Raw genomic sequence first — 54,603 nt, 5'->3', positions numbered from 1 at the left:
GGAATGGATCTCGGTGCCTATAAGCCGGTGGCAGTTTCCACATCGACCAAGGCCAAGCACCTTGCTCTGATGAAGGCGCTGATGCGCGCCGCTGAACGTGACTGGAAGTGGATCGAGAAGTCACCGGTGATTAAGGTGCCACAGGAAAGAAATAAGCGGGTGCGTTGGCTCGAACCCGCTGAAGCTCAGCGACTGATTGATGAATGCCCCGAACCCCTCAAGTCTACCGTAGAGTTTGCGCTGGCAACAGGACTGCGCCGCTCTAACATCGTCGACCTGAAGTGGCAGCAGATAGACCTGCAGAGGAAAGTGGCATGGATTTACCCGGAAGACAGCAAGTCAGGCAGAGCAATTGGCGTTGCCCTGAATGGCACAGCCGAGACCGTTCTGCGCAAACAGATTGGCCGGCATCACAACTGGGTATTCGTTCACACCGAATCAGCGAAGAGAAGTGACGGAACCACAACGGCGACCGTGCGCAAAACACGGGTGGATTCCAATACTGCATGGCGGGCAGCACTTAAACGGGCAGGCATTGAGGATTTCCGTTTCCACGACCTGAGGCACACCTGGGCAAGCTGGTTAATCCAGTCTGGTGTTCCGCTGTCAGCGCTTCAGGAAATGGGGGGATGGGAAAGCATTGACATGGTGCGCCGGTATGCTCACCTGGCACCGAACCATCTGACGGAACATGCGAGGCAAATTGATGCGATTTTTGGCAGTCGTGTCCCAAATCTGTCCCACGGGGAAAATTTGAAAGCGGAGGGGGAGAGGTAACTCGTTGATTTAGCTTGGTACGCCCTACAGGATTCGAACCTGTGACCTACGGCTTAGAAGGCCGGTGCTCTATCCAGCTGAGCTAAGGGCGCATAGTGGTTGCGTCGGATTATACGTTTGCACGCTCTCGCGTCAACGTTTTTGCCGCCCTGCGGCTCCAGAGTGTTGAATCATTGAACAATTCGTCCTGAAGACCGAGCAATACGCCCCATACTGCGCTCCATCTGCCTTCAATACCCATGCCCATGCCGTGCCCAACAATCTCCCCTGCCCATCAATGCCGCTTACGCCACTCGCTCATCGACACCAGGTTACTCACCTCACCCGCCTCACCTTCCAGCTCGATCCCCTGCTGCGTAAACCGCGCATTATACTGCTCCCGCAGCGCATGCAGTTCCGCACTCTCCGGCTCCAGCTGCCGCAGAAATCCCAACGCCAGCAACAGCTGCTGCCGCGATATCAGTCCCGAAAATCCAGCTTTAGTCAGAATCCCGTGCCAACGCACCGCGTTCTCATCGCTGCCATCGACAATCAACACCTGCCAGATCAGCATCACAGCGGCTCCGTTAGCCAGGTGAGTTTCGTTATCGCCCGCGATGTAATCGGTGAACTCTTTGGCCGCGTCCTTACCCATCAGCGACAGCATCGACTCGATGTGCACCGGCGGCAGTTGCAGCCGTTTACTCAGCCCTTGCGCAGCATGGCGCGAACCGGCCGTCAGTAGTTGAAACCCTACAACAAACACCACCGCCAGCGTGGCGAGTATTAACCAAATCATCACGGCATCCACATAATTTCCTGAGGGACATAATACGCGCTAAGGCGGCCTCACGTCACTGCGGAAAGTCGTGAAACGCACGGGTGAAATGAATCTCTACCTGACAGCCGCACGCGCTTCTGACAGAATAGGCGCCAATCCCCGATTTAACTCTCTACAGATGGATTTCCTCTCTGATGGCAGCAAAAATTATTGACGGTAAAACGATTGCGCAGCAGGTGCGCCTTGAGGTTGCCGAAAAAGTACAGCAGCGTCTGGCAGCCGGTAAACGTGCACCAGGTTTGGCAGTGGTGCTGGTGGGTGAGAACCCCGCTTCGCAGATCTATGTCGCCAGCAAACGTCGCGCCTGTGATGAAGTGGGCTTTATCTCCCGCTCTTATGATCTGCCTGCGACCACCAGCGAAGCCGAACTGCTGGAACTGATCGATACGCTGAACAATGACAGCGAAATCGACGGTATTCTGGTTCAGCTGCCGCTGCCAGCCGGCATCGATAATGTCAAAGTGCTGGAACGCATCGTGCCGGACAAAGATGTCGATGGCTTCCATCCGTACAACATCGGTCGTTTGTGCCAGCGTGCGCCGAAGCTGCGTCCTTGTACGCCGCGCGGCATCGTCACGCTGCTGGAGCGCTACAATATCGATACCTACGGTCTGAACGCCGTGGTGGTTGGCGCATCCAATATCGTTGGTCGTCCGATGAGCATGGAGCTGCTGCTGGCGGGCTGCACCACCACCGTCACGCACCGTTTCACCAAAGATCTGCGTCATCACGTTGAGCACGCCGATCTGCTGGTGGTGGCGGTCGGCAAACCAGGCTTTATTCCGGGTGACTGGATCAAGCCAGGCGCGGTAGTGATTGATGTTGGCATCAATCGTCTGGAGAGCGGTAAAGTGGTGGGCGATGTGGATTTCGCGAGCGCTTCTGAGCGTGCGTCTTATATCACCCCGGTTCCCGGTGGCGTCGGTCCAATGACTGTCGCGACCCTGATTCAAAATACATTAGTCGCGTGCGAAGAGTATCACGACGTGGAGGAGGCATAATGGCCAGTTTTTCTTTGGGCGAACATGCTCACGTTGATTTGTGTGACCTGCTGAAACTTGAAGGTTGGGTGCAGAGCGGTGCGCAGGCAAAAGTGGCTATCGCGGATGGCGAAGTCCGCGTGGATGGCGCAATCGAAACGCGTAAGCGCTGCAAGATTGTGGCAGGCCAGAAAGTTGAGTTCGCCGGTTATAAAATTACCGTTGTAGCTTAAGCGTTCAGGCAATGAAAAAGGGGCGAACTGCGGTTCGCCCCTTTTGCTATTCTGCGGCTGGTAAATTCAGGTACACATCAACGTGAACCCTGCGACCTGAAAATTCGGGTGCTGATGACAGCGCACCCTTCAATTTGCATATTCGAGTGCCGATAAACGCGCATCCGACGATATTACTTACGACGCCAGCTCGAACCCTGCGGACCATCTTCGACAATCACGCCCAGCTCATTCAGCTTGTCACGCGCAACATCCGCCTGTGCCCAATCTTTTGCGGCACGCGCATCAGAACGCGCTTTGACCCAATGCTCGATCTCCGCCACTTCGTCATCATTCACCTGCGCACTGCTCTGCAGGAACTGCTCTGGATCCTGTTGCAGGATGCCGAGCACGTTCGCCAGCTGACGCAGTTTCGCAGCCAGCGCATCTGCAGCCGCTTTATCTTCGGTTTTCAGGCGATTGACTTCACGCGCCATGTCGAAGAATGCCGAGTAAGCTTCCGGCGTGTTGAAGTCGTCATCCATCGCAGTGCGGAAGCGCGCTTCAAACTCTTCGCCGCCTGCTGGCGTGGCGCTGGCATCGGTGTGACGCAGCGCGGTATAGAGACGCTCCAGCGCCGCACGTGCCTGATTAAGGTTATCTTCGCCGTAGTTAAGCTGGCTGCGATAGTGGCCCGACATCAGGAAATAACGCACGGTTTCCGCATCGTAATGCGCCAGTACATCGCGCACGGTGAAGAAGTTGCCGAGTGATTTCGACATCTTCTCACGGTCGATCATCACCATGCCGGAGTGCATCCAGTAGTTGACGTAATCGCCGTCATGCGCACAGGTCGACTGCGCCACTTCGTTTTCATGGTGCGGGAACATCAGGTCCGATCCGCCACCGTGAATATCGAAGTGGTTGCCGAGCTGTTTGCAGTTCATCGCGGAACACTCGATGTGCCAGCCCGGACGACCGTTGCCCCACGGGGAATTCCAGGCGGGCTCATCCGGCTTGGACATTTTCCACAACACGAAGTCCATCGGGTTGCGTTTGATTTCAGTGATTTCAACGCGCGCGCCCGCCTGCAGCTGAGTAAGATCCTGACGCGACAGCACGCCGTAACCTTTGTCACTCAGCACATCGAACATCACGTCGCCGTTGTCCGCCACATAAGCGTGTTTGCGTTCGATTAGACGCTCAACCAGTTCGATGATTTCAGGGATATGGCGCGTGGCACGCGGCTCCAGATCCGGCGGTAGAATGCCCAATGCGTCAAAATCTTTGTGCATTTCAGCGATCATACGGTTGGTCAGCGTTTCGATGCTCTCACCGTTCTCGTTGGCACGTTTGATGATCTTGTCTTCAATATCGGTAATGTTACGCACATATTTGAGCTGATAGCCCACATAGCGCAGATAACGTGACACCACATCAAATGCAACGAAGGTACGCCCATGACCGATATGACAAAGGTCATAAACCGTAATTCCACAGACGTACATGCCGATCTGACCAGCGTGGATCGGTTTGAATTCCTCTTTCTGACGGCTCAGGGTGTTATAGATCTTCAGCATTGAACGATTCCGTTATTAACGTTTGCGGGATACGCCTTTCCAGCGTAGCTGGGTATTGTGCCGTATTTTTCTCAGTTGTGCATCGCTCGCTTACCTTCTGTGGCTGCCTTACTGACGAGCCATCGGAATTTGTGATATAAGAGGCGTCTACAAAAATGCCCCGCCGCTTAGCAGGCGCGGCAGTTGATACTGACGACACCCGTAACAGGACGAATATAATGGTCACTTTCCAGACGAACCATGGCGACATCGTAATCAAAACCTTCGATGACAAAGCGCCGGCTACCGTGAAAAACTTCCTGGACTACTGCCGTGAAGGTTTCTACGACAACACCATCTTCCACCGTGTGATCAACGGTTTCATGGTTCAGGGCGGCGGTTTCGAGCCTGGCATGAAGCAGAAAGACACCAAAGAAGACATTCGTAACGAAGCCAACAACGGTCTGAAGAACACCAAAGGTACGCTGGCAATGGCCCGTACTCAGGCGCCACACTCAGCGACTGCACAGTTCTTCATTAACGTAGCAGACAACGACTTCCTGAACTTCCGTGACGAAAGCCTGCAGGGCTGGGGTTACTGCGTGTTCGCTGAAGTGGTTGAAGGCATGGACGTGGTTGAGAAAATCAAAGCGGTGAAAACTGGCCGCAGCGGCATGCATCAGGACGTTCCGGTTGACGACGTTGTCATCCAGAAAGTGACTGTTAGCGAGTAATGTCGCGCACGCTGTTTATCGCAGATTTGCATCTGTGCACAGAAGAACCGGCAATTACTGCCGGTTTTCTGCATTTTTTGCAGGGTGAAGCGCGCGATTGCGATGCGCTTTACATCCTCGGCGATCTGTTTGAAGCCTGGATTGGCGATGACGATCCCAATCCGCTGCACCGCGAAATCGCCGCAGCACTGAAAGCCCTGCCGATCCCCAAATTCTTTATCCATGGCAATCGAGACTTCCTGCTCGGTAAACGCTTTGCGCGTGAAAGCGGGATGACGTTGCTGCCGGAAGAGCAAGTGCTCAGCCTGTACGGCCATCGCGTGCTGATCATGCACGGCGATACTTTATGTACTGACGATGAAGGCTACCTACGCTTCCGCGCCAAAGTGCATCAGCGCTGGTTGCAGCGTCTGTTCCTCGCCCTGCCGCTGCGGATTCGCATGCGCATTGCCGCACGTATGCGCGCCGACAGCAAGCAAGCCAACCAGCACAAGACGATGAGCATCATGGATGTTAATCAGCAAGCCGTGATCGATACGATGACGCGCCAGCAGGTGCGGATTCTGATTCACGGGCATACTCACCGTCCGGCGGTGCATGAGCTGCTGGTGCAAGGTGAAAGCGCCCAGCGCGTGGTGCTCGGTGCCTGGCATGAAAATGGCTCGATGATTCAGGTCGATGCCGATGGCGTGCAGCTGATCGAATTTCCGTTTTAAAATCGCATCCTGAAATAGTCGGGCGTACCCGGGCTCGACACTCAGCGGGATGAAGATTCATCATCTGACCATCTTCACGCATCATTGCCCGTTTTCCGGCCACGCAACCGTTTTCCTTGCTCTCTTCTCATGCTATTCTCTGTGCCCTTCTTTACCTGCCCGCCCGGCCAGGTTCGTTTGACTATTCACAGGAGTTGACCGCATGTCATCCAACGCCACCCCGGCTCGTATTGCCATCGTCATGGGTTCTAAAAGTGACTGGGCTACCATGCAGTTCGCCGAGGAAATTCTTAACAGCCTGGATGTTCCGTTCCACGTTGAAGTGGTCTCTGCTCACCGTACGCCAGACAAACTGTTCAGCTTTGCCGAAACTGCCGCAGATAACGGTTTCCACGTGATCATCGCGGGTGCTGGCGGTGCTGCGCATCTGCCGGGCATGATTGCTGCCAAAACGCTGGTGCCGGTGCTGGGCGTGCCGGTACAAAGCGCCGCGCTGAGCGGTGTGGATAGCCTCTACTCCATCGTGCAGATGCCGCGCGGTATTCCAGTAGGCACATTGGCGATCGGTAAAGCCGGTGCAGCTAACGCTGGGCTGCTGGCGGCACAGATTCTGGCGGTGCATGACAAAGAGCTGGCGGCGCGTCTCGCCACCTGGCGTCAAACCCAGACTGATGAAGTGCTGAACAACCCAGATCCGCGGGTGGATGCATGAAACCGGTTTGCGTACTCGGCAACGGTCAGTTAGGCCGTATGCTGCGCCAGGCGGGTGAACCGCTGGGCATCGCGGTGTATCCGGTGGGTCTGGATGCCGAACCTTCTGCCCTGCCGATCGCCGAAAGCGTGATCACCGCAGAGATCGAGCGCTGGCCGGAAACCGCGTTAACGCGCGAGCTGGCGTTGCATCCGGCATTTGTGAACCGCGATATCTTCCCGCGTCTGGCCGATCGCCTGACGCAGAAACAGCTGCTCGATCAGCTGAACCTGGCAACGGCGCCATGGCAGTTGCTGGCAGATAAAGCTGAGTGGCCGCAGGTGTTCAGTTCACTGGGCGAACTGGCGATTGTGAAACGTCGCACCGGTGGTTATGACGGTCGCGGTCAGTGGCGTTTGCGCGCCAACGAGACCGATTCGCTGCCGGATGAGTGCTACGGCGAATGCATCGTTGAGCAGGGCATCAACTTCAGCGGTGAAGTGTCGCTGGTCGGTGCGCGCGGTCAGGATGGCACCACGGTGTTCTATCCGCTGACGCATAACCTGCATCAGGACGGCATTCTGCGCACCAGCGTGGCGTTCCCACAGGCCGATGCTGCGCAACAGCAGCAGGCGGAAGCAATGCTTAGCGCGATCATGCATGAGCTGAAATACGTGGGTGTGATGGCGATGGAGTGTTTCATCACGCCAGAAGGCCTGCTGATCAACGAACTGGCGCCGCGCGTGCACAACAGCGGTCACTGGACGCAGAACGGCGCGTCCATCAGCCAGTTTGAGCTGCATCTGCGTGCGGTGCTGGGTCTGGCGCTGCCGAAGCCGGTGGTGTTTGCGCCATCGGTGATGGTGAACCTGATTGGCACCGACGTGAATGTGGACTGGCTGCAACAGCCGCTGGTGCATTTGCACTGGTATGACAAAGAAGTGCGTCCGGGCCGTAAGGTTGGGCACTTGAATCTCACTGACAGCGATCAAGCGCGCCTTGCGGCGGCGCTGAACGCGCTGGTGCCGCTGCTGCCGGAAGAGTACGCCAGCGGAATTGCCTGGGCGATTGAGAAGCTTTGAATGAAAAGGCCGCGCAAGCGGCCTTAAATTTATGTTGTTTTCCAGGGACGCATAAATGCGTCCCCTACGAAATAATGCTGCCTTTGGCTCCCTTGCAGATTCGATGCCATCGTAGGGGCGGCATTCATGCCGTCCATTACCCTTAAGCCGTTTCAAACCGCTTAAACAGCGCCTTGCCTTTCAACAGTCGCACGCCCAGCCAGCCGCCGCACACTGACAACAGCAGCGCGCCGCAAATCGGTAATGCAATCCACAGCGTCCAGTCTGGCTCCCACGGGAAATCGAAGATCTTGCGCTGTAATCCCCACAGCGCCGCTTCTGCGCCCAGTGCCGCCGCAATCCCCGACACCACGCCAAGCAAGGCAAACTCGCACCATAACGTGCCGCGCAGCAGGCGTTTACTCGCACCCAGCGTGCGATACACCACCAGCTCTTGCCTGCGCTGTCGCATACCGACCTGAATCTGCGCCAGCAGCAGCAACACGCCACAGATCGTTACCAGCACCACCATGATCTCCAGCGCCTGGCTTACCTGCGCCAGTACCAGACCGATCTGCTTCAGCATACTGCCGACATCCAGCAAGCTCAGCGTCGGGAAAGCGCGATTGAGCTGGGCCAGCAGCGCTGGATTGCTGTCCATGCGGAAGCTGGTCAGCCAGGTTTGCGGCTGTTGATCCAACGCACCCGGCGGGAAAATAAAGAAGAAGTTCGGCCGCAGGCTCTCCCAATCCACTTTGCGCAGGCTGGTGACTTTAGCGCTGAACTGCTGGGTATCACCGCTGAAGGTCAGCGTATCGCCGAGCTTCAGTCCAAGACGATCCGCCAGCTCCACTTCCATCGACACTTCCCCGGCTTTCGGCGGCCAGCTTCCGGCCAGCAGCGGATTGTGATCCGGTCGCTCCGATTGCCACGTCAGATTCAGTTCGCGGTTCAGCGCGTTATCCATCTTCGGATCGGCTTCTTTGCCGTTCAGCTCCGTCAGACGCGCACGCACAATCGGATAGTAGGATTCCGGTTTAACCTGATGCTGATTGAGGAAGTCGCGCACCTGCGGCACCTGTTCCTGCGTCATGTTGAGCAGGAAGTAGTTCGGCGCATCCGGCGGCAACTGCTGCTGCCAGCGATCCAGCAGATCGCCACGCATCACCAGCAGTAACGCCAGCAGCATAAAGGAGAGCGAAAATGCCGCCAGCTGGCTCAGCGTCATCACCGGCTGTCGCAGCAGACGGTTGATTGCCAGTCGCATTGCCAGATTGCGCACCACCAGCTTACGCAGCAGCAACAGCGTGCCCCAGCCGAGCAGTGACAGCAGCAACGCCAGCATCACCACGCCGGCCAGTAGCGCCCACAGCATTTTGCTGCCACCCATCAATAATGCCAGCAGGCCAACCACCACCAGCGCCATCGCGGGCAGATAAAACCGCAGCGGCCAGACATTCGCCACCGCATCGAGCCGGAGCACACGCAGCGGCTGAGTCGCCATCAGCAGGCGATACGGACGCAATCCCACCAGCAGCGAAATGACAAACATCGCGCCAATTGCCCACAGCCACGGCCAGAAGCTGGCGGCAGGCAACGCGGCGGGCAGCACCGGTTTGAGCATCGCCAGCAGGATGATCTCAATCCCCTGCCCCAGCACGCTGCCCGCTATCGCCGCCAGCAGCAATACCGCCAGCCACTGGCCGATGATCAACCGTTGCAAGGCGTTGCGCGTCGCTCCCAACGTTTTCAACACTGCCACTAAATCGTATCGACTGCGGCAGTAATGGCTCATCGCCACCGCCACGGCCGCAATCGCCAGCATCAGCGTCAGCAAAGCAGAGAGCAGCAGGAATTGCTGCGCACGCTGCATCGAGCGACCGAGCGCATCTTCGGAGTTCTCGACGCTAATCCAGCGCTCACCGGCTTTTAGCTGCGGCTGGATCCAGCTGTCATAACGCGCCAGCGGAGCCGGATCGCCAGAGAACTTGTAGCGCCAGCTGAGTCGACTGCCGGGCTGAATCGCACCGGTTTTATCGACATCCGCGAGGTTCATCAGCAGGCGTGGCGCCGTCTGGAACGGATTAAAGCCGCCATCCGGCTCCTGAATCACCTCACCGGCAATACGCAGCGTGGTGTCACCCACATCGACGTTATCGCCCACTTTCAAATTGAGCAGCGCCAGCAAACGTGGCGCGGCCAGCACCGTGCCCGCCTGCGGTTTTAATCCCGGCGGATCGGTTTGCAAGGTGCCGAACATCGGATAGGCATCGTCCACCGCTTTCACATCCGCCAGCTGCGGCGTTTGATCGGCAAAGGTCATGGTCATAAAACTGAGCTGACGACTGACCGAGAGCCCTTCATCGCGTGCTTTGTTCAACCAGGCTTCCGGCGCGGGCGCGCTGCTGCGCAGGGTACGATCGCCCGCCATAAAATCACGGCTCTGCTGACTGAGCCCTTTTTCCATGCGATCGCTGATCGAGCCCAGCGCCAGCACGCAGGCCACCGCCAGCGTCAGCGCCAGCCAGACAATCAGCAGCGACGGCGAGCGCCATTCACGCCAGAACCAGCGCCAAATCATGTTTCCTCCCACAGCTTGCCGTCGCGCAGACGCAGCCGACGATCGCAGCGCGCCGCCAGTTGCTCATCGTGCGTCACCAGAATCAGCGTGGTGGCGAAATCGCGGTTGAGGGAGAAAAGCAGGTCGGCGATGCGGTCGCCGGTTTTGCGGTCCAGGTTGCCGGTGGGTTCATCGGCGAACAGCAAACCAGGACGTCCGCTAAACGCGCGTGCCAGTGCCACACGCTGTTGTTCCCCGCCGGAAAGCTGCGCGGGCAGATGATGCAGACGGTCTTTTAAACCGAGCTGAGTCAGCAGATCCACTGATTGCGCGCGACTGTCACGATCGCTGTCACCGCGCAGCAAGGCGGGCAGCTGCACGTTCTCCAGCGCATTAAGCGTCGGCACCAGCATAAAGGACTGGAACACAAAGCCCACTTCCCGCGCGCGCAACGCGGCACGTTGCTCTTCGTTCATGTTATGCAGCGGCTGGCCGAGCAGATTGACCTCGCCGCTGCTGCCATCGTCCAGCCCGGCCAGAATGCCCAGCAATGTGGATTTGCCGGAACCCGATTCACCAATCAGCGCGATGGTCTCAGCTGGTTTGACAACCAGCTCAACTCCGGTAAGGATGGTCAGCTGATGCTCTCCCTGACCGACGGACTTAGTAAGATGATGAACTGCAACAATGTTTTCCGCTGGCATTATCCCTTCCTGTTGTTATTGCTTCTGCTGGTGTCCCGCATCGCCGCCGCCGATACCTTGCTGGTACTGGGCGACAGCCTGAGCGCCGGGTATCGCATGTCCGCCACTGCGGCATGGCCCAGCCTGCTCAATAAAACCTGGCAACAGCAGCCCCAGATTATTAACGCCAGCATCAGCGGAGATACCGCCGGACAAGGGCTGGCGCGTTTGCCTGGCCTATTAAAACAGCATCAACCCCGTTGGGTGTTAATCGAATTGGGCGGTAACGATGGCTTGCGCGGCTTCCCGCCTGCCAATATCGCGCAGGATCTCAGTAAAGTGATCGACGAAGTCAAAGCCGCTAAAGCGCAGCCGCTGCTGATGCAAATTCGTTTACCCGCTAATTATGGACGTCGTTATACCGAGGCGTTTAGCGCGATTTATCCACAGCTGGCACAGCAGTACAACATTCCTCTGGTGCCCTTCTTTATGGAGCAGGTCTATCTGAAGCCGGAATGGATGCAGCAGGACGGTATTCACCCCAATCCGGATGCGCAGCCGTTTATCGCCAATCTGATGGCCAACGAACTGGCTCCGCTAGTAAAGCAGAATTAAAGCAGGCGTGTGATTTTTAACAGGTAAAGAAATGCAAAAAACAATCGTAATCACTGGCTGCTCCAGTGGCATCGGCTTAGCGGCCGCCAACGATCTGCAATCCCGCGGCTATCGCGTGATTGCCGCCTGCCGTCGTGCGGATGATGTGGCGCGCATGGAGGCGCTGGGCTTTACTGGCGTCCAGCTCGATCTTGATGATGCCGCCAGCGTGGATGCCGCCGCCGACCGCATTCTGGAATTGTGCGAGCATCGCCTGCACGGTTTGTTTAACAACGGCGGCTTTGGTCAGTACGGCCCGCTGAGCAGCGTCTCGCGCGCGCAGCTGGAAAAACAGTTCTCCACCAACCTGTTTGGCACCCATCAACTGACGATGCGCCTGCTGCCTGCCCTGCAAGCCAGCGGCAATGGGCGTATTATCAATACCAGCTCGGTGCTGGGCCTGATCTCCACGCCCGGACGCGGCGCCTATGCCGCCAGCAAATGGGCGCTGGAAGCCTGGAGCGATGCGCTGCGCATGGAAGTGCGCGATGCCGGCGTGCGTGTGAGTTTGATCGAGCCAGGCCCGATTGCCACGCGCTTCACCGACAATGTGCATCAGGGCGAGCAGGACAAACCGGTGCGTAATCCCGGCATTGCCGCACGCTTCACCCTGCCGCCGGAAGCCATTTTGCCCAAGTTGCGTCACGCGCTGGAAAGCAAACATCCGCGCCTGCGCTATCCAGTGACGCTGGTCGCATGGATGATGAGCCTGCTGAAACGCCTGTTACCGGGCTGGATGCTGGATCGCATCTTGCGCAGCAACTGATCGACAAGCTAGATTTGAACTTGAAGCGGGGCAGCTTGCCCCCATATTCTCAACACACTTTCTGCAAAGAGACGTATTCATGTCACACGCTTTGATTATCGACATCAACGAATCCAACCTGCACCAGACGCTGGAACAATCCACGCAGATGCCGGTGCTGTTCTATTTCTGGTCCGATCGCAGCCAACACTGTCAGGAGCTGACGCCGGTGCTGGAGCGTCTGGCACAGGAGTACGCGGGTCAGTTTATTTTGGCCAAACTGGATTGTGATAAAGAGCAGATGGTGGCATCGCAGTTTGGTCTGCGCTCGATTCCAACCGTGTATCTGTTCCAGAACGGGCAGCCGGTAGATGGCTTCCAGGGCCCGCAGCCGGAAGAAGCGATTCGCGCACTGCTACAAAAAGTGCTGCCGCGTGAAGAAGAGATTAAAACCCATCAGGCGATGCAGCTGATGGAAGAAGGCAAACCGCTGGATGCGCTGCCGCTGCTGAAAGACGCATGGGCGCTGAGCAACCAGAACAGTGAAATTGGTTTCCTGTTGGCAGAGGTGCTGATCACCCTGAGCCGCAGCGAAGAAGCGGAAGCCGTGCTGGCGGTGGTGCCATTGCAGGATCAGGACACTCGCTATCAGAGTCTGGTGTCGCAAATTGATCTGCTGAAACAAGCTGCGGATACCCCTGAAATTCAACAACTGCAGGAACAGCTGGCCAGCGAGCCCGCGAATGCGGAACTGGCTGCTAAACTTGCTTTACAGCTGCATCAGGTGGGCCGTAACGAAGAAGCGTTGGATCTGCTGTTCAGCTTCCTGAAGAGCGATCTCAGCGCCGGCGAAGGTCAGGTACGTAAAATGTTCCAGGAGATTTTGGCTGCGCTGGGTACCGGTGATCCCCTCGCCACCCGCTATCGCCGCCAGCTGTACTCGCTGCTGTACTGATCGGTACCGCGCGTGAAACGGGCCGAACGACTCGGCCCGACAATCTGACAACCAGGAGGTTATATGTTGACTGTGATTCCCGTCATTATCGTGCTCGCGCTCGTTACGGTGTGGGCTGGTGTAAAAATCGTGCCACAAGGCTATCAGTGGACGGTGGAACGTTTTGGTCGTTACACCAAAACCCTACCGCCAGGCCTCAGTTTGATCGTCCCCTTCATGGATCGTGTGGGTCGCAAGATCAATATGATGGAACAAGTCCTCGATATTCCCTCGCAAGAAATCATCTCCAAAGATAACGCTAACGTCACCATTGATGCCGTGTGTTTTATCCAGGTGGTTGATCCTGCGCGTGCGGCCTATGAAGTCAGCAATCTTGAGCTGTCGATCCTTAATCTGACCATGACCAACATCCGTACGGTACTGGGTAGCATGGAATTAGATGAGATGCTGTCGCAGCGCGATAACATCAACACCCGCTTACTGCACATCGTCGATGAAGCCACCAATCCGTGGGGCGTCAAAATCACCCGTATCGAAATTCGCGATGTTCGCCCGCCGCAGGAACTGATCGCGGCGATGAATGCGCAGATGAAAGCCGAACGTACCAAGCGTGCCGACATCCTTACCGCAGAAGGCGTGCGTCAGGCCGCGATTCTTCGCGCCGAAGGGGATAAGCAGTCGCAGATTCTGAAAGCCGAAGGTGAGCGAACCTCCGCTTTCCTGCAGGCCGAAGCGCGTGAACGCCAGGCGCAGGCGGAAGCCAACGCCACGCGTGCCGTGTCGGAGGCGATTGCCGCCGGCGACATTCAGGCGGTGAACTACTTTGTGGCGCAGAAATATACCGATGCGCTGCAGAAAATCGGTGAATCTCATAACAGCAAAGTGGTGATGATGCCGCTGGATGCCAGCAGTTTGCTGGGTTCCATTGCCGGTATCGGTGAATTGCTGAAGGAGAGCCGTCAGGAGCGTAAACCGTGATCCTGATGGAACTGATTGCCCATCCACACTGGTTCTGGCTGACGCTGGGCGGCCTGTTGCTGGCCGCTGAAATGCTCGGCACCAGCGGTTATCTGCTGTGGAGTGGTTTAGCGGCGGTGCTGGTCGGTCTGATTGAGTGGTGCTTCCCGTTCTCGTGGACGCATCAGGGCATGCTGTTCGCCGCGCTGACCTTGCTGTGCGTCTACTTCTGGTATCGCTGGATGCGCTACCGTGAGGTTTCTCAGCAGCCCAACACCCTGAATCAACGCGGATCGCAGATGATCGGGATGCACCTGACCCTGGATTCCACGCTCAAAGATGGTTTAGGTCATGTGCGCATTGGCGATAGCAGTTGGCGTGTGCAGGCGACAGAAGATTTGCCCGCCGGAACGCCAGTGATCGTCACCGGTGTGGTCGGCATCACGCTGATGATTCAGCCGCGCTTCCCTTCGCCCTGATGGCAGCAGCCCGCCAGATGATTGATGATCGGGCAATCGGCACTGTCATCGCCGGGGCAGGCTTCAGCAAGTTCCAGCAGTCGCGCGCGCATCGCATGTAATTCTTCGATGTGCGCGGCGATTTCATCCGCTTTCTGCAAGGTGCGCGCTTTGACATCCGCGCTGTGGCGAGCGGGATCGTTGAACAGGGTAACCAGCTCGCGGCATTCGTCCAGCGTAAAGCCGACCTGACGCGCCTGGCGCAGCAGATTCAGCTCATCGATATGATGCGCGGCGTAGCTGCGGTAACCATTATCACTGCGTAACGGCGGCGTCACCACGCCCTTCTCTTCGTAAAAGCGGATCGCCTTGCTGGTCAGCCCGGTCTTTTTTGCCACATCGCTGATGTTCATGTCTCTGCCTCTTGACCTTCCCCTGAATGGAAGGTTTAGGCTCTATAACTAATGCAAAGTTTGCAGACAGTCAAACCTCTCGTTAAGGAGTTTAAGATGTCACACACACAATTACTGGCGCTGGACGGTTTGTCCTGTGGCCACTGCGTCAAACGGGTCAAAGAAGCGCTGGAGCAGCGTGACGATGTGGAACAAGCGGAAGTCACCCAGCAGGAAGCGCGCGTCACCGGTGCTGCCAGCGTCAGCGATCTGATTGCCACCGTGGAACAGGCCGGCTATCACGCAGCGGTGAAAGACAGCCCAAAGCCTGAGCCGTTGACAGCAACAGAGCCGCCGCCGGAGGCGCTGACAACGGAGTCGCAACCGGCAGAAGAAAATCTTCCGATTCACCATTTGCTGATCAGCGGCATGAGCTGCGCCAGCTGTGTGAGCCGGGTGGAACAAGCATTGCAGAAAGTGCCTGGCGTCAGTCAGGCCCGCGTCAACCTCGGAGAGCGCAGTGCGCTGGTGTTAGGCGATGCGCAAGCCGAGGCGCTGATTGGTGCAGTGGATCAGGCGGGCTATTCCGCAGAAGTGATCGACGATGAACAGACGCGGCGTGAACGCCAGCAGGTCAGCGCACAGCAGGCGATGCGCCGCTTTAGCTGGCAGGCGGCGTTGGCGCTGCTGCTTGGCGTGCCCATGATGATTTGGGGCATGCTCGGCGACAATATGATGCTCAGCGACGCCAACCAAACGTTATGGCGCTCGCTCGGCGTTATCACCTTGCTGGTGATGGTGATCGCTGGCGACCACTTCTATCGCAGTGCGTGGCGTAGCTTACGGCACGGCACCGCCACCATGGACACTTTAGTGGCGCTGGGAACCGGTGCAGCCTGGCTCTACTCGATGAGCGTGGCGCTGTGGCCGGAATTTTTCCCGATGCAGGCGCGACATCTCTATTTCGAAGCCAGCGTGATGATTGTCGGGTTAATCAATCTCGGCCATGCGCTGGAACAGCGAGCACGCCAGCGTGCCTCTAAGGCACTGGAACGGCTGCTGGATCTGACGCCGGCGCAAGCCTGTGTCATCGGCGCGCAAGGCGAAACGCTAATGCCGTTGAGCGAGGTCCAGCCCGGCATGCTGCTGAAACTGGTGACTGGCGATCGCGTGCCGGTGGATGGCGAAGTCGAGAGCGGCGAAGCCTGGTTTGATGAAGCGATGTTGACCGGTGAAGCGGTGCCACAGGCGAAGCAGCCGGGCGATAAAGTCTATGCCGGGACGCTGGTGCAGGATGGCACGTTGCGCTTCGTGGCACGCGCCACCGGCAGTCACACCACGCTGGCTCGCATCATCAATCTGGTGCGCCAGGCGCAGAGCAGTAAACCGGACATTGGCCGCCTGGCCGATCGCATCTCGGCAGTGTTTGTGCCGGTGGTAGTAGCGATTGCCCTGCTGGCGGGTCTGGTGTGGTATCTGGTCGGCCCGCAGCCACAGTTGGCCTACACGCTGGTGATCGTCACCACAGTGCTGATTATCGCCTGCCCTTGCGCACTGGGGCTGGCAACGCCGATGTCGGTAATTGCCGGCGTTGGTCGTGCGGCAGAACTGGGTGTGCTGGTGCGTGATGCTGATGCGCTGCAGCGTGCCAGCGAAGTCGATACCATCGTGTTTGATAAAACCGGCACGCTGACGCGCGGCACCCCGCAGGTCAGCGATGTGCTGGTGTACGGTGACTGGAATCAACAGCAGGTATTGAGCGCCTCGGCACAGCTGGAACAAGGTTCGAACCATCCGCTGGCGAAAGCGATTCTGGCGGCAGCACCCGATCTCAGTGACGAGCCGATTAAGCAATTTCGTACAATACGTGGCAAAGGCGTGAGCGCTAAAGTGGCAGGCAGAACACTGCTGCTCGGCAATCAGGCTTTGCTGGATGAGCACCAGATAGATTACCGAGCCGCACAACAAGATATCGACCGTTTCGCCGCGCAAGGTACTACGCCGGTGCTGCTGGCCGATCAGCGCCAGTTACTGGGCCTGATCGCCTTGCGTGACAGCCTGCGTCCGGAGAGCGCGGAGGCTTTACAGCGTCTGCACCAGTTGGGTTATCGGTTAATCATGCTGACCGGCGATCACCAGAAAACCGCGCAAGTAATTGCTGCCGAAGCCGGTATTGATGAAGTGATTGCGGGCGTGCTGCCCGAAGGCAAAGCGCGGGCGATTGCGCAGTTGCAGCAGCAAGGGCGCAAAGTGGTGATGGTCGGCGATGGCATCAACGATGCACCCGCGCTGGCGCAGGCCGATATCGGCATTGCGATGGGTGGCGGCAGCGATGTGGCCGTCGAAACCGCCGCCATGACGCTGATGCGCAACGATTTGCACTGTGTTGCCGATGCGCTGGCGATGGCAGGCGCGACGCTGCGCAATATGCGTCAGAATTTGCTTGGTGCTTTTATTTATAACAGCCTGGGAATTCCGATTGCGGCGGGCGTGCTCTATCCGTTCACCGGCTTACTGCTCAGCCCGATCGTAGCGGGCGCGGCGATGGCGCTGTCATCGATTACCGTGGTGAGTAACGCGAATCGTTTGTTGCGCTTTAAGCCGGCAAAACGTTAATCGCCCTCTCTGCCCTGTTTTTCAGTGACTGAAATCGCTAGCATGGATTTTTGACTTCAAAAGGACAGGGCATGAGACGCAATCTGTGGCACATCTTCCAGCAGATGGCCGCCAGCCTCTTCCCGGCGCGCTATACCTGGCCGGCAATGGATATCAAATTGGGCGATCGACGCCTGCACCTGGCGGGCAGCATTCATATGGGCACGCGCGATATGCAGCCGTTGCCCGCCGGTCTGTTGCGTCAGCTTAGTCAAGCCGATGCGCTGATTGTCGAAGCCGATATTACCCAAGGCGCATCACCCTTCAGCAATGACGATGACTATGCACCGCTGGCGATGCGGCTGGATGCCGAGGTGCTGCAGCGACTGGATGCCCTGTGCGATGAGCTTTCGCTTTCAATGACAGTGTTCGATACGCTGCCGTTCTGGCAAATCGCCTTGATGCTGCAGGCGCAACAGGCGCAGCGCCTGGGGTTACGGCCGCAATACGGTATCGACTACCAATTGCTGATGGCAGCAAAGGCGGCCAATAAGCGCATTATCGAATTAGAAGGCCCGGAAACCCAGATCGCGCTGCTGAAGTCGCTGCCGCAGGAGGGTTTATCGCTGTTACTGGATACGCTGGAGCATTGGCACACCAATGCCCGCCTGCTGCAAACCATGATCAGCTGGTGGCTGGATGCGCCACCCAGTCAGCAGCCGGTGGCCCTGCCGACCACCTTCAGCAGCGATCTCAATGACACGCTGATGCGTAATCGTAATCAGCACTGGCGCGAGTTATTACAGGCGCTGCCGAAAGGCCGCTATGTGGTGGCTGTCGGTGCGCTCCATCTGTATGGCGAGGATAATTTGCCAGGGTTGCTGAAGTCGTAACCAGCGCTAGCGCAAAACCTGTTGTGCCCACAAGTTCTTAAAGTCATCAGTACGAAGACGTGCATACGTATGATCGTGCGGAAAAAGGGTTTGGCAGTTGAGCAGTTGAGCAGTTGAGCAGTTGAGCAGTTGAGCGGCAGGCTAAGCGGATGCGCGGCGAATTGCAGGCAAAAAAGAAGGCCAATATCGCTATCGGCCCGTCAAAGAGGAATTTGTTTATGATTTTGGTTATCACCAGCATTGCTGGCGCCGGCCAATTTTCGCGCAAAGTTCAGAATTTCGCCAGTATTATTCATCAAAACTGAAATAAGAATTTTCGTAGCAAGGACAGAACATGACACCCGCCGTAAAACTGCTGGAAAAACAAAAGGTCGCTTTTACTCTGCACCCTTACGAGCACGACAGCCATGAAACAAATTTTGGTGACGAGGTGGTGCGTAAGCTCAATCTTGATGCGCGTCAGGTGTTCAAAACCCTGTTAGTGGCGCTCAACGGCGATGCCAAAGCGCTGGCGGTAGCCGTGACGCCAGTCTCCTCGCAGCTCGATTTGAAAAAAGTGGCAAAGGCGTTGGGCGCGAAAAAAGCCGACATGGCCGATCCGCAACTGGCGCAGCGTGTGACCGGTTATCTGGTGGGTGGCATCAGCCCGCTGGGGCAGAAAAAACGCCTGCCGACGGTGATCGACCAACAAGCGGCGGAATTTGCCACCATCTTTATCTCCGGCGGCAAGCGCGGGCTCGATATTGAACTGGCGGCGCAGGATCTGGTGCGACTACTGGATGCCGCACTGGCGGACGTGGCGCGCCGTGATTAATTCGGCTGCTGGATGTCGTACTGGCCGACGTGGCACGCCGCGATTAATTCGGCTGCTGGATACCGCATTGGCCGACGTGGCACGCCGCGATTAATTCGGCTGCTGGATGCTGCACTGGCCGACGTGGCGCGCCGCGATTAATTCGGCTGCTGGATGTCGTACTGGCCGACGTGGTGCGCCGCGATCAATTCGGCTGCTGAGCGCAAAGCTGATCGATCATCCAGCGTCCGGCGGGTCCCGGCGGATTGCGGCGCGACCAGATCACATCCACCGCGATGCGCTGTGGCCAGCCCGGCACCGGTAACTCTTTCAGCACCTGATGACCAAACTGCTCCACCAGCCAGCGCGGTAACACGCTCCAGCCGAATCCCTGCTCCGCCATCTCCAGCAGCAACAAATAAGAAGGCGCCGACCACACGCGCCCGGCGGGTAGCGGTTCACGGTTTTGCACCCAGGTATTAAGCCGCAAATGGCGTAACTCACCGAGCTGTGCTTCATTCACCTGTTTTGACTGCGATAACGCATGATCCTGATGCAGATAGATCGCCATCTCCGCCCCCACCTGCAAACGCGCTACCGCCAGATCCGGCGGTAGCTGCGGCTGCGCGCGCACCACACCAAGATGCACACGCCCGGCCTGCAGCAGATCCAGCGCATCCGCATCTTCAGCAATCATGCATTCAAATTCGATATCCGGATAACGCGCTTCAAAGCGGTTGAGCAAATTTTCATGGTGATCGGCCTGCCAGAAATCAGAGATCGCAATGCTGAGACGTGGTTCCACGCCCTGCGACAGCCGCACCGCCAGCTCATCCAGCCGCTGGCTGGCCGCCAGAATCTGCTGCACCTGCGCCAGGGCACGCTGCCCTTGTTCGGTTAATACCGGCTGACGGCCGCTGCGATCAAACAGCGTGAAACCCAGATCGTCTTCCAGATTAGCCACTGCGCTGCTGATAGTGGACTGGCTTTTTGCCAGCGCTCGCGCCGCCGCTGAAAACGAGCCACTGGCAACCGTCTGCACGAAGGCCTCAAGGGATTCTGGGGAGTATTTCATGGTGAACCATCGCTTTTATCGATAGGTAATCATTTTATCTTAGCATTTCGCGGTGAGAAAATGTGTCGCGTTACCTAATAGGAGGTTTATATGCGTACCCGTTCGCTGAAAGAACGTTTTTATCATGCTGCAGGATTTGAAGTGCTGGCGATTCTCACGGTGGCACCGCTGGCTGCCTGGATTATGGAAAAGCCGCTGTTTCAGATGGGCGCGCTGGCGATTATGTTGTCAACGGTCGCCATGCTGTGGAACATGATCTACAACACCGGTTTTGATCGCATCTGGCCGCCACAGAGAAAACGCGGCCTCGGTCTGCGCGCCATCCACGCGCTGGGCTTTGAAGGGGGCTTTATCGTCATCGGTTTACCGATTGCCGCCTGGATGCTGAAGATTACGCTGCTGCAAGCCTTTATGGTGGAAGTCGCGTTCTTCCTGTTCTTCCTGCCCTATACCATGGCTTATAACTGGATGTGGGATAAATTGCGCCAGCGCTGGCTGACGCAGAAATCCTGTCAGGCATAAAACTACGGCGCCCCATCGGGCGCCGTTCTTAATTGTGCAGCGCGCGCGGCCAGATCCACGCCAGAATGGCCTGCGGGTAGCTGCGCTTACGCGGTTTCTCCTCGGCTTTATCGCGCTCCTGCACCTGCGCTTCCGTCAAATGCACAATGCCGGATGGCGCATAGTCAGCGATTTTCAGCGGAGAGTGTGCCGTGACGTAATCACGCAGCACATCCGCATCACGCAGTCCGGTATTGCTGAAGCCCGCATGTGTCTCGATGTTGGGATAACCATCACCGCCGCTGGCATTAAAGCTGTTGGTGGCCAGGCGATAGGTTTTGTCTTTTTGCAGCGGCTCGCCGTTGATCTTCACCTCGCTCACCGCTTTGCCATCCGCCACCAGACTGATATTGCTGAACTGCGCGAAACCGCCGGAGTTGGTTTTGATATTGGCAACCGTGGCAAGATACTTCAGCAACTCGTCTCCGGTCAGCGTCACTGACACCACCTGATTACCAAACGGCTGCACCTGCAACAGATCGCGCCAGCTCAGCTTGCCTGCGGCCAGCGAGGTGCGAATGCCACCGCCACTGATCACTGCGAAATCCGCTTTGGTCGCAGCCATCTGCGCGCGCAGAATCAGCTGACCAAGATTGGTTTGTTCAAAGCGCACTTTGTCGCGTTCCCCGACAAATACGCCGTCGCTGCTACCGACACTCACGTCGAGCTTCTTCGCCGCGCGCAGTTGATACGGCGTCAATAACTTCATCATCGCGCTGTTTGGCGGGATCTCTTCCTGCCAGGTGAGCCAGGAAACGCTGCCATCCAGATTCTTCACTTCGTGCTTCAGGTTCACCGGGATCAGCTGATAACTGTCCAGCGTCAACTCACCGTTGCGGAAGGTGAAATCACCGCGTCCGACATATTTGCCCCACTCTTTCGCCTGCATGATCCACACGCCGTTTTGACGATCGGGCTGGCATGGTTGGCCGGGCTGATAATCTTTCACGCTGACGTTGTCTTTCTCCATGCACACCGCATCCTGCGAGTGGCCACCAATAATCACATTAATGGTGCCCGGCGGAAGACTGCGCGCCAGTTCCACATCACCCGGTGCGTTGCTGCCGTGCTGTCCATCGTCGTAATGGCCCATGTGCGTCAGCGCCACGATCACATCGGGTTTCTCGCTGGCGCGCAGTTCCGCCACCGCTTTTTCCGTCTCTTTCACCGGATCGCGGATGTCGATGTTGGCGATATTTTCCGGGTTGGAAATTTTCAGCGTATCGGTGGTGGTCAGGCCGATCACCGCAATCTTCAGCCCCATGCGATTAAAGATCGCCCACGGCTTGAACAGGCGCTGATCGCTACCCTTTTGATAGATATTTGCGGAGAGGAAAGGGAATTTGGCCCACTTCTGTTGCTGTTGCAGCACGCTGATCGGCTTATCGAACTCGTGATTGCCCAGCGCCATGGCATCGTAACCGATCAGGTTCATGCCGCGAATATCAGGTTCGGCATTGAGCAGATCCGATTCCGGCACGCCGGTATTCACGTCTCCAGCGGAAAGGATCAAGGCACCGCCGCCTTTGGCCTGCACATCATAACGCTGTTTATCCATCAGCGTTTTTTGCGCCGCCAGACCATATTCGCCCTGCGTGTTCGTCCAGTAGCGACCGTGATGATCGTTGGTGTGCAGAATACTGAATCGATAACTGCGATCCGTTTGCCATGCCTGCGCCAGCATCGGCAGCAACAGCATGATCAGCGCCAGCCAGCGCCCTCTCCGCGGGAATAACAACAAAGCCGATCTCCTTATTCTGCGTATTTCCACTTTGCCGTGGACTTAATGTGCTTTATCACCCTTCTGTGTCGCACAGATGGCACTTTAACTCAAGACCAAAGGCTTATAGAGTCGAACAGGTAATAACAAACTGATAACGATAACCGCACTCTTCAGGATTTTTATGGCAAGTGACATCGCAACCCCGACACGCGCACCGGGACGGACCGCTTTTGGCATTTTAGGTGCCATCAGCCTCGCGCATCTGCTCAACGATATGCTGCAATCGCTGCTGCTGGCGATTTACCCGATGCTGCAAAAAGATTTTAGCCTTAACTTCGTCCAGATAGGTCTGATAACGCTGACCTTTCAGGTCACCGCTTCGCTGCTGCAACCGATCATCGGCCATTACACCGACAAATATCCGAAACCCTGGTCATTGCCGGTCGGGATGGGCTTCACGCTGTGTGGTCTGGTGCTGCTGACGTTCTCCAGCACCTATCCGCAAGTGCTGCTGGCGGCCGCGCTGGTGGGCAGCGGTTCCTCGGTGTTCCATCCGGAATCTTCGCGCGTGGCGCGTATGGCGTCCGGCGGACGGCACGGTTTAGCCCAGTCGCTGTTCCAGGTGGGCGGCAACTTTGGTAGCGCGTTAGGCCCACTGCTGGCGGCAATGATTGTTGCCCCTTACGGCAAAGGGCATCTTGGCTGGTTCGTACTGGCCGCGCTGCTCGGCATAATTGTTTTGCTGCAGGTCAGCCGCTGGTATAGCCATCAGCAGCGCGCTAACAAAGCAAAAGCTTCGGTGGCCCCGGTCAATCCGTTGCCGCGCAAGAAAGTGGCGCTGGCGATCAGCATTTTGCTGCTGCTGATCTTCTCTAAATACTTCTATCTCACCAGCCTGAGCAGCTATTACACCTTCTATTTAATTGAGAAATTCGGACTTTCTGTTCAGGCCTCGCAATTCCATCTGTTTGCCTTCCTCGGCGCGGTGGCCGCGGGCACCATCATTGGCGGCCCCATTGGCGACAAAATTGGCCGTAAATACGTGATTTGGGTATCGATTCTCGGCGTTGCGCCCTTCACCTTGCTACTACCACATGCCAACTTAATGTGGACCAGCGTGTTAAGCGTGATCATCGGTTTGATTCTCGCTTCAGCGTTTTCCGCCATTCTGGTGTACGCACAAGAGCTGATGCCAGGACGTATCGGTATGGTTTCTGGACTGTTTTTCGGTTTTGCCTTTGGCATGGGCGGGCTCGGTGCCGCCGTACTCGGCGTGGTGGCAGACCACACCAGCATCGAATGGGTATATCAAATCTGTGCCTGGCTGCCTTTAATCGGCCTTTTAACCGCTTTCTTGCCTAATAACCGCCACGCTTAAGCCGCTTTTGGGGGGCAACTCTTTTTCTTCGCCCCCCTCCATTCTGCGGAAAACCTGCCGATAGTGTGAGATAACTGAGGAAAATGCTGCTTCAGCTGCGTTTTCTTCTCATTTTTTCAATTTAATCGCTTTTCACCGCTCAAATGTTTAAACGTGGTTAGCGATTGTGCATTACACTGGGTTGTTACAAGCGGATACATTTACACACAAGGAGACAGGCATGCATCACACCACACCGTTGATCACCACCATTGTCGGGGGCCTGGTCCTCGCCTTTATCCTTGGAATGATTGCCAACCGCCTGCGTATCTCTCCGTTAGTCGGTTATCTGCTTGCTGGCGTGCTCGCCGGTCCCTTTACCCCTGGCTTTGTCGCCGATACTAACCTTGCCCCTGAACTCGCCGAGCTCGGCGTGATTCTGCTGATGTTTGGCGTGGGTTTGCACTTTTCGCTGAAGGATTTGATGTCGGTAAAGTCGATCGCCATTCCCGGCGCCATCGCGCAAATCGCGGTGGCGACTTTGCTGGGAATGGGATTGTCGTGGGCGATGGGCTGGTCGTGGATGACCGGCTTAGTGTTTGGTCTCTGCCTCTCCACCGCCAGTACCGTGGTGTTACTGCGTGCGCTGGAAGAGCGTCAACTGATTGATAGCCAGCGTGGGCAAATCGCTATCGGCTGGCTGATCGTCGAAGATTTGGTGATGGTGCTAACGCTGGTGCTGCTGCCCGCAATTGCCGGCATGTTACAGGAAGGCAACGCCAGCCCTACTCTGCTGCTGTGGGATTTGATGCTGACCATCGGCAAAGTCGTCGCCTTTATGGTGCTGATGATGGTGGTGGGCCGTCGTGTGGTGCCGTGGATTCTGGCGAAAAGCGCCGCTACCGGATCGCGCGAACTCTTTACCTTATCCGTACTGGCGCTGGCACTGGGTATCGCTTTCGGTGCGGTTGAATTCTTCGATGTCTCCTTCGCCCTCGGCGCCTTCTTTGCCGGTATGGTGCTCAACGAATCCGAACTCAGCCACCGTGCGGCGCACGATACGCTGCCGCTGCGCGATGCGTTTGCCGTGCTGTTCTTTGTCTCGGTCGGCATGCTGTTTGACCCGATGATCCTGATTGAGCAGCCGCTGGCGGTATTAGGCGCGCTGGCTATTATCGTGCTGGGTAAATCCATCGCCGCCTGGCTGCTGGTCAGCCTGCTTGGCCACTCGCGGCGCACCGCGATGACTATTTCGGTGAGTCTGGCGCAGATTGGTGAGTTCGCCTTTATTCTTGCCGGTTTGGGCATTTCGCTGGGTATGCTGAGCGATGAGGGCCGCAACCTGGTGCTGGCGGCGGCGATTCTCTCCATCATGCTCAACCCGATTCTGTTCACCATACTGGAGCGCTATCTCGAAAAGACCGAGACTATCGAAGAGCAGACGCTGGAAGAAGCCATCGAAGAAGAGAAGCAGATTCCAATGGATATCTGCAATCACGCGGTGATCGTTGGTTATGGCCGCGTCGGCAGCCTGCTGGGTCAACAATTGCTGGAGGCCGATGTGCCGCTGGTGGTGGTGGAAAACTCCCGTCCGCGCGTCGAAGCGCTGCGTGAGCAAGGGATCAAAGCGGTGCTGGGCAATGCGGCTCGCGTCGATACCATGGAATTAGCCCGACTCGACTGTGCACGCTGGCTGCTGCTAACCATTCCAAACGGTTACGAAGCCGGGGAGATTGTCACCGCTGCGCGTGAGAAACGCCCGGATATTGAAATTATTGCCCGTGCGCATTACGACGATGAAGTGAATTACATCATGGAGCGCGGCGCTAATCGTGTGGTGATGGGTGAACGTGAGATCGCCAACAGCATGCTGAATGTGCTGCAGGAAGAGATTGCGCAGAACCCGATTGTGCGTGAGTGCCCGATTTAACGACGTGTAGTGATGGGCCAGGTCGCCATTAATGGCGACCCTACTGAATTTATGTTTATCAAATAGTTAGCGCGTCGATTTAGCAGTCACAACTGAACAAATGCGCATCAATCTGCCCAACTTTGCGCATCGATTTCGCAGGCATAGAGGAACGGATACGCACCAATCCTCCCAACTTTGCGCATCGATTTCGCATTCATAGCGGAACGGATGCGCATCATCGAGTTACGCCTTACCTGTCCCAGTACGACTCTTCTAAACTGTCTTCCCGCTCTGGCAGGCCGCGCATCAGACGCGGTGAATGCTGATTCAGCACCTGATAGCTCACCCGGTTAGCGTATTTGCACACCTGCGCCAGCGACGAATAGGTGAGATAACCGCGTGCGTGTTTGCTTGAGTTCGGCACTTTCTGGCGGTGGAAATTATTGGCGGTGATATCGTGCAGCAGCGCGGCTAAGGCACCATCACCGGCGCCATTGGTGTTCATGATCTTCTCAGGGCCACCCATATAAGGCGCGATGTGCGAGAAGATGCGCAGCGGCTGCTGGCAATCCTGATGACGCATAGCGCGACTAAACTCATATTGGTTGAATTCGGCTATCGCGCCCGGCAGCAGCGGATGATTGGTTTTGCGCTTGAATTCATCTTCGGTGAAGCCAGCCATGTACAAACCCGTCGGGCCAGCGGTGCACAGCACCAGATCCACCCAGTCCAGCGCAATATTCGACGCCAGCAGCGGATCCTGCTCACCGGTCAGCGCCAGCGCCTCTTCTTCGTTCATCGCCACGATCGACACATGATCGCGCAGGAAATCGCGCCAGAACTGTGGATCGTCCTGAATCACATATTTGGTTCCCAGCGTCAGCACCACCGGCACGTCATGCTTTTTCGCGTATTCGATGGCGCGCAGCGTGGCCGCTGGCATCGGCTCACCCGGCTGGCAGCGCACCAAATAGGAAGTCAGCACCAGCGCCGACGCCCCGGCAATCACCTCTTCTGGAATGCTGTCCGCCTGAAGTTGGTTCATCAACCCCGGACTGATGGCAAAGGTGCGTTCGCCCTGCTCACCAATCAGGGTGAAGCAGCGGCCAATCGCGCCATCCACGCCTTGCAGGAAATTGAGATCCATACGGCTGGAGGTGTTGCACAGATAGCGATAAGCGTAGCCACCAATCTGGATGTTGTTGCACATCACGCCGAGCAATACGGAACGGTCATCGGCCAGTACGGAATAGTTGTGCAGCGTGTTACCGATGGTGCCACCAGCAAATTGATGGCTGATCAGCGCATCACGCATCAGCTCGTTGTACAAAGCCTCTGCGGTGACATCGTCGATCACCAGAGAGTGACCGGCGCTCAGGCCGTAGCGTTGCAGGAAGTCATCATCAACTTTGGCTTCAATATCCACCAGCGTCTGATCGATACCCACCACCCAACTGCCCTCTTCCTGCTCTTGAGGTGTGGCTTGCAGCAGCGGATCGCGCGCGTTAACGGGGAAATAGTGTTTGGATTTGCGTTTGCCGGGAAATTTCATCGTGGCTGCCGTAAGGGAAATCTGACAGAGAATGATATCACACTCTCTGCCAGCACTTTATCGGCGTGCGTTGACCAGCTGAACCATCATCTCGATGTGCTCGTCATCGGCGTTGAGCGCGGGGATATATTCGAACTTCTCGCCACCGGCGTGCAGGAAGAACTCACAGTTCTGCTCGCTGATCTCTTCCAGTGTTTCCAGACAGTCTGCGGAGAAGCCTGGGCTCATCACCTGCACATGCTTAATGCCTTTGGCCGGTAAACCCTGCATGGTTTCGTCGGTGTACGGCGTCAACCACGGCTCACGGCCAAAGCGTGACTGGAAGGTCATCATGATTTTGTGCGGCGCGATGTTCAACGCGGCAGCCAGCGCATCGGTGGTGTCTTTACAACGCTGCGGATAATCATCGCCTTCGTTGGCAAAGCGCTGCGGGATGCCGTGATACGAGAGTACCAGCAGGTCCGGTTCGCCATGCTGCGCAAACGAACGTTCAACCGAAGCCTTCAGTGCTGCGATATAGGCAGGATGCTCGGCATAATCGCGTATAAAAGCGACTTCAGGCAGGGAGCGCAGCGGTTTAAAGCTGGCGGATAATCCATCCCACACGGCGGCGACCGTCGAGCACGAGAACTGCGGATAGAGCGGTAATACAATCAGTTTGGTCACGCCCTGAGCCAGCAAACGCTGAACCGCGCCCTCAAGGCTCGGTTGGCCGTAACTCATGCCCAGTTCAACCGGCATATCCACGCGCTGCGCCAGCGCTTCACGCTGCTGCTTGCTGAACACCATCAGCGGTGAACCTTCTTTCATCCACACAGAGGCGTACAGCTTCGATACGCGCGGCGAACGGAACGGCAAAATGGCGAAATTGAGAATCGGCCACCACAACCAACGCGGTGTATCCACCACGCGCGGATCGCCAAGGAACTGTTTCAAATAGCGCTTAACGGCAGGTGTTGTAGGCGCATCAGGTGTGCCTAAATTGACCAGCAAAACCCCAGGCTTTTCTTGCCTCATTGGTATTTCCTTGATGTCAAAACGAATGGATCAAAATCAGGGGGAAATTGTAGCGGAAAACGCGGGAGGGGAAAGCAATTGCTGCAAAAGGGCCGGACAACCGGCCCTTTCTGGCACAACCCTGAATAATTCAAATGGCAGGAAGGCGGCAAACGAATGAATCCCGATGAGCTTACTCAAGTAAGTGATTCGGGTGAATGAGAGCAGCCAACGCACCTGCAAATTGAAGTATGACGGGTTAGCCGAGGATTTCGGCCAGCTGCGTGCTCACTTCGGCCACCTTACGGGTGCCGTCGATCTTGTGATACTGGGTGTTACCGGCTTCCGCTTCTTTGCTGTAGTAAGCAATCAGCGGTGCAGTCAGCTGATGGTATTCCACCAGACGCTTCCGCACGGTTTCTTCCTGATCATCTTTACGCGTGGTCAGCTCTTCGCCGGTCACGTCATCTTTACCTTCCACTTTTGGTGGATTGTAGCTGACGTGATACACGCGGCCAGACGGTGCATGCACGCGACGGCCAACAATACGATCCACAATCAGTTCGTCCGGCACGGCAAACTCCAGCACGAAGTCCACATTGATGCCCGCGTCTTTCATGGCGTCAGCTTGTGGGATGGTGCGTGGGAAGCCATCGAGCAGGAAACCGTTTTTGCAGTCTTCCTGCGTGATACGCTCTTTAACCAGCGCAATCACCAGTTCGTCTGTGACCAGTTTACCGGCATCCATGATGGCTTTCGCCTGTTGGCCCAGTTCGGTGCCTGCTTTAACTGCCGCACGCAACATGTCACCGGTGGAGATTTGCGGAATACCGTATTTCTCCATGATGAATTGAGCCTGAGTGCCTTTACCTGCGCCCGGTGCCCCGAGCAGAATAATACGCATTGCGTAATTCCCCTTGCGAATCGCATTGATCTATCTGAGAAGGCCAAGAACATACCATTATGACCCGCGCACCACAAGGAAACGGGCGCGCTTCCGGTGAAAGCTTTACTTTGACTTGCTCTAGAGCAAAACACCAGCAGAGTGCCCGTTTTTAAGAATCACGGCTAACGCTTAACACCTCTTTCAGACGTCTTTTCAGTATCGGCGTGACGTTTTGATTTTTGTTCACACCGCCGCGCACGTTGGCATGCAGGCGTAAGCGGTGGTGAGCGGGAAGCAGGTGCATATCCTGCGGCACGTCGTGCAAGGCAAAGCTGACTGGCAGCGGGAACAGGGCAAACGGTAAGCCGTGCTGCTGAATCGATTGCAGCTGAACCGGGACATCAAGCGTAATATTATCCACGCTAGCGATATTAAACGGCCGCCAGCCGCTGTTTTCCATCATTTCCAGCGTCTGGTCCAGCGACGTGCCAAAAGCCAGCCCCTGCTCAAATAACCGCAATTCGCTGCGCACCAGCGTACTGAAATCGCAGGTTCTCAAAGCTATCAACACCAGGTCACCGCTCAACGCAGCATGACGATCGAGCCGTGCCACAAACAATCGCGCATCGCTGATTAATCGTTTATGCAGCAAGGTGGCAAAGGATTCCGAGGCATCGGTCACGCCCTGGCTTTGACACTCTGCCAGCGATCGTACCCGGCCCTGCTGCATGTCGACGTGCTCAACCAGCGCAATGTTGCCGGCCATCATGGGCACCGCCGGTAAGACACTCAGTTCACTGACCGGATATTGCGAAGCGTAACGCGTTTGGTTGCGCGCCTGCTCCTGACGTAAAAACAGTTGTGAGAGCAGCACCCGCGCAATATGCAAAGAGGGTGCAAAGAATAGGTCGTAGTTTTCCAGCCGATAGTGACGGGATAGCAAGCCGCGAAGTTGATCGCGCGCCGCCGCCGCCCTGGCAGTAGCATGTTGGTGATCCATCGCGTGAGATTTCTCTAATTATAGGAATGCTGTGTGTGTCGCAGATTGAAGGGGGAACATTAGCCGCGTTAAACACAGACAACGCCATCCGTCAACCCGCCATAATCTGGGGGAAAGGTTAGGGCAATGCGGCTGGACATTAAAATGATATAAACTGACAATCCCTGTTAGGTTTTTACACAGGGGATGAGTATGACCGCGCTTCCGTCGTTACGTGCACTGCACTATTTTCATCAGGCAGCACTGCACAGCAGTTTTAGCGTGGCGGCCGAGCGTCTTCATGTCACTCACAGCGCCATTAGCCATCAGATTCGACAGCTCGAAAGCTGGATGGGAAAGCCATTATTCGTTCGCACCAATGGACGCGTCAAATTAACCTCACACGGCGAGCGTTTGCTGGTGAGCTGTCAGAAGGCGTTTAGCGAACTCTCCACCACCTGCGAAAGCATCCGCACCGGCATGCGTCATCACCTCAGCGTCTCCTGTGCGCCGAGTTTTCTCTCACAATGGCTGATTCCACGTATTAGCAGCTTTTATCAACGCTATCCCGATATTGAAGTGCAGTTTCAACCGCTGGTGGAGATCGACCAGCTGCGCAGTGAGCACACCGACGTATTAATTCTCAGCTATGAGCAGTCACCGGATGAGGATATCGATGCCACGCTGATCAGCGATGACTATATTGGTCCGCTGTGCGCTCCGCAGTACGCCGCACGTTTTCAAAACGAGCAGGATTTAGCTTCTCTGCCGCTGTTACATGCGGATACGCGGCTGCACGCCTGGGCGGAATGGGGGAAAACCAGCGGCGTGCGCGGCAATTTCTGGGTTGGCAAACATTTCGACAATCTTACGCTGGGCATTCAGGCAGCGAGAAACGGGCTGGGCGTGATTATGGCACCGCGATTGCTGGTGCGTCAGGAGTTGAATGACGGGACGCTGATTGCGCCGTTAGGATTTGTACGTGTGGATCGCGCCACGTGGATGATGACCAAACTTTCCCGGCAGCATGATGCCGAAGTCACCCTGTTTCGCGACTGGCTGCGCGATCAGGCGCCACACTAAAAAGAAAGGTCGGCATTCCTGCCGACCTTGTCTATTACCGCTCAGGCTTACGCCGTCAGCAGCTGGTTCATACGACGGATAAACTGGTTCGGATCGTCCAGCGTACCGCGCTCAGCCAGCAGCGCCTGATCCAGCAACAGCTCAACCCATTCAGCAAAATGCGCTTCATCGTGAGTATCCGCCACGCGTTTCACCAGCGTATGCTCCGGGTTGATTTCGAAGATGTACTTCACATCCGGAACTTCCTGACCGGCCGCAGCAAACAGCTTCGCCATCTGTGTGGTCATTTCGTTAGCGTCGGTGGTGACAATCGCCGGGGTGTCGGTCAGACGATGCGTCAGACGCACCTCTTTCACACGCTCGCCCAGCAGCGTTTTCACGCGCTCAACAAACGGCTCCAGCGCTTTTTCCGCTTCCTTCTGCTCTTCGGTCTCTTCATCGGCCAGTTTGCTCAGCGAATCGTCCGCTTTGCTCACTGACTGGAAGGTCTTGCCGTCGAACTCGGTCAGGTAGCTCATCATCCACTCGTCGATACGATCGGACAGCAGCAGCACCTCAATGCCTTTTTTGCGGAACAGTTCCAGATGCGGACTGCTCTTTGCGGCGGCATAGCTGTCGGCAGTGATGTAATAAATCTTATCCTGCCCTTCCACCATGCGGCTCAGGTAATCATCCAGCGAAATGGTCTGCTCAGCGCCTTCACTCTGCGTGGTGGCAAAGCGCAGCAGTTTGGCAATCGCCTGCTGGTTGGTGTTGTCTTCCGCCGGGCCTTCTTTCAGCACCAGACCAAACTCTTTCCAGAACTGCTGATATTTCTCAGCGTCGTCTTTGGCCAGTTTTTCCAGCATCTGCAGGCTACGCTTAGTCAGCGCGGCGCGCAGGCTCTGGGTAACACGGCTGTCCTGCAGGATTTCACGGGACACGTTCAGTGGCAGATCGTTGGAATCTATCAGGCCACGTACAAAGCGCAGGTAGTTCGGCATGAACTGCTCGGCATCGTCCATGATGAACACGCGCTGCACATACAGCTTCAGGCCGTGTTTGCTGTCGCGGTTGAACATGTCGAACGGTGCACGCTGCGGGATATACAGCAGGCTGGTGTACTCCTGCTTGCCTTCCACACGGTTGTGACTCCAGATCGCCGGATCGCTGTAATCGTGGGCGATATGTTTGTAAAACTCGTTGTACTCTTCGTCGCTGATCTCAGACTTGTTGCGCGTCCACAGCGCCTGGGCTTTGTTGATCTTTTCCCAGGTCGTGGTGTCGTTCTCTTCGTCTTTGGTTTCAATCTCAACCGGCAGCGCGATGTGATCGGAGTATTTGCTGATCACATTACGCACGCGCCAGTCGTCGAGGAAATCATCTTCGCCTGCGCGGAAGTGCAGCGTGATTTCGGTACCGCGATCGGCTTTCTCGATTTCAGCAAGAGTGTATTCACCCTCGCCTGCGGATTCCCAGAACACAGCTTCATCGGCTTTCGCACCCGCAGCACGGGTACGCACGGTGACTTTATCGGCGACGATAAACGCAGAGTAGAAGCCCACGCCGAACTGACCGATCAGCTGGCTGTCTTTGGCCTGATCAGAGCCCATGGATTCAAGGAAGGATTTGGTGCCAGATTTCGCAATGGTGCCGAGGTTCTCAATCACCTCATCACGACGCATACCGATACCGTTGTCGCTCAAGGTCAGCGTACGATTTTCCTTATCGACCGAGATACGCACGCGCAGGTCGCCGTCGCCTTCATATAGATCCGGCGTGGACAGTGCGCGGAAGCGCAGTTTGTCGGCGGCATCGGAGGCGTTGGAGATCAGCTCACGCAGGAAAATCTCTTTGTTTGAATAGAGGGAGTGAATCATCAGGTGCAGAAGTTGTTTTACCTCTGACTGGAAGCCACGCGTCTCTTGTCCTTTCATGGTCATTGCTACCTCAACTAAATCAGGGTTGATCATATCCCCTTCATACTTCAAGCCGCAGATGCGTTGGCTGCTCTCGTTCACCCGAATCTCTGACTTAAGTCAGCTCATCGGGATTCTCTCGTTTGCCGCCTTCCTGCAACTTGAATTATTTTGGGTAAAAGTTGAGAGAGAAATGGGGATGATGATGGGAATTTCAAGCCGATGTCAGTGAAGACATCGGCAAGTGATTAGAATTTAATCTTATGGCGTCCGGCGAGCGAGTGCGACAGCGTGGTGCCATCGACCATTTCCAGCTCACCACCGACTGGCACACCGTGCGCAATGCGGCTGGCATCCACGCCATATTGCCCGCACAAATCGGCGATATAGTTGGCGGTGGCTTCACCTTCCACCGTGGGATTGGTGGCGAGGATCACTTCGGTCAGGGTTTCGCGCTCGAGGCGCTGCTCTAACCGATCCAGACCAATATCCTGCGGGCCAATGCCATCCAGCGGTGACAAATGGCCCATCAGCACAAAGTAGCGACCGCCAAACTGGCCGGTTTGCTCAATAGCGTGGATATCGGCAGGACTTTCCACCACGCAAATCTGGCCGTTTTGTTGACGGCGCGGATTGGCGCAGATGGTGCAAATTTCCTGCTCGGTGAAAGTACGGCAATCGGCACAGTGGCCGATTTCCGACATCGCGCGGGTCAATGCCTGCGCCAGACGCATGCCACCGCTACGATCGCGCTGTAACAGCTGAAAAGCCATGCGCTGCGCCGATTTCGGGCCTACACCCGGCAGGCAGCGCAATGACTCCATCAAAGATTCAAGCAGTGGACTGGTTTGCATCAGAACGGCATCTTGAAGCCAGGTGGCAGCTGCATACCAGAAGACACAGAGGCCATTTTCTCTTTCTGCGTTTCATCAATACGACGTGCCGCATCGTTGAAGGCCGCAGCAATCAGATCTTCCAGCATGTCTTTGTCGTCTTCCAGCAAGCTTGGATCGACTTCAACACGGCGGCAGTTGTGTGCGCCATTGATGGTCACTTTGACCAGGCCAGCGCCTGATTCACCGGTCACTTCCAGCGCGGCGATCTCTTCCTGAACTTTGGCCATTTTGTCTTGCATCTGCTGGGCCTGTTTCATCAGGTTACCCAATCCGCCTTTACCAAACATAGTCTTCTCTCTCTGCTGGGGCTGCGCGCAACCACGTTGCGACAGCGGGTGTTCAAACGGGTCGAATACTCTCTTCATCCAGATCGGCATCGAAGAATCGTTGCAGCGTCTGAATGTGAGTATCGCTTGTGATCGACTGGCGCGCCTGCACCAGCTTCTCTTCATAAATGGCCTGACGCCATTCCAGTGGCGTCAATACCGCAGGATTATCGTCTTCAACGATGGTCAGTTCAACCGTTTGTCCGGCTGCCTGACTGAGTGCTTCGGTCAGCGCCTGTTTTGCCGACGCTGAATTCAGGTGACGCTGACTGCTGCGCAAATGCAGCGTGACGGTGTTCTCGCCCACTTCTTTCCACGCATTCAGCGCGACCTGCTGCACCAATTTTGGCAACGTCAGCGCGGCAATTTCGGCGGCCCACGCATCGCGTTGCTGTGCCTCTTCCGCCAGACGTAGCGCCAGCTCAGGCGTTTTCTCATGCTCCAGAGCGGAACGCAAGGCTTTTGGCGTTGCCACCGGCTCCGCTTTCACTTCCACCGTTTGCTGTGCTTTCCAGCGATAGGCTTCTGGCTTGGCGGGCGTTTTTACCGCCGGTTCAGACGCACGCTGCTGCACGCGTTCAGTGACACTGGCAAGCCGTTCCAGCGCCGGATTCGCCGGCCGCGCGGGACGCGCTGCCGGCTCACTCTTTTTTGCTTTGCCGGCTCCCTGACGCAGCAACTGCGTTCGCGCCTGTAACAGCTGGCTGGTGGAGTCGGACATATGATCTGGCGCCGGTTGCATATCGGCGTAATCATCGGCCATCGGCGGTGCTTCCTGCATCGGCGGCGCCATCTGTGGCTGCGCGGCAGCGGCAGGGCGAGGTGCCGGAGAGGTTGCTGCAGACGGAGCGGCGTGAGCTGAAGCCGCAGGCGCTGTTGACGCGGCGGTGTTGGCTGAAGCCGCTGGCGTTGCCGGCTTAGCAGACTGAGCGGAAGACGTTGCCGCGGCAGGTGCTTGCGGTGCCGTCTGCGGAATCAGGCTGGGTCGCGCAACCGGTTCGGCAATGCTCGCCTGCGGATGAAACGCCAGCGCGCGCAGCAGCGTCATCTCGACGCCCAGGCGACGATCCGGTGCCAGCGACAGGTCTTTACGTCCCATCAGCAAGGTCTGGTAATAGAGTTGCACGTCGGCGGGCGGCAATACGCGCGCTAAATCGCGCAGGCGCTGTGCCTGATTCACATCGTCTTCGCCCAGCGAAGCCGGCAGCAGTTGCACCATCGCCACGCGATGCAGCAAACGCAGCATCTCCACCAGCAGGGCTTCCCACTCAACACCGCGCGATGCCGCCTGATTGAGCAGCGCCATCACCTGTTCGCCCTGGCCATCCACCAGCGCTTCAATCAGCGCCAGCGGCTGCTCGTCATCCAGCGTACCCAGCATCTGCGCCACGGTTTCACGCGTGACGCTGCCCTGCCCCATGGCAATCGCCTGATCGGTCAGGCTCAGTGCATCACGCATACTGCCGTCAGCGGCGCGCGCCAGAAGATGCAGCGCGCGCGGCTCGGCAGCAATTTGCTCCTGCTGCAGTATATGGTCCAACTGCTGCTGAATTTGTTCGACGTCGAGCGCTTTAAGATGGAACTGCAGGCAACGCGACAGAATGGTGACCGGCAGTTTTTGCGGATCGGTGGTCGCCAGCAGGAATTTGACGTGCGACGGCGGCTCTTCCAGCGTTTTCAACAGCGCATTAAAGCTGTGACGCGAGAGCATGTGCACTTCATCGATCAGGTAAACCTTGAAGCGACCGCGTGCTGGGGCGTACTGCACGTTATCCAGCAGATCGCGCGTGTCTTCGACTTTGGTTCGTGACGCGGCATCGATCTCGATCAGATCGACAAAGCGCCCCTGCTCGATTTCGCGGCAATTATCACACTGACCACATGGCGTGGAGGTGATGCCGGTTTCGCAGTTAAGACCTTTCGCCAGCAAACGGGCGATAGAGGTTTTCCCTACGCCGCGAGTACCGGAAAAGAGATAAGCATGATGGATTCGTCCCAGTGACAACCCGTTGGCCAGCGCAGTCAGCACATGTTCCTGACCGACTACGTCAGCGAAAGCCTGGGGACGCCATTTTCGCGCAAGTACCTGATAGCTCATGTGGATTCAATCACTGGAATTTATTGAGTTGGCACAGCGGTGCGGCTATGTGAACCGGGTTCCGCCACAAGACAAAGAGGAAAAATGCAGCTTCGCAACCCCTGTTTATATGGGCAGTAGTCTAACAGCCACAACAGGATATGCCTATACCCGCGCTGCAGGCGCTGAATTTCATCGCGCACCTGCTGGAGCGGTACGATTTATTCGGCATTGATATAAAGGTACGGCTGCAGGGATGGGCAATGAAATGCGCCGCGATGGCTAATGCCAGCGGCGCACAGGCCTTAATGGCCGGGGAAATTCACGAGGCTGTAGCAGTCGATGCCCATCGCGTTGAGGCGCGCTTCACCGCTCAGATCAAACAGGTTGATCACGAACGCAGCATCTTTGACTGCTCCACCGGCACGGCGGATCAGTTTCACTGTGGCTTCCAGCGTACCGCCGGTGGCCAGCAGATCGTCCACTACCAGCACCACATCACCGGGCTTGATGGCATCTTTGTGCAGCTCCAGCGCATCAGAACCGTACTCCAGCTCATAGCTCTCGCTGTAAGTTTCACGCGGCAGCTTGCCTGGCTTACGCACTGGCACAAAACCCACGCCCAGACCCAGTGCTACCGGCGCACCAAACAGGAAGCCACGCGCTTCGGTGCCCACCACTTTGGTGATGCCTTTGTCACGATAGCGTTCAACCAGAATGGCAATCGACGCGGCATAGGCCTGCGGATCTTCCATTAAACTGGTGACGTCACGGAACAGGATGCCCGGCTTAGGGTAGTCAGGGATGCTTTTGATGCTGTTTTTGATGAGTTCAAGCTGCTGAGCAGTTGCGGTCATAAGTGTTACGCCTGGAAAAATATCTAATACGCGCAGCTTCTGACAGCGCCAATACCCGGAAACCGGGTTAACGAAGACAGTTAAATGGGGAAGCCACGCACGAAGATGCCCAAATCTATGCAAATACCCGGCTAAATGCAACCCTGCCGCGCTTAATCGCCACTGTCAGCATTTTCTGCCACCACCGGAATACGCCACATAAACAGCAGCAGCACGCACAACATCACGCCCAGCATAATGCGCACCCACAGCATGTTAACTATATAAATAGAAACGGCAAAGGTGATGACAATCAGCAACATGGCGCGCCCTTTGGCACCGGGCGGCATGGCACGATGCTGTTGCCAGTGGCGAATATAGCGGCCAAACGGCGAGCGCCACAGCAGCCAGTGGTGAAAACGCGGTGACGAGCGGGCAAAACACCAGGCGGCCAGCAACACGAATGGCGTGGTAGGTAATAAAGGTAATACAATGCCCAGCGTACCCAGCACTATCGCCAGCCAGCCAAGGCACAGAAGAAAAATTCGTTGCATGCCTGATGCCTGATAAAATCGGAACTGCGCTACGTTAACACAGTCGGAATCAGAGTGATGCCCCAACCGCCCGCACAACAACGTCTGCAGCTAATTATCGATCAATTGCGCCAGCAGATTGCGCAGCAAAAAGACGGCGCCTGCCGTCAGCCGCGCTTCGATTCGCAACTTTTTCGCTGTAAAGGCACGCGGCTGGCCGATTATCTGCACGAGCTGGAGCAAAATATGGCGCAACTAAGCGCCGCTGAAACCGATGTGATGCGGAGACAATGGCTGGCAGAAAAAGTACTGGATCAGATTGCTGCGCTGCAACGCGAGTGCCAGAGTCAGCAACTGCGCACTCTACGTGAACGGCCGCGCATTGATCCGCGCCAGTCGAAGCGCGAAGAGTATCAAGGCTATGAAACCCGCCTGATGGCGATGCTTGAACAGCGTCAGGAGCATCTGGCTCGCGCCGAAACGCTCAGCGTGCAGCAGCAATTGATCCGTGAAGTGGAAATCCTGCAGGAGCGCCTGGCACGTTGCCGCGCCGCAATGCAGAAACTGGAATTGTCAGCCCCGGCTCGCTAATCACCGCCCACTCTCCTCTACCCGTCATACTTCAAATTGCAGGTGCGTTGGCTGCGCCTTGAATTATTTAGGGTATATACTTCCCCCTACGAATTAAGGAGGAAAATCATGACTCTTATCTTTTGGATAGCGATCGGCGTGGTGGCTGGCTGCATCAAACGCATGATTTTTCCCGGTCGACCGGGCGGGTTTGTTCCCACGCTGGTGCTGGCGGTGATTGGTGCCCTAATTGGGGGTTACATCGCCACCTATTTTACCACCGGCGATTTAGCCACCTTGCATCCGGCGGGTTTTGGTGTGGCACTGCTGGGATCGGTATTGATGCTGCTGGTGGCGGCAAAATTACGTATTTAAAAGGAGAAGTTATGTCACTGGAAACTGCATCTGACGAGATCAAACTGGCGGTGGATTTGATTCAACTGCTGGAAGAGAACCAGGTGCCGACCGCGACGGTATTGGCCGCGCTGGCGATAGTGCAACATGACTATCAGCAAAAACAGGCGGCTGAAAGCGCGAATTAACGCGCGCCAGACATCGTCGGACTGAGCCGCAGCATATCTATAAAGGCATCCACCAGCTGCGGCGCATCGGCTGCCAGATCAAACGCCTGCGGGTTAAACAGCCAGTTTTCCATCATGCCGTTGATGTAACCGCACATCAGACGCGCCGACTGCAAGGTGTTCAACCCTGCTGGCAACTGGCCTACTTCGATACATTCACGTAGCACCAATTCAATTCGGTCGTAACACTCAAGCAGTAAACTTTGACGCATATCCTGTAATGTCGACATTTCGCCAACGAATTCACATTTATGGAAGATAATCTCCATTAATGCGCGTCTTTGTGGATCCTTTGCTGTGGCGTCAAGGATATAGATCAACATCGAACGAATAACAGAAAGTGGATCGCCCGGGTATTTTGTCTGATACTCAAGTTCCACATCGTCAAGCCCAGCGTCACACCGAAGCCAGATTTCATGCAGAACATCGGCTTTATTTTTGAAATGCCAGTAGATAGCACCGCGCGTGACGCCGGCCGCTGTTGCGATATCTGCCAGGGAAGTGGCAGCCACACCATGTTCAGAGAAGTGTGCTAAAGCGGCATCCAGAATTTGGTTCCGCGTTTCAAGTGCTTGCGCTTTGGTTTTTCGTGCCATAGAGGACTTTTTTTACAAACTGGCAAGTTTACATACATTTGTGAATGTATGTACCATAGCACGACCCGTGTTTTAACGCAGCAATGGGTTTATCGGTTTGTGATCCATTGATCATTTGATATCGGACACTAGAGGTTTATTTATGAATAAAAACAGAGGATTAGCGCCTCTGGCGGCCGTCCTGATGCTTTCAGGCAGCTTTGTGTTAACAGGATGTGATGATAATAAATCCCAGCAAGCCGCCCAGCAGCAGCCCCCAGAAGTGGGTGTTGTGACGTTAAAAAACGAGCCTTTGAAAATTACCACCGAATTGCCAGGTCGTACTTCGGCATTCCGCGTGGCAGAAGTGCGCCCTCAGGTGTCAGGCATTATTCTGAAGCGTAATTTTGAGGAAGGAACGGATATCAAAGCAGGCGTATCCCTGTATCAGATCGATCCGGCAACTTACCAGGCGGCTTATGACAGCGCCAAAGGCGATTTAGCACAGGCGCAAGCCAATGCACACGTCGCGCAGTTAACCATCAAACGTTATAAGCCACTGCTGGGTACTAAGTACATCAGTCAGCAGGACTATGACACCGCTGCGGCTACCGCTGCGCAGACGGCTGCTGCAGTTCAGGCAGCGCAAGCCAACGTGGAAACCGCACGCATCAATCTGGCGTATACCAAAGTGACCTCGCCGATCAGCGGTCGCATTGGTAAATCGTCTGTGACTGAAGGTGCTTTGGTCTCCAGCGGTCAGACTACCGCTTTGGCCACCGTGCAACAGCTCGATCCTATGTACGTTGATGTGACCCAATCCAGCGATGATTTCCTGCGTTTGCGCGCAGAGCTGGAATCCGGTCAGCTGAAACAGAATGACGGTAAAGCCAACGTCACGCTCTTGATGCAAAACGGTAACGCATACAGCCAGCCAGGCACATTGGAATTCTCTGATGTGACCGTGGATGAAACCACCGGCTCCATCACCCTGCGTGCCATCTTCCCAAATCCAGAGCATCGTCTGTTACCAGGCATGTTCGTGCGTGCACGACTGGATGAAGGCACCAACCCATCCGCATTGCTGGTTCCGCAACAGGGTGTCACTCGCACCCCAACCGGTCAGGCTACCGCGATGGTCGTCGGCGCAGATAACAAAGTTGAAGTTCGTAACATCACCGCTAATCAGGCATTTGGTGACAAATGGCTGGTAACGGACGGCCTGAAAGAGGGCGATCGCGTGATCACCGTCGGTCTTCAGCGTGCCAAGCCAGGTGCGCAGGTGACACCACAAGAAGTCAAAGATGATGCCAAAGCAGCGCCAGAAACTCAGTCTGCTAAATCATCGTCGTAAACAGGAGCCACTGATACATGGCTAAGTTCTTTATCGATCGCCCCATTTTTGCCTGGGTGCTTGCCATCATCATTATGCTGGCGGGTACTTTAGCGATTATCAGCTTGCCGATTGAGCAATATCCCAATGTTGCTCCGCCGGCCGTTGAAATTCAGGCTTCTTACCCGGGTGCTGATGCGAAAACGCTGCAAGATTCGGTAACCCAGGTTATCGAACAAAACATGAACGGTATCGATGGGCTGATGTATATGTCCTCGAGCAGTGACTCGTCCGGTACATTGACGCTGACCCTGACCTTCCAGTCCGGTACTAACGCAGATATTGCGCAGGTACAGGTACAGAACAAGCTGCAGCTGGCCATGCCACTGCTGCCGCAGGAAGTACAGCAACAAGGTATTCAGGTTAAAAAATCCTCCAGCAGCTTCCTGATGGTGGCGGGTTTTGTCAGTGATGACGGCAGCATGACGCAGAATGACATCTCTGACTATGTTGCTTCTAACATCAAAGACCCGATCAGCCGTACGCCTGGCGTCGGTGATACCCAGGTGTTTGGTGCGCAGTACGCGATGCGCATCTGGCTTGACCCACACAAACTGAACAACTACCAGCTGACGCCGGTCGATGTCATCAGTGCGTTGGGCACCCAGAACACCCAGGTCGCCGCCGGTCAGTTAGGCGGAACACCGCCAGTGCCTGGCCAGCAGTTGAACGCCTCGATTATTGCGCAGACCCGTCTGACCAATACCGAAGAGTTCGGCAATATCATGCTGAAGGTGAACCAGGATGGCTCACAGGTGCGCTTGCGTGATGTGGCGAAGATTGAACTTGGTGGTGAAAACTACGAGATCATCGCCCGCTACAACGGTAAACCGGCCTCCGGTATCGGTGTGAAACTGGCAACCGGTGCGAATGCGCTGGATACCGCCAAAGCGGTGAAAGATGAGCTGGCAAAACTGCAGCCGTTCTTCCCGTCAGGCATGAAAACCGTTTATCCGTACGACACCACGCCGTTCGTGAAGATCTCAATCTTCGAAGTGGTGAAAACGCTGTTTGAAGCGATCGTACTGGTGTTCCTGGTAATGTACCTGTTCCTGCAGAACTTCCGCGCTACGCTGATTCCAACCATCGCGGTGCCGGTCGTCCTGCTGGGTACCTTTGCGATTATCAGTGCGTTTGGTTACTCGATAAACACGCTAACCATGTTCGGGATGGTGCTCGCCATCGGCTTGCTGGTGGATGATGCCATCGTGGTGGTGGAGAACGTTGAGCGTGTGATGGCCGAAGAGGGTTTACCGCCCAAAGAGGCCACCAAGCGTTCGATGGAGCAGATACAGGGCGCACTGGTGGGTATCGCACTGGTGTTGTCAGCGGTATTTATCCCGATGGCCTTCTTCGGCGGGTCGACCGGTGTTATCTACCGTCAGTTCTCGATCACCATTGTTTCTGCGATGGCGCTGTCGGTGCTGGTAGCGTTGATTTTGACGCCAGCCCTCTGTGCCACCATGCTGAAGCCGATCAAGAAAGGCGACCACGGCAAAACCACCGGCTTCTTTGGCTGGTTTAACCGTCTGTTCGACAAGAGCACCAACCACTATGTGGATAGCGTGGGCCACATCGTGCGTAGCACCGGTCGTTATCTGGTGATCTATCTGGTGATTGTGGTGGGCATGGCGTATCTGTTCCTGAAACTCCCAACCTCCTTCCTGCCGGAAGAAGATCAGGGTCTGTTACTGGCGCAGGCGCAGCTGCCGGCCGGTGCGACGCAGGAACGTACGCAGAAAGTGCTGGATCAGGTGACGGATTACTTCCTGAACAAAGAGAAAGACAGCGTTAACTCGGTGTTTACCGTTAACGGCTTTGGCTTTGCAGGACGTGGTCAGAACACCGGTATTGCCTTCGTGAGCCTGAAACCGTGGGATGAGCGTGGCGATGCCAGCCTGAAAGTGCCCGCGATTGCCGGACGCGCCATGCAGGCGTTGGGTCAGATCAAAGATGCGATGGTCTTCCCGTTCAACCTGCCAGCAATTATCGAACTGGGTAACGCCACCGGCTTCGACTTTATGCTGACTGACCAGGGCAACCTGGGGCACGAGAAGTTGACCGCTGCGCGTAACCAGCTGTTTGGCATGATTGCTCAACACCCCGATACCTTAGTGGGTGTGCGTCCGAACGGTATGGAAGATACGCCTCAGTACAAACTGATCATCGATCAGGAAAAAGCGCAGGCACTAGGGGTGTCGCTGTCTGACATCAACACCACGCTGGGCGCTGGCTGGGGTGGCTCTTACGTCAATGACTTCATCGACCGCGGTCGTGTGAAGAAAGTGTACGTGATGGGCCAGGCAGACTCGCGTATGTTGCCAGATGACATCAGCAAATGGTTCGTGCGTAACAGCTCCGGCACCATGGTTCCGTTCTCCGCCTTCTCTTCGGCGAAGTGGCAGTACGGTTCACCGCGTCTGGAACGTTACAACGGCTTACCATCGATGGAAATCCTCGGACAGGCTGCGCCGGGTAAAAGCTCAGGTGATGCCATGAACCTGATGGAAGAGCTCGCGGGAAAACTGCCGTCGGGTATCGGCTACGACTGGACGGGCATGTCCTACCAGGAACGTCTGTCCGGTAACCAGGCCCCTGCCCTGTATGCCATCTCGCTGATTGTGGTGTTCCTGTGTCTGGCCGCGTTGTATGAGAGCTGGTCGATTCCGTTCTCAGTCATGCTAGTGGTGCCGCTGGGTGTGGTCGGTGCATTGATCTTCACCACCCTGCGCGGACTCAGTAACGACGTCTACTTCGTGGTGGGGCTGCTCACAACCATTGGCTTGTCGGCGAAGAACGCCATCCTGATCGTTGAATTCGCCAAGGATTTGATGGAGAAGGAAGGGAAAGGTTTAGTGGAATCAACCCTGGAAGCAGCACGTATGCGTCTGCGTCCAATTCTGATGACCTCACTGGCCTTTATCCTCGGTGTTCTGCCGCTGGCTATCAGTACCGGTGCCGGTTCCGGCGCACAGAACGCCGTAGGTACTGGCGTAATGGGCGGCATGGTAACCGCAACTGCGTTGGCCATCTTCTTCGTGCCCGTGTTCTTTGTGGTGGTCCGTCGCCGCTTTGGTAAGAACAAAGCGGAGATTGAGCAAGGCCATCCGGTCGAGCACAAACACTAAGTTGTCACCTGTTGAAAAGGCCGCGCAAGCGGCCTTTTTTATGGCTGTCATTCCACTTTTCCCCCGCCAGGCAAATGCCCCTACTTCAATCACGGTTGCAATCAATTCTCAGCAGGTTCATACTATTGTTATATTATAACATTACATGAGAGTGCAGCTATGAAAGCCAATATCCATCCGCAATACCGTCCCGTGGTGTTCCATGACACCTCAGTCGATGAGTACTTCAAAATCGGTTCCACCATTAAAACCGAACGCACCATTGAGTTCGAAGGTGAAGTGCTGCCGTACGTGACGCTGGATGTCTCTTCTAAATCCCACGTCCACTACACCGGCAAGCAGAAAGATCTCACCAAAGAAGGCAGCGCCGCACGCTTCAACAAGCGTTTCGGCAGCTTCCTGACGCGCGGCAATTAATCAGGAGTTAACGCATGCAGGTTTTGAGTTCATTACGGTCAGCGAAGACCCGTCACAAAGATTGCAAAGTAGTACGTCGTAAAGGTCGCATTTACGTGATCTGCAAAACGAATCCGCGCTTTAAGGCGGTTCAGGGAAGAAAGAAAAAAAGGTAGGAAAGTGTCGTGATGATTGGCCGGGATGCTCCCCGGCCTTTTTTTTACTTCATGCTTTGCAGCATGATCTCTACGTTGTGCCTGAAGGCAGCAACATAGGTTGCAGCAGGGCCATTAGCCTCGGACAGCGCTTCAGGATAGAGTTCACCACCCGGCTTAGCACCGGTTTCGCTGGCAATCTGCTTCACCAGACGCGGATCGGTCTGATTCTCCATAAAGTAAGTGTTAATGTGCTCCGCTTTCAGCTGCTTAATAATCGACGCCACATCGCTGGCGCTGGCTTCTGCTTCAGTAGAGAAACCCACCGGTGCGAGGAAACTCACGCCATAGCGTTGGCCAAAGTAACCAAAGGCATCATGGCTGGTCAGCACTTTACGTTTATTTTTCGCGACTGAGGCAAATTCGCTTTTCGCCCAGCTATCCAGTTTCTGCAGCTGCTGGATATAGCTTTCACCGCTTTTACGGATATCTGCCGCATCTTCAGGATCGGCTTTGATCAGCGCATTCATAACGTTGGTCGCGTAGATCACCCCATTTTGCATGCTGTTCCATGCATGCGGATCCGTAATGGTTTTCCCGTCATCCACCATTTTACGGGTGTTAATGCCGTTGGATGCCACCACGATCGTCCCTTTGTAGCCCGAGGCGCTGATTAAACGATCCATCCAGCCTTCAAGACCTAAACCACTGACAAACACCACGTTAGCCTTAGCCAGAGATTCACTGTCTTGTGGGGTCGGCTCGAAGGTGTGTGGATCACCGTTAGGTTGAACCAGCGATTTCACGTTGACGTGATCGCCGCCTACCTGCTTAACGATATCCGCCAGCACGGTAAAACTCGCCACCACATCCACGGTTTTTGCCAGGGTCAGCGGGCTAATCAACATGGCGCCAATCGCCAGACTCAGCGGTAACTTCTTCATTCGTATCCCCTAATTGTATAGTTATCGACGGCGCAACAGACCGCCACATGGTCCTGTTAAAACAGAAAGCAAAAACAGTACGGCCGCACTCAGCACCACCGCCGGTCCGGCAGGCAGTGAGAAGTGCCAGGAAAGGATCAAACCGACCAGGGCGGCGATCATCGCCAGCACCATCGCAATGCCGAGCATGCAGGCCAGATGACGACTCCAGAAACGGGCGCTGGTGGCGGGCAGCATCATCAATCCCACTGACATCAGCGTGCCGAGCACCTGAAAACCGGCCACCAGATTGAGCACCACCAGCATCAGGAAGATGCCGTGCACCATCGGCGCGCTCCATTTGCCTTGCGCACGCAGGAAATCAGGATCAAACGCATCGATCACCAGCGGACGAAAAATCACTGCCAGCATCAGTAAAGTGAACGCCGCGATGCCGCCCACCAGCATGAGGGCCGCGTTATCGACCGCCAGCAGTGAACCGAACAGCACGTGCAGCAGATCGACACTCGATCCACGCAGTGACACCAGCGTGACGCCCAGCGCCAGCGAGCCGAGATAAAAGCCAGAGAAACTGGCGTCTTCCTTTAAGGGGGTATATCGACTGACCGCACCGGAAAGCAGCGCAACGGCTAAACCCGCAATCAGTCCGCCGATGCCCATCGCCACCAGCGATAAACCAGACACCAGATAGCCAATCGCCGCGCCCGGCAATACCGCGTGAGAAAGCGCATCGCCTACCAGACTCATGCGACGCAGTGAGAGGAACACGCCCAGCGGCGTGGCGCTAAGGGCCAACGCCACACAAGCCACTAACGCACGGCGCATAAAACCAAATTCGATAAAGGGTTGAATCAATGTCACGAGGCCACCCTGCGCAGCAGTGGAGTTTGAGCGGAGTCAGCATCGTCGAGTGACAACACATCTTTGAAGTAACGCGCGACCAACGGGCGATCGTGTAACACCACTAATAAGGTGGTGCCCGCCTGCTGCTGCTGTTCGAGGATTGACATCAGCAGCGTGACGGTTTGCGTATCGATGCCATTAAAAGGTTCATCCAGCAGCCAGACTTTACTTTGCTGCAGCATCAGACGCGCAAACAGCACACGCTGTAACTGGCCGCCGGAAAGCATAGAAGGCTGCGCATCGGCGAAATCACGCATTTGCACCGCATCCAGCGCAGCATCGATCTCCTGTCGCATGGCTCGGTTAATGCCACCAAACCAGCCGCAGCGAGGCCAGCATCCCATAGCAACCAGCTCATAAACGGTGAGTGGGAAGCGTGTCTCTAACTCACTACGCTGCGGTAACCAGCCAAGCGCCTTGCGTGAAATCTTTAATTCACAAGTCCCTGCAATCGGCGGCAACAGGCCGGCGATGGTTTTTAGCAGTGTGGATTTACCGGTGCCGTTCGCGCCGATCAGCGCCGTCATGCTGCCTGCTGCCAGTTCTCCGGTGACTATCGGTGTCACCACTTGCCCCTGATAGCCGCCCTGCAAACGATTGAAATGCATCATTTCTGCATCCCCCAATAGATAGCCAGCGCGAGGAACGCGATAAGCAGCAGCGCGACCATCAGGCGGCCGCTAAGTGAGAGGAGTAAACCACTGTGATTCATGGAGGGAGACCAAAACGTTATAACATAACATTTATATTACCCGATTTTTCCCGGGTGTTGCCCGTGAGAAAGTGTTTCAAAAGTTAACCACCCTGGGCATCCTCTGTGACTCACACTGGATCTGAATCGATTGAGCGATAAATCCCATCGCAACGATTACGTATTCTGCACAGAGTTAACTTGCAATATTTGGCCAGAACCCCAATGATAGATTCATCCTCCTTTTTTACCGGAAGCGAAATGCAGTCTATTATTCATTGTGATATTGCTGTGGATGAGGACGATTGCGAGAAGTTGCAGGCTATTATCCAGGGGAATATTCTCAAAATAGCCGAAGCCCTGGCAGGTGATTTACAGTGGTATTCTCAAAACGCGCAATTAGTTCCTGACAGCTTTAAGATTATTTCCATTCAACCGCACGACAACAATCGATTTAAAATGCTTTACGATTTTAAGTGGGATTTATTTAATCCTTGCCTGGATTTAAATGAAACATCAACCCAACGTGAAGAAGTTTTGTTCCAGATAGTACCGGGTGCACTGGTGTTTACCGTGATAGACAATACCCGCCCCTCGCCCGCCGACGAATTGTAATATTTGGTAATCGAGGTGAGCAAAGCTAATGAATGTGGATTATATTTAAGGAGTCGCTGAATTCTTTATATTCATGATCGCTTCCTGATAGCTTTTCCAAATCTCGCCGCGCTGCGGTCACTGTGCAAGCTCTGGAGGGGAAAAAGATGGACGAATACTCACCAAAACGGCATGATATTGCCCAGCTTAAATTCCTGTGTGAGAACCTGTTTGACGAAAGTATGGCGACGCTAACGGACAGCCATCACGGCTGGGTTAATGACCCTACTGCGGAAAGCAATTTACAGCTCAACGATTTGATTGAGCATATCGCTTCTTTCACGATGAATTACAAAATTAAGCACGTTGAAGATGAAGCGCTGATTACGCAAATCGATGAATATCTTGACGATACCTTTATGCTGTTTAGCAGTTATGGAATCAATACTCAGGATCTTCAACGGTGGCAACGTTCAGCAAAACGCTTATTTAATCTGTTTGCCGAAGAGTGCGCTTTTCTCCAACAACCCAGCCATTCCTTTTAGCATCAGAGTGAGACCGGTTTATTTATGAGCAATCAAGCCTTAACCAAAACAGACTATTTGATGCGACTGCGTCGTTGTCGCTCAATTGACACCCTTGAACGGGTGATTGAAAAGAACAAGTACGAATTATCTGACAACGAACTCGCGGTATTCTATTCTGCTGCCGATCATCGCCTTGCTGAACTGACGATGAATAAGCTTTACGACAAAGTACCGGTTTCTGTCTGGAAGTTCGTTCGCTAACTATTTTTACCCGCTGTTCGTTACGTCATCTTTTCCCTTCAGGGAATGATTCACAGGCAAAGGAGTGCCAGCGTTTCGCTGTGTACTGATTTCTTGAGGATTTTTTCGGGGAGCAGAAATGGTGGAGGCCCTGCCAGCTACATCCCGGCACACGCGTCGCCTGCTGCGGCTGCTTCCTTCCGGACCTGACCGAGTTCACAAGTTAGCGTTGCGGGAGAACCAACAGGGCCCCCATTGACGAGCTCTCTTTCGAGAGCGCAGGCATTATCAAGTAAGCCCCTGGCAATTGCAAGCGTAGGCCGGGTGACCGTTGTTTTCTTGAACAGCTATCCCGTAAAACCCTGATTCTCACCCTCCCTGCATGCTAAAGTCGGCGTTTACTCGCTGAATCAGGTGCGTGCATGAACGACACAAGCAATTTCTCCGAGCGCGTCTGGCAAATTATTGCCGCCATCCCCAAAGGCAAAGTCACCACTTACGGTGATATCGCCCTGCTTGCCGGTTCACCGCGTGCCGCAAGACAAGTCGGCGGCGTATTACGTCGCTTACCCGAGGGCAGCAAATTGCCGTGGTTCCGCGTCATCAATCGCCATGGCCGCATTTCACTGCAAGGCGACGATCTCTTCCGCCAGCGCAATGCGCTCGAAGCTGAGGGCATTGAAGTGAGTGACGCGGGTGAGATTGAATTAGAGAAGTATCGCTGGGAGTACTGAGCGCACCCATGCGTAGGTACGGGCAGGCAAAACCTGGAGTAAAGCGCCCCCGCCAAAGAAGAAAGTGTCGAGAAAATTGGGACAATCCGCTAATTACATGGAACAGCCTCACCCCAACGCACCCAAGCTGAGGTGCCGGCAGGCAACACTGTGGAGTAAAGCGTCACACGCCAGGGATGGCGTGTGACGAGCGATCAGGGACGAGACAGCGGCTTTAGGCAACAGTGTTGCCTGCCCGCACACTGCCCCGCCCTGTTTTCCTACATGCTTCCCGGACAGTGCGCCAGGATCAGCACCTTGTGATTGTCACATATTCGTCGGCGCAGGCACCGAAGCAGAAGGCACTACTTGCGTTGGCGATGTTGATGGCACCGTAGTGGCCGCACCTGGCGTGGTCTGCATCGCCATATTGGTCACTGGCACCAGCAGCAGTTCGGCTTTGGTGCCGCCCTGATTGATCACCGGCTTCACGGTATCGGTAATGAACGCCAGCTTGCCGTCAATACTGATAGCCGCACTTAACAGAATCCGCGCGTTAGGCTGAATGTCCGAAGGATTAAACGGCAGCACGAACTGGAACGGCGCCTGTTTCCCTTCGGTGCGCACTACATGCTGTGCCAGTACTTTCGATGGCGCATCAGCCAATGAAGCATCCGACAGCGTCACGGTCAGCACCGCATCCGGCGGCAAGGCAATACGTTGGCGAATATACACCGAACCACTTACGTTAGGCTGCGTGATGGCGGCCGTCTGTCCTGCAACAGCGGAACCCAGCGTGGGGGTCGCCACCGGCTTACTGTGATCGGCACAGCCAGCCAGCGCTGCCGCCAGCGTCACACCGCTAATAACATGCCAGAGTTTCATCGATGTCGTCTCCTTGTGAACACTATGATTGTCGGCGGACAAATTGTTGAGTAGCTTTTCAGCCGCCGATTGACCTTAATTCTGGCACAAAAATCCGCATTGCGCCTAAATGGTCCCCTAGCCCGCTGAAATCGCGGCAAAATCATTGACGGAAACTGGTCGGATCTTTCAAACTGACGCGATTGCCCCCCTGAGGAATCTGCTATGAGCCAGGCACTGCAAAACCTGCTTAATTTACTCAATCTCGAAAAACTCGAAGAAGGCCTGTTTCGCGGCCAAAGTGAAGATCTTGGCCTGCGCCAGGTATTTGGTGGTCAGGTAGTTGGCCAGGCCTTGTACGCGGCGAAACAGACCGTACCGGAAGAGCGCATCATTCACTCGTTCCACAGCTACTTCCTGCGTCCTGGTGATAGCGAAAAAGCTATTATTTACGATGTCGAAACCCTGCGTGATGGCAAAAGCTTCAGCGCGCGTCGCGTCAGTGCGGTGCAAAATGGTCACCCTATCTTCTATATGACCGCCTCTTTCCAGGCGCCGGAAAGTGGCTTCGAGCATCAAAACACCATGCCGCAAGTGCCGGGGCCGGACAACCTCCCCTCGGAGCAGGATCTGGCGCAAAAACTGGCGGCCCATTTGCCGCTCAAACTCAAAGAAAAGTTTCTTGCCGAGCGACCGCTGGATATTCGCCCGGTACAAATCCATAACCCGCTCAAAGGCCGTGTCGATGAGCCGATGCGCCAGGTGTGGATTCGTGCCAACGGCAAGCTGCCGGACGATCGCCGCATTCACCAGTACCTGCTGGGTTACGCTTCGGACCTCAACTTCCTGCCTGTGGCGCTGCAACCACATGGCAAAGGCTTCCTTGAGCCCGACATGCAGGTGGCCACCATTGACCACTCCATGTGGTTCCACCGCCCGTTCGACCTCTCTGAATGGCTGCTGTACAGCGTGGTGAGCACCTCGGCTTCAGGCGCGCGTGGTTTTGTGCGTGGGGAGTTCTACACTCAGGACGGTACGCTGGTCGCGACCACCGTTCAGGAAGGGGTAATGCGCCAGCGCGACGCATAAAAAAGGGGCGATATCATCGCCCCTCGTCTTTTTATTGTTTTAGCGCACTGCTCTTCTACAGCCCATTTCTTACTGGTTGTAAGCGTTCTCGCCGTGGCTGTTCACATCCAGACCTTCACGTTCCTGATCTTCTGGAACACGCAGGCCCACAATCATGTCTGCCAGTTTGAAGCCGATGAAGGCCACAACACCGGACCAGATGATGGTCACACCACAGCTGAACAGCTGAATCCAAACTTGATGGCCCATGGTCACGCCTTCTGCGTAGCCCACGCCACCCAGTGAAGAGGAGGCGAACACACCGGTCAGCACACAACCCAGGATACCGCACACGCCGTGCACACCGAATACATCACATGGGTCATCCACGCGCAGCCATTTCTTCAGGGTGGTTACACCCCAGATACCCGCCAGGCCGCCGGCCAGACCGATAATCAGCGCACCGCCCACACCGACATAACCACAAGCTGGGGTGATAGCCACCAGACCTGCGATAAAGCCAGAACAGGCACCCAGCAGTGAAGGTTTGCCACGCATTGCCCACTCACCGAACACCCATGACAGCACTGCACCCGCAGTTGCGACAACGGTATTCAGGAAGGCCAGCGCTGCGATTTCGTTGGCAGATGATGCAGAACCGGCGTTGAAACCGAACCAGCCTACATACAGAATCGCGGTACCCATGAACACCATCGGCAGGTTATGCGGTTTGAACGCTTCTTTACCGAAGCCCGCACGTTTGCCCACCAGGTAAGCACCCACCAGGCCTGCAACAGCGGCGTTGATGTGAACGACAGTACCGCCAGCGAAGTCCAGCGCACCGTCTTGCGCCAGCAGACCACCTGCCCAGACCATGTGTGCGATTGGCAGATAAGAGAGCGTCAGCCAGACCACCACGAAAATCAGTACCGCTGAGAAGCGAATACGTTCCGCCAGTGCACCGACAATCAGGCCCACGGTGATGCAGGCGAAGGAAGCCTGGAACGCCACGTGGATGTACTGATAGAAGCTACCCATAAGCGCTTTCAGCTCAATGTTTTTCAGCATCGCCCACTGGAAGTTACCGAAGAAGGCGTTGCCCTCGCTGAAGGCCAGCGAATAACCGTAGATGACCCACAGCACGCAAACTAATGCGAAGGTGACTGCAACCTGGGTCAGCATCGACAGGACGTTTTTACCGCGGATCAAACCGCCGTAAAACAAGGCGATGCCCGGGATCGTCATAAACAGTACCAATGCGGTACAGATCATCATAAAGGCGTTATCGGCTTTGTCCGCAACGGCAGGAGCTGCCGCCATGGCCAGAGACGGTAACAGTGCCAGGCTGGTGAGGCCTAACTTAGTCATCAGTTTATTCATTTCTTTCCATCCCATCACAATTCAGAGCCCCAGTTACAGTGCTGCTTCGTCGGTCTCGCCGGTACGAATACGAATGACGCGCTGCAGTTCTGCGACGAAGATTTTGCCGTCGCCAATTTTGCCGGTGTAAGCGGCTTTGCTGATGACATCCACCACTTCATCGAGTTGATCGTCCGCAATGGCGATATCAATTTTAACTTTTGGCAGGAAGTTCACGCTGTACTCGGCACCGCGATAAAGCTCTGCGTGACCTTTCTGGCGACCAAACCCCTTCACTTCGGTAACAGTCAGTCCCTGAATGCCAATGGAGGATAAAGCTTCACGCACGTCCTCCAGCTTAAATGGTTTGATTACCACGGTAACCAGCTTCATACGTTCCCCTCCAGATAATAAATTGAGTGAGTCTCGCGGACACGAGGAGATATAAGCAAACGCTGTGCCATAAATTAAAAAAGGGAAGAAGTCAGCGGCATAGAGGCGCTATATCGCGCTTCGTTATGTGATGGGTGGCTCAGTTTGGGGATAGGGCAAAAGAAAGGTGTTGCAATATTGCACTCCTTTGGTGCTTTGAGCCTCAAAGGAGTGCATCAATACAGAACAATCCGATAAATCTGCGCAAAAAAGGTGCAATTCATCCTTTAGCCTGTGCGGGGATGCCCGCTGCAAGCTCATCACCGGCCTGCTGCAGTTGATACATCTGCCAGTAGCGCCCCTGTTGAGCCAATAATTCAGTGTGCGTGCCGCGCTCTGCTACCTGACCACGGTGCAGTACCAGAATCTGGTCCGCTTCGGTGATGGTTGAAAGACGGTGCGCAATCACCACCAGCGTGCTGTGCTGACGCAGTGCACGCAAAGCATGCTGAATCGCCTGCTCGGTACCGGAATCAATACTGGCAGTGGCTTCATCAAGAATCAAAATCTGTGGCAATGACACCAGGACTCGCGCCATCGCCAGCAGCTGCTTCTGGCCCACCGACAAATTATTGCCCTGCTCACCCAATCGGGTATGAATGCCCTCGGACATTGAACGCGCCAAAGGAGCCAGCTGCACCGTTTCCAGCGCCTGCCACACCTGCTGTTCTGAGATATCACGCCCAAGCTGCACGTTGGCTAACAGCGTATCGGCCAGCACCACCGGATCTTGCTGCACCATCGCGACACTTTGCCGTAGCGCTTCATGCGTGAGTTGCGGTAAGGGACGACCATCTAACTCAATGCTGCCGCGCGTCACTGGGTAATACCCCATCAGCAAATTCGCCAATGTGCTCTTACCACTGCCGGTGTGCCCGACCAGCGCAATAAAACCGCGTGTCGGCACTTCAAGAGTGATATGACTCAGGACATCGCGGTTGTCACGATAGGCAAAGCTGACGTCGCGCAACGTGATGCGGCCTGAAGCGAGCGGCTGGTTATCCACGCCGTAATCTTGCTGCGTGGCATCCATCAGCTCGAAGATACGCTCGCCAGAGACCACCGCCTGTTGCAGCATCGATTGTTGCGTGGTGAGTTCAATCAGCGGTTCGTTCAGACGTCCCAGATAGGTAATGAAGGCGTATAGCACGCCGACCTCAAACACCCCGGGCGTAGCAAAGCTAAACAGCATAAGTAGCCCGCACAGAATCATCGCCGAAAACAGACTCAACAGCGGACGCAGCAGGAAGCCATCCAGCCTCAGGGTTTCCATGCGCGCCAGATAATGTGAACGGCTCGCTTCGCCCATACGCTCGCCAAAGCGCGCCTGCTGGCGAAACTGCTGGATCACACTCATGCCGTTAATCACTTCATTGAAGCCGTTGTTGATGTCGGCGAGATAGCTGCGTACCCGACGCGCGATTGGCGTGCTGTAGCGCTGATAAATCAGCATCACCGTCAGCACCAGCGGGAAGATGACGATCGCCACCAGCGCCATGCGCCAGTCGAGCGAGAACATCGCCACCAGCATCGCGCCAATCAGTG

58 protein-coding genes, 1 tRNA gene, 1 other RNA gene and 1 other annotated feature (2 of these 61 running past the window's edge) are annotated in these 54,603 nt (G+C 55.7%); of the genes, 33 read left to right on the top strand and 27 right to left on the bottom strand.

What is annotated here, in order from left to right; genetic code table 11:
* On the top strand, positions 1 to 777 hold the 3' portion of the coding sequence (locus ACXI0A_RS06570) for a tyrosine-type recombinase/integrase (RefSeq protein WP_476149780.1). Its footprint begins 387 nt before the window's first position; the window shows 777 of its 1,164 coding nt (coding positions 388–1,164); the start codon falls outside the window, past its left edge; its stop codon occupies positions 775 to 777.
* Positions 778 to 792: 15 nt separating this feature from the next.
* On the opposite strand, the gene ACXI0A_RS06565 is transcribed toward ACXI0A_RS06570, so the two are convergent.
* Together ACXI0A_RS06565 and ACXI0A_RS06560 are read right to left on the bottom strand one after the other, a co-directional pair.
* Positions 793 to 869, bottom strand: a tRNA-Arg gene (locus tag ACXI0A_RS06565).
* Positions 870 to 1,051: 182 nt separating this feature from the next.
* A complete protein-coding gene (locus ACXI0A_RS06560) occupies positions 1,052 to 1,555 on the bottom strand; it encodes a DUF1198 family protein (RefSeq protein ID WP_436339392.1) in 504 nt (167 codons plus the stop codon).
* A 176-nt stretch (positions 1,556 to 1,731) separates the two neighbouring features.
* Between ACXI0A_RS06560 and folD the strand changes: the two genes are divergently transcribed.
* Both folD and ybcJ read left to right on the top strand, forming a co-directional pair.
* The gene (gene folD, locus ACXI0A_RS06555) at positions 1,732 to 2,598 is read left to right on the top strand and encodes a bifunctional methylenetetrahydrofolate dehydrogenase/methenyltetrahydrofolate cyclohydrolase FolD (RefSeq protein ID WP_034828233.1); all 867 of its coding nucleotides are present in this window, start codon (positions 1,732 to 1,734) and stop codon (positions 2,596 to 2,598) included.
* Positions 2,598 to 2,810, top strand: coding sequence for a ribosome-associated protein YbcJ (ybcJ, locus tag ACXI0A_RS06550; RefSeq protein ID WP_034828230.1), 213 nt, complete (start codon positions 2,598 to 2,600; stop codon positions 2,808 to 2,810). The genes folD and ybcJ overlap by 1 nt, the downstream gene beginning before the upstream one ends.
* 173 nt (positions 2,811 to 2,983) lie before the next feature.
* On the opposite strand, the gene cysS is transcribed toward ybcJ, so the two are convergent.
* Positions 2,984 to 4,369 (bottom strand): cysteine--tRNA ligase, encoded by a 1,386-nt coding sequence (gene cysS / locus ACXI0A_RS06545; RefSeq protein WP_476149783.1) that lies wholly within the window; start codon positions 4,367 to 4,369, stop codon positions 2,984 to 2,986.
* Positions 4,370 to 4,587: 218 nt separating this feature from the next.
* Here cysS and ppiB point away from each other — a divergent pair, with 218 nt between their 5' ends.
* The 4 genes from ppiB to purK all read left to right on the top strand — a co-directional run bounded on the left by ppiB (position 4,588) and on the right by purK (position 7,571).
* Positions 4,588 to 5,082 (top strand): peptidylprolyl isomerase B, encoded by a 495-nt coding sequence (gene ppiB / locus ACXI0A_RS06540; protein ID WP_200679674.1) that lies wholly within the window; start codon positions 4,588 to 4,590, stop codon positions 5,080 to 5,082.
* Positions 5,082 to 5,798, top strand: coding sequence for a UDP-2,3-diacylglucosamine diphosphatase (gene lpxH, locus ACXI0A_RS06535; protein ID WP_476149786.1), 717 nt, complete (start codon positions 5,082 to 5,084; stop codon positions 5,796 to 5,798). Before ppiB ends, lpxH begins: the two co-directional genes overlap by 1 nt.
* 202 nt (positions 5,799 to 6,000) lie before the next feature.
* The gene (purE, locus tag ACXI0A_RS06530) at positions 6,001 to 6,510 is read left to right on the top strand and encodes a 5-(carboxyamino)imidazole ribonucleotide mutase (RefSeq protein ID WP_476149788.1); all 510 of its coding nucleotides are present in this window, start codon (positions 6,001 to 6,003) and stop codon (positions 6,508 to 6,510) included.
* Positions 6,507 to 7,571 (top strand): 5-(carboxyamino)imidazole ribonucleotide synthase, encoded by a 1,065-nt coding sequence (gene purK / locus ACXI0A_RS06525; protein ID WP_476149790.1) that lies wholly within the window; start codon positions 6,507 to 6,509, stop codon positions 7,569 to 7,571. Before purE ends, purK begins: the two co-directional genes overlap by 4 nt.
* Positions 7,572 to 7,713: 142 nt before the next feature.
* Here the strand turns inward: purK and ybbP are convergent, their stop codons facing one another.
* Together ybbP and ybbA are read right to left on the bottom strand one after the other, a co-directional pair.
* Positions 7,714 to 10,131, bottom strand: coding sequence for a putative ABC transporter permease subunit YbbP (gene ybbP / locus ACXI0A_RS06520; protein WP_476149792.1), 2,418 nt, complete (start codon positions 10,129 to 10,131; stop codon positions 7,714 to 7,716).
* Positions 10,128 to 10,814, bottom strand: a complete 687-nt coding sequence (gene ybbA, locus ACXI0A_RS06515) for a putative ABC transporter ATP-binding protein YbbA (RefSeq protein WP_045833127.1) — start codon at positions 10,812 to 10,814, stop codon at positions 10,128 to 10,130. Before ybbA ends, ybbP begins: the two co-directional genes overlap by 4 nt.
* On the opposite strand from ybbA, the gene tesA reads away from it, so the two are divergent.
* From tesA to ACXI0A_RS06490, 5 genes are all read left to right on the top strand, one after another.
* Positions 10,782 to 11,408: a multifunctional acyl-CoA thioesterase I/protease I/lysophospholipase L1 gene (tesA, locus tag ACXI0A_RS06510; RefSeq protein ID WP_224934094.1), complete on the top strand. Its 627-nt coding sequence runs from the start codon at positions 10,782 to 10,784 to the stop codon at positions 11,406 to 11,408. The two genes, ybbA and tesA, sit on opposite strands and share 33 nt — an antisense overlap.
* A 31-nt stretch (positions 11,409 to 11,439) precedes the next feature.
* Positions 11,440 to 12,213: an SDR family oxidoreductase gene (locus tag ACXI0A_RS06505; RefSeq protein ID WP_476149795.1), complete on the top strand. Its 774-nt coding sequence runs from the start codon at positions 11,440 to 11,442 to the stop codon at positions 12,211 to 12,213.
* A gap of 79 nt (positions 12,214 to 12,292) precedes the next feature.
* Positions 12,293 to 13,147: a tetratricopeptide repeat protein gene (locus ACXI0A_RS06500; protein ID WP_476149797.1), complete on the top strand. Its 855-nt coding sequence runs from the start codon at positions 12,293 to 12,295 to the stop codon at positions 13,145 to 13,147.
* 63 nt (positions 13,148 to 13,210) lie between these two features.
* Positions 13,211 to 14,125: an SPFH domain-containing protein gene (locus tag ACXI0A_RS06495; RefSeq protein WP_224934097.1), complete on the top strand. Its 915-nt coding sequence runs from the start codon at positions 13,211 to 13,213 to the stop codon at positions 14,123 to 14,125.
* Positions 14,125 to 14,583: an NfeD family protein gene (locus ACXI0A_RS06490; RefSeq protein ID WP_224934250.1), complete on the top strand. Its 459-nt coding sequence runs from the start codon at positions 14,125 to 14,127 to the stop codon at positions 14,581 to 14,583. Before ACXI0A_RS06495 ends, ACXI0A_RS06490 begins: the two co-directional genes overlap by 1 nt.
* Here the strand turns inward: ACXI0A_RS06490 and cueR are convergent.
* Positions 14,559 to 14,975: a Cu(I)-responsive transcriptional regulator gene (gene cueR, locus ACXI0A_RS06485; RefSeq protein WP_476149800.1), complete on the bottom strand. Its 417-nt coding sequence runs from the start codon at positions 14,973 to 14,975 to the stop codon at positions 14,559 to 14,561. The two genes, ACXI0A_RS06490 and cueR, sit on opposite strands and share 25 nt — an antisense overlap.
* 96 nt (positions 14,976 to 15,071) lie before the next feature.
* On the opposite strand from cueR, the gene copA reads away from it, so the two are divergent.
* From copA to ACXI0A_RS06460, 5 genes are all read left to right on the top strand, one after another.
* The gene (gene copA, locus ACXI0A_RS06480) at positions 15,072 to 17,570 is read left to right on the top strand and encodes a copper-exporting P-type ATPase CopA (protein ID WP_476149802.1); all 2,499 of its coding nucleotides are present in this window, start codon (positions 15,072 to 15,074) and stop codon (positions 17,568 to 17,570) included.
* Between the two features lie 71 nt (positions 17,571 to 17,641).
* Entirely contained in the window at positions 17,642 to 18,442 is an 801-nt protein-coding gene (locus tag ACXI0A_RS06475; RefSeq protein ID WP_476149804.1) for a TraB/GumN family protein, read from the top strand.
* 149 nt (positions 18,443 to 18,591) lie between these two features.
* Entirely contained in the window at positions 18,592 to 18,747 is a 156-nt protein-coding gene (locus tag ACXI0A_RS06470; protein WP_224934101.1) for a hypothetical protein, read from the top strand.
* 29 nt (positions 18,748 to 18,776) lie between these two features.
* Positions 18,777 to 19,256: a Cys-tRNA(Pro)/Cys-tRNA(Cys) deacylase YbaK gene (ybaK, locus tag ACXI0A_RS06465; protein WP_476149806.1), complete on the top strand. Its 480-nt coding sequence runs from the start codon at positions 18,777 to 18,779 to the stop codon at positions 19,254 to 19,256.
* A 12-nt stretch (positions 19,257 to 19,268) separates the two neighbouring features.
* Positions 19,269 to 19,397: a hypothetical protein gene (locus ACXI0A_RS06460; protein ID WP_476149808.1), complete on the top strand. Its 129-nt coding sequence runs from the start codon at positions 19,269 to 19,271 to the stop codon at positions 19,395 to 19,397.
* 43 nt (positions 19,398 to 19,440) lie between these two features.
* On the opposite strand, the gene ACXI0A_RS06455 is transcribed toward ACXI0A_RS06460, so the two are convergent.
* A complete protein-coding gene (locus ACXI0A_RS06455) occupies positions 19,441 to 20,310 on the bottom strand; it encodes a LysR substrate-binding domain-containing protein (RefSeq protein WP_476149810.1) in 870 nt (289 codons plus the stop codon).
* Between the two features lie 90 nt (positions 20,311 to 20,400).
* On the opposite strand from ACXI0A_RS06455, the gene ACXI0A_RS06450 reads away from it, so the two are divergent.
* Positions 20,401 to 20,832 (top strand): multidrug/biocide efflux PACE transporter, encoded by a 432-nt coding sequence (locus tag ACXI0A_RS06450; protein ID WP_200573229.1) that lies wholly within the window; start codon positions 20,401 to 20,403, stop codon positions 20,830 to 20,832.
* Positions 20,833 to 20,860: 28 nt separating this feature from the next.
* Here the strand turns inward: ACXI0A_RS06450 and ushA are convergent, their stop codons facing one another.
* On the bottom strand, positions 20,861 to 22,612 hold the full coding sequence (ushA, locus tag ACXI0A_RS06445; RefSeq protein WP_476149813.1) for a bifunctional UDP-sugar hydrolase/5'-nucleotidase UshA: 1,752 nt from the start codon (positions 22,610 to 22,612) through the stop codon (positions 20,861 to 20,863).
* A gap of 163 nt (positions 22,613 to 22,775) precedes the next feature.
* On the opposite strand from ushA, the gene ACXI0A_RS06440 reads away from it, so the two are divergent.
* A complete protein-coding gene (locus ACXI0A_RS06440; protein WP_476149815.1) occupies positions 22,776 to 23,972 on the top strand; it encodes an MFS transporter in 1,197 nt (398 codons plus the stop codon).
* A 220-nt stretch (positions 23,973 to 24,192) separates the two neighbouring features.
* Complete coding sequence (ybaL, locus tag ACXI0A_RS06435) at positions 24,193 to 25,881, top strand: YbaL family putative K(+) efflux transporter (RefSeq protein ID WP_224934106.1); 1,689 nt, start codon at positions 24,193 to 24,195, stop codon at positions 25,879 to 25,881.
* 232 nt (positions 25,882 to 26,113) lie between these two features.
* Here ybaL and ACXI0A_RS06430 read toward each other — a convergent pair whose 3' ends face one another.
* The 4 genes from ACXI0A_RS06430 to ACXI0A_RS06415 all read right to left on the bottom strand — a co-directional run bounded on the left by ACXI0A_RS06430 (position 26,114) and on the right by ACXI0A_RS06415 (position 30,297).
* Positions 26,114 to 27,415 carry an inosine/guanosine kinase gene (locus ACXI0A_RS06430; RefSeq protein ID WP_476149817.1) on the bottom strand — a complete coding sequence of 434 codons (1,302 nt, stop codon included), beginning with the start codon at positions 27,413 to 27,415 and terminating at the stop codon, positions 26,114 to 26,116.
* A 57-nt stretch (positions 27,416 to 27,472) separates the two neighbouring features.
* A complete protein-coding gene (hemH, locus tag ACXI0A_RS06425) occupies positions 27,473 to 28,432 on the bottom strand; it encodes a ferrochelatase (protein WP_476149819.1) in 960 nt (319 codons plus the stop codon).
* 238 nt (positions 28,433 to 28,670) lie between these two features.
* Positions 28,671 to 29,315, bottom strand: a complete 645-nt coding sequence (adk, locus tag ACXI0A_RS06420) for an adenylate kinase (protein WP_224934109.1) — start codon at positions 29,313 to 29,315, stop codon at positions 28,671 to 28,673.
* Positions 29,316 to 29,466: 151 nt separating this feature from the next.
* The gene (locus ACXI0A_RS06415) at positions 29,467 to 30,297 is read right to left on the bottom strand and encodes a DUF6024 family protein (protein WP_476149820.1); all 831 of its coding nucleotides are present in this window, start codon (positions 30,295 to 30,297) and stop codon (positions 29,467 to 29,469) included.
* A gap of 192 nt (positions 30,298 to 30,489) precedes the next feature.
* Here ACXI0A_RS06415 and ACXI0A_RS06410 point away from each other — a divergent pair, with 192 nt between their 5' ends.
* Positions 30,490 to 31,359: a LysR substrate-binding domain-containing protein gene (locus ACXI0A_RS06410; protein WP_224934111.1), complete on the top strand. Its 870-nt coding sequence runs from the start codon at positions 30,490 to 30,492 to the stop codon at positions 31,357 to 31,359.
* Positions 31,360 to 31,406: 47 nt separating this feature from the next.
* Here ACXI0A_RS06410 and htpG read toward each other — a convergent pair whose 3' ends face one another.
* The 6 genes from htpG to ACXI0A_RS06380 form a co-directional block, all read right to left on the bottom strand.
* On the bottom strand, positions 31,407 to 33,281 hold the full coding sequence (htpG, locus tag ACXI0A_RS06405) for a molecular chaperone HtpG (protein ID WP_476151138.1): 1,875 nt from the start codon (positions 33,279 to 33,281) through the stop codon (positions 31,407 to 31,409).
* Positions 33,282 to 33,505: 224 nt separating this feature from the next.
* Positions 33,506 to 34,111: a recombination mediator RecR gene (recR, locus tag ACXI0A_RS06400; protein WP_084935478.1), complete on the bottom strand. Its 606-nt coding sequence runs from the start codon at positions 34,109 to 34,111 to the stop codon at positions 33,506 to 33,508.
* Positions 34,111 to 34,440, bottom strand: a complete 330-nt coding sequence (locus ACXI0A_RS06395) for a YbaB/EbfC family nucleoid-associated protein (protein ID WP_031377860.1) — start codon at positions 34,438 to 34,440, stop codon at positions 34,111 to 34,113. The genes recR and ACXI0A_RS06395 overlap by 1 nt, the downstream gene beginning before the upstream one ends.
* A 52-nt stretch (positions 34,441 to 34,492) precedes the next feature.
* Positions 34,493 to 36,577, bottom strand: coding sequence for a DNA polymerase III subunit gamma/tau (gene dnaX, locus ACXI0A_RS06390; protein ID WP_476149823.1), 2,085 nt, complete (start codon positions 36,575 to 36,577; stop codon positions 34,493 to 34,495).
* Positions 35,090 to 35,151 (bottom strand) — a sequence feature (DnaX frameshifting element). It overlaps the preceding gene by 62 nt.
* 284 nt (positions 36,578 to 36,861) lie before the next feature.
* Entirely contained in the window at positions 36,862 to 37,413 is a 552-nt protein-coding gene (gene apt, locus ACXI0A_RS06385; RefSeq protein WP_476149825.1) for an adenine phosphoribosyltransferase, read from the bottom strand.
* 152 nt (positions 37,414 to 37,565) lie between these two features.
* A complete protein-coding gene (locus ACXI0A_RS06380) occupies positions 37,566 to 37,946 on the bottom strand; it encodes a DUF454 family protein (protein WP_476149827.1) in 381 nt (126 codons plus the stop codon).
* A gap of 57 nt (positions 37,947 to 38,003) precedes the next feature.
* Here ACXI0A_RS06380 and priC point away from each other — a divergent pair, with 57 nt between their 5' ends.
* From priC to rsmS, 3 genes are all read left to right on the top strand, one after another.
* Positions 38,004 to 38,516 (top strand): primosomal replication protein PriC, encoded by a 513-nt coding sequence (priC, locus tag ACXI0A_RS06375; RefSeq protein WP_476149829.1) that lies wholly within the window; start codon positions 38,004 to 38,006, stop codon positions 38,514 to 38,516.
* A gap of 108 nt (positions 38,517 to 38,624) precedes the next feature.
* Positions 38,625 to 38,870 carry a GlsB/YeaQ/YmgE family stress response membrane protein gene (locus tag ACXI0A_RS06370; RefSeq protein WP_224934116.1) on the top strand — a complete coding sequence of 82 codons (246 nt, stop codon included), beginning with the start codon at positions 38,625 to 38,627 and terminating at the stop codon, positions 38,868 to 38,870.
* An 11-nt stretch (positions 38,871 to 38,881) separates the two neighbouring features.
* Positions 38,882 to 39,037 carry a pleiotropic regulatory protein RsmS gene (gene rsmS, locus ACXI0A_RS06365; protein ID WP_224934117.1) on the top strand — a complete coding sequence of 52 codons (156 nt, stop codon included), beginning with the start codon at positions 38,882 to 38,884 and terminating at the stop codon, positions 39,035 to 39,037.
* Here the strand turns inward: rsmS and acrR are convergent.
* Positions 39,034 to 39,672, bottom strand: coding sequence for a multidrug efflux transporter transcriptional repressor AcrR (gene acrR, locus ACXI0A_RS06360; RefSeq protein ID WP_476149831.1), 639 nt, complete (start codon positions 39,670 to 39,672; stop codon positions 39,034 to 39,036). The two genes, rsmS and acrR, sit on opposite strands and share 4 nt — an antisense overlap.
* Before the next feature lie 142 nt (positions 39,673 to 39,814).
* Between acrR and ACXI0A_RS06355 the strand changes: the two genes are divergently transcribed.
* From ACXI0A_RS06355 to ykgO, 4 genes are all read left to right on the top strand, one after another.
* Positions 39,815 to 41,005 (top strand): efflux RND transporter periplasmic adaptor subunit, encoded by a 1,191-nt coding sequence (locus tag ACXI0A_RS06355; RefSeq protein WP_224934119.1) that lies wholly within the window; start codon positions 39,815 to 39,817, stop codon positions 41,003 to 41,005.
* 17 nt (positions 41,006 to 41,022) lie between these two features.
* Positions 41,023 to 44,172, top strand: coding sequence for an efflux RND transporter permease subunit (locus ACXI0A_RS06350; protein WP_224934120.1), 3,150 nt, complete (start codon positions 41,023 to 41,025; stop codon positions 44,170 to 44,172).
* A gap of 159 nt (positions 44,173 to 44,331) precedes the next feature.
* Positions 44,332 to 44,589, top strand: coding sequence for a type B 50S ribosomal protein L31 (locus tag ACXI0A_RS06345; protein WP_038648520.1), 258 nt, complete (start codon positions 44,332 to 44,334; stop codon positions 44,587 to 44,589).
* A gap of 14 nt (positions 44,590 to 44,603) precedes the next feature.
* On the top strand, positions 44,604 to 44,744 hold the full coding sequence (ykgO, locus tag ACXI0A_RS06340) for a type B 50S ribosomal protein L36 (RefSeq protein WP_008103894.1): 141 nt from the start codon (positions 44,604 to 44,606) through the stop codon (positions 44,742 to 44,744).
* 44 nt (positions 44,745 to 44,788) lie between these two features.
* On the opposite strand, the gene ACXI0A_RS06335 is transcribed toward ykgO, so the two are convergent.
* The 3 genes from ACXI0A_RS06335 to ACXI0A_RS06325 are packed head-to-tail and all read right to left on the bottom strand — an operon-like array spanning position 44,789 to position 47,181.
* The gene (locus ACXI0A_RS06335; protein WP_224934121.1) at positions 44,789 to 45,667 is read right to left on the bottom strand and encodes a metal ABC transporter substrate-binding protein; all 879 of its coding nucleotides are present in this window, start codon (positions 45,665 to 45,667) and stop codon (positions 44,789 to 44,791) included.
* A 21-nt stretch (positions 45,668 to 45,688) separates the two neighbouring features.
* Positions 45,689 to 46,528 carry a metal ABC transporter permease gene (locus ACXI0A_RS06330; protein WP_224934122.1) on the bottom strand — a complete coding sequence of 280 codons (840 nt, stop codon included), beginning with the start codon at positions 46,526 to 46,528 and terminating at the stop codon, positions 45,689 to 45,691.
* A complete protein-coding gene (locus ACXI0A_RS06325) occupies positions 46,525 to 47,181 on the bottom strand; it encodes a metal ABC transporter ATP-binding protein (protein ID WP_224934123.1) in 657 nt (218 codons plus the stop codon). Before ACXI0A_RS06325 ends, ACXI0A_RS06330 begins: the two co-directional genes overlap by 4 nt.
* Positions 47,182 to 47,522: 341 nt before the next feature.
* Between ACXI0A_RS06325 and ACXI0A_RS06320 the strand changes: the two genes are divergently transcribed.
* The 3 genes from ACXI0A_RS06320 to ACXI0A_RS06310 all read left to right on the top strand — a co-directional run bounded on the left by ACXI0A_RS06320 (position 47,523) and on the right by ACXI0A_RS06310 (position 48,643).
* Positions 47,523 to 47,876, top strand: a complete 354-nt coding sequence (locus ACXI0A_RS06320; RefSeq protein ID WP_224934124.1) for a hypothetical protein — start codon at positions 47,523 to 47,525, stop codon at positions 47,874 to 47,876.
* Between the two features lie 146 nt (positions 47,877 to 48,022).
* Positions 48,023 to 48,400 (top strand): Hha toxicity modulator TomB, encoded by a 378-nt coding sequence (tomB, locus tag ACXI0A_RS06315; RefSeq protein WP_476151140.1) that lies wholly within the window; start codon positions 48,023 to 48,025, stop codon positions 48,398 to 48,400.
* A gap of 24 nt (positions 48,401 to 48,424) precedes the next feature.
* Positions 48,425 to 48,643, top strand: a complete 219-nt coding sequence (locus ACXI0A_RS06310) for an HHA domain-containing protein (protein ID WP_034828137.1) — start codon at positions 48,425 to 48,427, stop codon at positions 48,641 to 48,643.
* A gap of 128 nt (positions 48,644 to 48,771) precedes the next feature.
* Here ACXI0A_RS06310 and ffs read toward each other — a convergent pair.
* An RNA gene (gene ffs, locus ACXI0A_RS06305) (signal recognition particle sRNA small type) lies at positions 48,772 to 48,868 on the bottom strand.
* Between the two features lie 176 nt (positions 48,869 to 49,044).
* On the opposite strand from ffs, the gene ACXI0A_RS06300 reads away from it, so the two are divergent.
* A complete protein-coding gene (locus ACXI0A_RS06300; protein WP_476149836.1) occupies positions 49,045 to 49,356 on the top strand; it encodes an MGMT family protein in 312 nt (103 codons plus the stop codon).
* 306 nt (positions 49,357 to 49,662) lie between these two features.
* Here the strand turns inward: ACXI0A_RS06300 and ACXI0A_RS06295 are convergent, their stop codons facing one another.
* Positions 49,663 to 50,220 (bottom strand): YbaY family lipoprotein, encoded by a 558-nt coding sequence (locus tag ACXI0A_RS06295; RefSeq protein ID WP_224934126.1) that lies wholly within the window; start codon positions 50,218 to 50,220, stop codon positions 49,663 to 49,665.
* Positions 50,221 to 50,424: 204 nt separating this feature from the next.
* On the opposite strand from ACXI0A_RS06295, the gene tesB reads away from it, so the two are divergent.
* Complete coding sequence (gene tesB, locus ACXI0A_RS06290; protein WP_224934127.1) at positions 50,425 to 51,288, top strand: acyl-CoA thioesterase II; 864 nt, start codon at positions 50,425 to 50,427, stop codon at positions 51,286 to 51,288.
* Positions 51,289 to 51,357: 69 nt separating this feature from the next.
* On the opposite strand, the gene amtB is transcribed toward tesB, so the two are convergent.
* From amtB to ACXI0A_RS06275, 3 genes are all read right to left on the bottom strand, one after another.
* The gene (gene amtB / locus ACXI0A_RS06285; protein ID WP_224934128.1) at positions 51,358 to 52,647 is read right to left on the bottom strand and encodes an ammonium transporter AmtB; all 1,290 of its coding nucleotides are present in this window, start codon (positions 52,645 to 52,647) and stop codon (positions 51,358 to 51,360) included.
* Positions 52,648 to 52,680: 33 nt separating this feature from the next.
* Positions 52,681 to 53,019, bottom strand: coding sequence for a P-II family nitrogen regulator (gene glnK / locus ACXI0A_RS06280; protein ID WP_007886947.1), 339 nt, complete (start codon positions 53,017 to 53,019; stop codon positions 52,681 to 52,683).
* 259 nt (positions 53,020 to 53,278) lie between these two features.
* A protein-coding gene (locus tag ACXI0A_RS06275) for a SmdB family multidrug efflux ABC transporter permease/ATP-binding protein (RefSeq protein WP_476149844.1) crosses the window boundary here: on the bottom strand, positions 53,279 to 54,603 show its 3' portion. It continues 451 nt past the right edge of the window; 1,325 of the gene's 1,776 nt are visible here — the last part of the coding sequence; its start codon lies off the right edge, out of view — the gene reads right to left on this strand; it ends in the stop codon at positions 53,279 to 53,281.

The organism is Pantoea sp. C1E2 (assembly GCF_056491465.1).
Note: the sequence above shows the minus strand (reverse complement) of the source record. Positions and strands in the feature narration are given on the sequence as shown.

Coding starts and splice junctions, on each gene's coding strand:
- ybbA (WP_045833127.1), bottom strand. CDS start 10,814: ATGCCAGCGGAAAACATTGTTGCAGTTCATCATCTTACTAAGTCCGTC.
- ppiB (WP_200679674.1), top strand. CDS start 4,588: ATGGTCACTTTCCAGACGAACCATGGCGACATCGTAATCAAAACCTTC.
- folD (WP_034828233.1), top strand. CDS start 1,732: ATGGCAGCAAAAATTATTGACGGTAAAACGATTGCGCAGCAGGTGCGC.
- ACXI0A_RS06320 (WP_224934124.1), top strand. CDS start 47,523: ATGCAGTCTATTATTCATTGTGATATTGCTGTGGATGAGGACGATTGC.
- ACXI0A_RS06460 (WP_476149808.1), top strand. CDS start 19,269: ATGTCGTACTGGCCGACGTGGCACGCCGCGATTAATTCGGCTGCTGGA.
- tesA (WP_224934094.1), top strand. CDS start 10,782: ATGATGAACTGCAACAATGTTTTCCGCTGGCATTATCCCTTCCTGTTG.
- cueR (WP_476149800.1), bottom strand. CDS start 14,975: ATGAACATCAGCGATGTGGCAAAAAAGACCGGGCTGACCAGCAAGGCG.
- ACXI0A_RS06300 (WP_476149836.1), top strand. CDS start 49,045: ATGAACGACACAAGCAATTTCTCCGAGCGCGTCTGGCAAATTATTGCC.
- ACXI0A_RS06450 (WP_200573229.1), top strand. CDS start 20,401: ATGCGTACCCGTTCGCTGAAAGAACGTTTTTATCATGCTGCAGGATTT.
- priC (WP_476149829.1), top strand. CDS start 38,004: ATGCCCCAACCGCCCGCACAACAACGTCTGCAGCTAATTATCGATCAA.
- glnK (WP_007886947.1), bottom strand. CDS start 53,019: ATGAAGCTGGTTACCGTGGTAATCAAACCATTTAAGCTGGAGGACGTG.
- ACXI0A_RS06325 (WP_224934123.1), bottom strand. CDS start 47,181: ATGATGCATTTCAATCGTTTGCAGGGCGGCTATCAGGGGCAAGTGGTG.
- ACXI0A_RS06500 (WP_476149797.1), top strand. CDS start 12,293: ATGTCACACGCTTTGATTATCGACATCAACGAATCCAACCTGCACCAG.
- purE (WP_476149788.1), top strand. CDS start 6,001: ATGTCATCCAACGCCACCCCGGCTCGTATTGCCATCGTCATGGGTTCT.
- rsmS (WP_224934117.1), top strand. CDS start 38,882: ATGTCACTGGAAACTGCATCTGACGAGATCAAACTGGCGGTGGATTTG.
- ACXI0A_RS06410 (WP_224934111.1), top strand. CDS start 30,490: ATGACCGCGCTTCCGTCGTTACGTGCACTGCACTATTTTCATCAGGCA.
- purK (WP_476149790.1), top strand. CDS start 6,507: ATGAAACCGGTTTGCGTACTCGGCAACGGTCAGTTAGGCCGTATGCTG.
- tesB (WP_224934127.1), top strand. CDS start 50,425: ATGAGCCAGGCACTGCAAAACCTGCTTAATTTACTCAATCTCGAAAAA.
- ACXI0A_RS06470 (WP_224934101.1), top strand. CDS start 18,592: ATGCGCGGCGAATTGCAGGCAAAAAAGAAGGCCAATATCGCTATCGGC.
- ACXI0A_RS06355 (WP_224934119.1), top strand. CDS start 39,815: ATGAATAAAAACAGAGGATTAGCGCCTCTGGCGGCCGTCCTGATGCTT.
- ACXI0A_RS06380 (WP_476149827.1), bottom strand. CDS start 37,946: ATGCAACGAATTTTTCTTCTGTGCCTTGGCTGGCTGGCGATAGTGCTG.
- ACXI0A_RS06345 (WP_038648520.1), top strand. CDS start 44,332: ATGAAAGCCAATATCCATCCGCAATACCGTCCCGTGGTGTTCCATGAC.
- ACXI0A_RS06430 (WP_476149817.1), bottom strand. CDS start 27,415: ATGAAATTTCCCGGCAAACGCAAATCCAAACACTATTTCCCCGTTAAC.
- ACXI0A_RS06505 (WP_476149795.1), top strand. CDS start 11,440: ATGCAAAAAACAATCGTAATCACTGGCTGCTCCAGTGGCATCGGCTTA.
- copA (WP_476149802.1), top strand. CDS start 15,072: ATGTCACACACACAATTACTGGCGCTGGACGGTTTGTCCTGTGGCCAC.
- ybaL (WP_224934106.1), top strand. CDS start 24,193: ATGCATCACACCACACCGTTGATCACCACCATTGTCGGGGGCCTGGTC.
- ybcJ (WP_034828230.1), top strand. CDS start 2,598: ATGGCCAGTTTTTCTTTGGGCGAACATGCTCACGTTGATTTGTGTGAC.
- ACXI0A_RS06560 (WP_436339392.1), bottom strand. CDS start 1,555: ATGATTTGGTTAATACTCGCCACGCTGGCGGTGGTGTTTGTTGTAGGG.
- acrR (WP_476149831.1), bottom strand. CDS start 39,672: ATGGCACGAAAAACCAAAGCGCAAGCACTTGAAACGCGGAACCAAATT.
- adk (WP_224934109.1), bottom strand. CDS start 29,315: ATGCGTATTATTCTGCTCGGGGCACCGGGCGCAGGTAAAGGCACTCAG.
- ybbP (WP_476149792.1), bottom strand. CDS start 10,131: ATGATTTGGCGCTGGTTCTGGCGTGAATGGCGCTCGCCGTCGCTGCTG.
- lpxH (WP_476149786.1), top strand. CDS start 5,082: ATGTCGCGCACGCTGTTTATCGCAGATTTGCATCTGTGCACAGAAGAA.
- ACXI0A_RS06455 (WP_476149810.1), bottom strand. CDS start 20,310: ATGAAATACTCCCCAGAATCCCTTGAGGCCTTCGTGCAGACGGTTGCC.
- ACXI0A_RS06335 (WP_224934121.1), bottom strand. CDS start 45,667: ATGAAGAAGTTACCGCTGAGTCTGGCGATTGGCGCCATGTTGATTAGC.
- ACXI0A_RS06440 (WP_476149815.1), top strand. CDS start 22,776: ATGGCAAGTGACATCGCAACCCCGACACGCGCACCGGGACGGACCGCT.
- recR (WP_084935478.1), bottom strand. CDS start 34,111: ATGCAAACCAGTCCACTGCTTGAATCTTTGATGGAGTCATTGCGCTGC.
- ACXI0A_RS06475 (WP_476149804.1), top strand. CDS start 17,642: ATGAGACGCAATCTGTGGCACATCTTCCAGCAGATGGCCGCCAGCCTC.
- ACXI0A_RS06295 (WP_224934126.1), bottom strand. CDS start 50,220: ATGAAACTCTGGCATGTTATTAGCGGTGTGACGCTGGCGGCAGCGCTG.
- htpG (WP_476151138.1), bottom strand. CDS start 33,281: ATGACCATGAAAGGACAAGAGACGCGTGGCTTCCAGTCAGAGGTAAAA.
- hemH (WP_476149819.1), bottom strand. CDS start 28,432: ATGAGGCAAGAAAAGCCTGGGGTTTTGCTGGTCAATTTAGGCACACCT.
- apt (WP_476149825.1), bottom strand. CDS start 37,413: ATGACCGCAACTGCTCAGCAGCTTGAACTCATCAAAAACAGCATCAAA.
- dnaX (WP_476149823.1), bottom strand. CDS start 36,577: ATGAGCTATCAGGTACTTGCGCGAAAATGGCGTCCCCAGGCTTTCGCT.
- amtB (WP_224934128.1), bottom strand. CDS start 52,647: ATGAATAAACTGATGACTAAGTTAGGCCTCACCAGCCTGGCACTGTTA.
- ACXI0A_RS06495 (WP_224934097.1), top strand. CDS start 13,211: ATGTTGACTGTGATTCCCGTCATTATCGTGCTCGCGCTCGTTACGGTG.
- tomB (WP_476151140.1), top strand. CDS start 48,023: ATGGACGAATACTCACCAAAACGGCATGATATTGCCCAGCTTAAATTC.
- cysS (WP_476149783.1), bottom strand. CDS start 4,369: ATGCTGAAGATCTATAACACCCTGAGCCGTCAGAAAGAGGAATTCAAA.
- ACXI0A_RS06395 (WP_031377860.1), bottom strand. CDS start 34,440: ATGTTTGGTAAAGGCGGATTGGGTAACCTGATGAAACAGGCCCAGCAG.
- ACXI0A_RS06310 (WP_034828137.1), top strand. CDS start 48,425: ATGAGCAATCAAGCCTTAACCAAAACAGACTATTTGATGCGACTGCGT.
- ybaK (WP_476149806.1), top strand. CDS start 18,777: ATGACACCCGCCGTAAAACTGCTGGAAAAACAAAAGGTCGCTTTTACT.
- ACXI0A_RS06415 (WP_476149820.1), bottom strand. CDS start 30,297: ATGGATCACCAACATGCTACTGCCAGGGCGGCGGCGGCGCGCGATCAA.
- ACXI0A_RS06370 (WP_224934116.1), top strand. CDS start 38,625: ATGACTCTTATCTTTTGGATAGCGATCGGCGTGGTGGCTGGCTGCATC.
- ACXI0A_RS06350 (WP_224934120.1), top strand. CDS start 41,023: ATGGCTAAGTTCTTTATCGATCGCCCCATTTTTGCCTGGGTGCTTGCC.
- ykgO (WP_008103894.1), top strand. CDS start 44,604: ATGCAGGTTTTGAGTTCATTACGGTCAGCGAAGACCCGTCACAAAGAT.